The organism is Streptomyces sp. NEAU-W12, assembly GCF_026242095.1.
GTDB lineage: Bacteria > Actinomycetota > Actinomycetes > Streptomycetales > Streptomycetaceae > Streptomyces.
On the sequence record NZ_JAPJDM010000004.1, the window covers coordinates 230,687 to 288,068 of the forward strand.

Annotated in this window: 50 protein-coding genes and 2 pseudogenes (2 of these 52 cut by a window edge); 30 read left to right on the top strand and 22 right to left on the bottom strand. The window is 72.5% G+C overall.

Annotation, left to right across the window (positions count from 1 at the left end; translation table 11 throughout):
- On the bottom strand, nt 1-979 hold the 5' portion of the coding sequence (locus ORI94_RS07035) for an ABC transporter substrate-binding protein (RefSeq protein WP_266073497.1). Its footprint begins 389 nt before the window's first position; 979 of the gene's 1,368 nt are visible here — the first part of the coding sequence; the start codon lies at nt 977-979; its stop codon lies off the left edge, out of view.
- A gap of 1,211 nt (nt 980-2,190) precedes the next feature.
- On the opposite strand from ORI94_RS07035, the gene ORI94_RS07040 reads away from it, so the two are divergent.
- From ORI94_RS07040 to ORI94_RS07060, 5 genes are all read left to right on the top strand, one after another.
- Complete coding sequence (locus tag ORI94_RS07040; RefSeq protein WP_266073498.1) at nt 2,191-3,123, top strand: alpha/beta hydrolase; 933 nt, start codon at nt 2,191-2,193, stop codon at nt 3,121-3,123.
- A gap of 486 nt (nt 3,124-3,609) precedes the next feature.
- Entirely contained in the window at nt 3,610-4,779 is a 1,170-nt protein-coding gene (locus tag ORI94_RS07045; RefSeq protein ID WP_266073499.1) for an MFS transporter, read from the top strand.
- A 745-nt stretch (nt 4,780-5,524) separates the two neighbouring features.
- Nucleotides 5,525-5,944: an aspartate 1-decarboxylase gene (gene panD / locus ORI94_RS07050; protein WP_266073500.1), complete on the top strand. Its 420-nt coding sequence runs from the start codon at nt 5,525-5,527 to the stop codon at nt 5,942-5,944.
- Between the two features lie 85 nt (nt 5,945-6,029).
- The gene (locus tag ORI94_RS07055) at nt 6,030-6,380 is read left to right on the top strand and encodes a GNAT family N-acetyltransferase (RefSeq protein ID WP_266073501.1); all 351 of its coding nucleotides are present in this window, start codon (nt 6,030-6,032) and stop codon (nt 6,378-6,380) included.
- 16 nt (nt 6,381-6,396) lie between these two features.
- Nucleotides 6,397-7,035, top strand: a complete 639-nt coding sequence (locus tag ORI94_RS07060) for an aspartate/glutamate racemase family protein (protein WP_266073604.1) — start codon at nt 6,397-6,399, stop codon at nt 7,033-7,035.
- 515 nt (nt 7,036-7,550) lie between these two features.
- On the opposite strand, the gene gndA is transcribed toward ORI94_RS07060, so the two are convergent.
- A complete protein-coding gene (gene gndA / locus ORI94_RS07065; protein ID WP_266073502.1) occupies nt 7,551-8,990 on the bottom strand; it encodes an NADP-dependent phosphogluconate dehydrogenase in 1,440 nt (479 codons plus the stop codon).
- Nucleotides 8,991-9,443: 453 nt separating this feature from the next.
- On the opposite strand from gndA, the gene ORI94_RS07070 reads away from it, so the two are divergent.
- Nucleotides 9,444-10,721 (top strand): transglycosylase family protein, encoded by a 1,278-nt coding sequence (locus tag ORI94_RS07070; RefSeq protein WP_266073503.1) that lies wholly within the window; start codon nt 9,444-9,446, stop codon nt 10,719-10,721.
- On the opposite strand, the gene ORI94_RS07075 is transcribed toward ORI94_RS07070, so the two are convergent.
- The gene (locus ORI94_RS07075) at nt 10,711-11,949 is read right to left on the bottom strand and encodes a DMT family transporter (protein WP_266073504.1); all 1,239 of its coding nucleotides are present in this window, start codon (nt 11,947-11,949) and stop codon (nt 10,711-10,713) included. The genes ORI94_RS07070 and ORI94_RS07075 overlap by 11 nt on opposite strands.
- Nucleotides 11,950-12,318: 369 nt before the next feature.
- On the opposite strand from ORI94_RS07075, the gene glgA reads away from it, so the two are divergent.
- The 5 genes from glgA (at nt 12,319) to ORI94_RS07100 (ending at nt 21,026) form a co-directional block, all read left to right on the top strand.
- Nucleotides 12,319-13,470, top strand: a complete 1,152-nt coding sequence (gene glgA / locus ORI94_RS07080; RefSeq protein WP_266073505.1) for a glycogen synthase — start codon at nt 12,319-12,321, stop codon at nt 13,468-13,470.
- 52 nt (nt 13,471-13,522) lie between these two features.
- A complete protein-coding gene (gene glgC / locus ORI94_RS07085; RefSeq protein ID WP_266073506.1) occupies nt 13,523-14,743 on the top strand; it encodes a glucose-1-phosphate adenylyltransferase in 1,221 nt (406 codons plus the stop codon).
- Nucleotides 14,744-14,990: 247 nt separating this feature from the next.
- Complete coding sequence (locus tag ORI94_RS07090; RefSeq protein WP_266073507.1) at nt 14,991-17,618, top strand: PA14 domain-containing protein; 2,628 nt, start codon at nt 14,991-14,993, stop codon at nt 17,616-17,618.
- A gap of 314 nt (nt 17,619-17,932) precedes the next feature.
- Nucleotides 17,933-19,354: a wax ester/triacylglycerol synthase family O-acyltransferase gene (locus tag ORI94_RS07095; RefSeq protein WP_266073508.1), complete on the top strand. Its 1,422-nt coding sequence runs from the start codon at nt 17,933-17,935 to the stop codon at nt 19,352-19,354.
- Between the two features lie 160 nt (nt 19,355-19,514).
- A complete protein-coding gene (locus ORI94_RS07100; protein ID WP_266073509.1) occupies nt 19,515-21,026 on the top strand; it encodes an SDR family NAD(P)-dependent oxidoreductase in 1,512 nt (503 codons plus the stop codon).
- 65 nt (nt 21,027-21,091) lie between these two features.
- Here ORI94_RS07100 and ORI94_RS07105 read toward each other — a convergent pair whose 3' ends face one another.
- Nucleotides 21,092-21,544 carry a hypothetical protein gene (locus ORI94_RS07105; RefSeq protein WP_266073510.1) on the bottom strand — a complete coding sequence of 151 codons (453 nt, stop codon included), beginning with the start codon at nt 21,542-21,544 and terminating at the stop codon, nt 21,092-21,094.
- A 477-nt stretch (nt 21,545-22,021) separates the two neighbouring features.
- Here ORI94_RS07105 and ORI94_RS07110 point away from each other — a divergent pair, with 477 nt between their 5' ends.
- Both ORI94_RS07110 and ORI94_RS07115 read left to right on the top strand, forming a co-directional pair.
- A complete protein-coding gene (locus ORI94_RS07110) occupies nt 22,022-22,195 on the top strand; it encodes a hypothetical protein (RefSeq protein WP_107068403.1) in 174 nt (57 codons plus the stop codon).
- Between the two features lie 62 nt (nt 22,196-22,257).
- On the top strand, nt 22,258-22,740 hold the full coding sequence (locus tag ORI94_RS07115; protein ID WP_266073511.1) for a GNAT family N-acetyltransferase: 483 nt from the start codon (nt 22,258-22,260) through the stop codon (nt 22,738-22,740).
- An 18-nt stretch (nt 22,741-22,758) separates the two neighbouring features.
- Here ORI94_RS07115 and ORI94_RS07120 read toward each other — a convergent pair whose 3' ends face one another.
- A complete protein-coding gene (locus tag ORI94_RS07120) occupies nt 22,759-23,160 on the bottom strand; it encodes a VOC family protein (protein ID WP_266073512.1) in 402 nt (133 codons plus the stop codon).
- A 252-nt stretch (nt 23,161-23,412) separates the two neighbouring features.
- Complete coding sequence (locus ORI94_RS07125) at nt 23,413-24,141, bottom strand: FadR/GntR family transcriptional regulator (RefSeq protein WP_266073513.1); 729 nt, start codon at nt 24,139-24,141, stop codon at nt 23,413-23,415.
- Between the two features lie 172 nt (nt 24,142-24,313).
- Here ORI94_RS07125 and ORI94_RS07130 point away from each other — a divergent pair, with 172 nt between their 5' ends.
- The 4 genes from ORI94_RS07130 to ORI94_RS07145 are packed head-to-tail and all read left to right on the top strand — an operon-like array spanning nt 24,314 to nt 28,312.
- Nucleotides 24,314-25,687, top strand: coding sequence for an enolase C-terminal domain-like protein (locus ORI94_RS07130; RefSeq protein ID WP_266073605.1), 1,374 nt, complete (start codon nt 24,314-24,316; stop codon nt 25,685-25,687).
- Complete coding sequence (locus ORI94_RS07135) at nt 25,684-26,439, top strand: SDR family NAD(P)-dependent oxidoreductase (protein ID WP_266073514.1); 756 nt, start codon at nt 25,684-25,686, stop codon at nt 26,437-26,439. The genes ORI94_RS07130 and ORI94_RS07135 overlap by 4 nt, the downstream gene beginning before the upstream one ends.
- Nucleotides 26,436-27,446, top strand: coding sequence for an aldo/keto reductase (locus tag ORI94_RS07140; RefSeq protein WP_266073515.1), 1,011 nt, complete (start codon nt 26,436-26,438; stop codon nt 27,444-27,446). The genes ORI94_RS07135 and ORI94_RS07140 overlap by 4 nt, the downstream gene beginning before the upstream one ends.
- 26 nt (nt 27,447-27,472) lie before the next feature.
- The gene (locus ORI94_RS07145) at nt 27,473-28,312 is read left to right on the top strand and encodes an amidohydrolase family protein (RefSeq protein WP_266073606.1); all 840 of its coding nucleotides are present in this window, start codon (nt 27,473-27,475) and stop codon (nt 28,310-28,312) included.
- On the opposite strand, the gene ORI94_RS07150 is transcribed toward ORI94_RS07145, so the two are convergent.
- A complete protein-coding gene (locus ORI94_RS07150) occupies nt 28,300-29,736 on the bottom strand; it encodes a lipase maturation factor family protein (RefSeq protein ID WP_266073516.1) in 1,437 nt (478 codons plus the stop codon). The two genes, ORI94_RS07145 and ORI94_RS07150, sit on opposite strands and share 13 nt — an antisense overlap.
- Nucleotides 29,737-29,827: 91 nt before the next feature.
- Here ORI94_RS07150 and ORI94_RS07155 point away from each other — a divergent pair, with 91 nt between their 5' ends.
- A complete protein-coding gene (locus ORI94_RS07155) occupies nt 29,828-31,981 on the top strand; it encodes a SpoIIE family protein phosphatase (protein ID WP_266073517.1) in 2,154 nt (717 codons plus the stop codon).
- Between the two features lie 258 nt (nt 31,982-32,239).
- Here the strand turns inward: ORI94_RS07155 and ORI94_RS07160 are convergent, their stop codons facing one another.
- From ORI94_RS07160 to ORI94_RS07175, 4 genes and pseudogenes are all read right to left on the bottom strand, one after another.
- Nucleotides 32,240-32,896 (bottom strand): zf-HC2 domain-containing protein, encoded by a 657-nt coding sequence (locus ORI94_RS07160; protein WP_266073518.1) that lies wholly within the window; start codon nt 32,894-32,896, stop codon nt 32,240-32,242.
- Between the two features lie 151 nt (nt 32,897-33,047).
- Nucleotides 33,048-33,578, bottom strand: coding sequence for a hypothetical protein (locus tag ORI94_RS07165; RefSeq protein ID WP_266073519.1), 531 nt, complete (start codon nt 33,576-33,578; stop codon nt 33,048-33,050).
- 136 nt (nt 33,579-33,714) lie between these two features.
- Nucleotides 33,715-34,260, bottom strand: coding sequence for a sigma-70 family RNA polymerase sigma factor (locus ORI94_RS07170; RefSeq protein WP_042167152.1), 546 nt, complete (start codon nt 34,258-34,260; stop codon nt 33,715-33,717).
- A 277-nt stretch (nt 34,261-34,537) separates the two neighbouring features.
- Nucleotides 34,538-34,953 (bottom strand): annotated as a pseudogene (locus tag ORI94_RS07175) (universal stress protein); the annotation flags it as partial.
- A gap of 117 nt (nt 34,954-35,070) precedes the next feature.
- On the opposite strand from ORI94_RS07175, the gene ORI94_RS07180 reads away from it, so the two are divergent.
- Nucleotides 35,071-35,910 carry a polysaccharide deacetylase family protein gene (locus ORI94_RS07180; RefSeq protein ID WP_266073520.1) on the top strand — a complete coding sequence of 280 codons (840 nt, stop codon included), beginning with the start codon at nt 35,071-35,073 and terminating at the stop codon, nt 35,908-35,910.
- A 55-nt stretch (nt 35,911-35,965) separates the two neighbouring features.
- Here the strand turns inward: ORI94_RS07180 and ORI94_RS07185 are convergent, their stop codons facing one another.
- The gene (locus ORI94_RS07185) at nt 35,966-36,634 is read right to left on the bottom strand and encodes a class F sortase (RefSeq protein ID WP_266073521.1); all 669 of its coding nucleotides are present in this window, start codon (nt 36,632-36,634) and stop codon (nt 35,966-35,968) included.
- A 333-nt stretch (nt 36,635-36,967) separates the two neighbouring features.
- Between ORI94_RS07185 and ORI94_RS07190 the strand changes: the two genes are divergently transcribed.
- Complete coding sequence (locus ORI94_RS07190; RefSeq protein WP_042166822.1) at nt 36,968-37,465, top strand: hypothetical protein; 498 nt, start codon at nt 36,968-36,970, stop codon at nt 37,463-37,465.
- Between the two features lie 92 nt (nt 37,466-37,557).
- On the opposite strand, the gene ORI94_RS35305 is transcribed toward ORI94_RS07190, so the two are convergent.
- From ORI94_RS35305 to ORI94_RS07205, 3 genes are all read right to left on the bottom strand, one after another.
- On the bottom strand, nt 37,558-37,692 hold the full coding sequence (locus tag ORI94_RS35305) for a hypothetical protein (RefSeq protein ID WP_323056028.1): 135 nt from the start codon (nt 37,690-37,692) through the stop codon (nt 37,558-37,560).
- Between the two features lie 641 nt (nt 37,693-38,333).
- Complete coding sequence (locus ORI94_RS07200; RefSeq protein WP_266073522.1) at nt 38,334-39,098, bottom strand: DUF4239 domain-containing protein; 765 nt, start codon at nt 39,096-39,098, stop codon at nt 38,334-38,336.
- Nucleotides 39,099-39,152: 54 nt separating this feature from the next.
- Nucleotides 39,153-39,284: a hypothetical protein gene (locus ORI94_RS07205; protein WP_266073523.1), complete on the bottom strand. Its 132-nt coding sequence runs from the start codon at nt 39,282-39,284 to the stop codon at nt 39,153-39,155.
- Nucleotides 39,285-40,057: 773 nt separating this feature from the next.
- Here ORI94_RS07205 and ORI94_RS07210 point away from each other — a divergent pair.
- From ORI94_RS07210 to ORI94_RS07220, 3 genes are all read left to right on the top strand, one after another.
- Nucleotides 40,058-40,984: an SCO0930 family lipoprotein gene (locus ORI94_RS07210; RefSeq protein WP_266073524.1), complete on the top strand. Its 927-nt coding sequence runs from the start codon at nt 40,058-40,060 to the stop codon at nt 40,982-40,984.
- 393 nt (nt 40,985-41,377) lie between these two features.
- Nucleotides 41,378-42,190 (top strand): SAM-dependent methyltransferase, encoded by an 813-nt coding sequence (locus ORI94_RS07215; protein WP_266073525.1) that lies wholly within the window; start codon nt 41,378-41,380, stop codon nt 42,188-42,190.
- Nucleotides 42,187-44,331 (top strand): putative bifunctional diguanylate cyclase/phosphodiesterase, encoded by a 2,145-nt coding sequence (locus ORI94_RS07220; RefSeq protein ID WP_266073526.1) that lies wholly within the window; start codon nt 42,187-42,189, stop codon nt 44,329-44,331. Before ORI94_RS07215 ends, ORI94_RS07220 begins: the two co-directional genes overlap by 4 nt.
- 160 nt (nt 44,332-44,491) lie before the next feature.
- Here ORI94_RS07220 and ORI94_RS07225 read toward each other — a convergent pair whose 3' ends face one another.
- On the bottom strand, nt 44,492-45,376 hold the full coding sequence (locus ORI94_RS07225; RefSeq protein ID WP_266073527.1) for a LysR family transcriptional regulator: 885 nt from the start codon (nt 45,374-45,376) through the stop codon (nt 44,492-44,494).
- Between the two features lie 131 nt (nt 45,377-45,507).
- Here ORI94_RS07225 and ORI94_RS07230 point away from each other — a divergent pair, with 131 nt between their 5' ends.
- From ORI94_RS07230 to ORI94_RS07255, 6 genes are all read left to right on the top strand, one after another.
- Nucleotides 45,508-46,179: a succinate dehydrogenase gene (locus ORI94_RS07230; RefSeq protein WP_266073607.1), complete on the top strand. Its 672-nt coding sequence runs from the start codon at nt 45,508-45,510 to the stop codon at nt 46,177-46,179.
- A gap of 1 nt (nt 46,180) precedes the next feature.
- Nucleotides 46,181-48,130 carry a fumarate reductase/succinate dehydrogenase flavoprotein subunit gene (locus ORI94_RS07235; protein ID WP_266073528.1) on the top strand — a complete coding sequence of 650 codons (1,950 nt, stop codon included), beginning with the start codon at nt 46,181-46,183 and terminating at the stop codon, nt 48,128-48,130.
- Nucleotides 48,127-48,876, top strand: coding sequence for a succinate dehydrogenase/fumarate reductase iron-sulfur subunit (locus tag ORI94_RS07240; RefSeq protein WP_266073529.1), 750 nt, complete (start codon nt 48,127-48,129; stop codon nt 48,874-48,876). Before ORI94_RS07235 ends, ORI94_RS07240 begins: the two co-directional genes overlap by 4 nt.
- A gap of 238 nt (nt 48,877-49,114) precedes the next feature.
- Nucleotides 49,115-49,888 carry a GNAT family N-acetyltransferase gene (locus ORI94_RS07245; RefSeq protein WP_266073530.1) on the top strand — a complete coding sequence of 258 codons (774 nt, stop codon included), beginning with the start codon at nt 49,115-49,117 and terminating at the stop codon, nt 49,886-49,888.
- Nucleotides 49,885-50,907, top strand: a complete 1,023-nt coding sequence (locus ORI94_RS07250; RefSeq protein ID WP_266073531.1) for a lysophospholipid acyltransferase family protein — start codon at nt 49,885-49,887, stop codon at nt 50,905-50,907. The genes ORI94_RS07245 and ORI94_RS07250 overlap by 4 nt, the downstream gene beginning before the upstream one ends.
- 24 nt (nt 50,908-50,931) lie before the next feature.
- Nucleotides 50,932-51,927, top strand: coding sequence for a PRC and DUF2382 domain-containing protein (locus tag ORI94_RS07255; protein WP_266073532.1), 996 nt, complete (start codon nt 50,932-50,934; stop codon nt 51,925-51,927).
- A gap of 36 nt (nt 51,928-51,963) precedes the next feature.
- Here ORI94_RS07255 and ORI94_RS07260 read toward each other — a convergent pair whose 3' ends face one another.
- The gene (locus tag ORI94_RS07260) at nt 51,964-53,013 is read right to left on the bottom strand and encodes an LLM class flavin-dependent oxidoreductase (protein WP_266073533.1); all 1,050 of its coding nucleotides are present in this window, start codon (nt 53,011-53,013) and stop codon (nt 51,964-51,966) included.
- 82 nt (nt 53,014-53,095) lie between these two features.
- On the opposite strand from ORI94_RS07260, the pseudogene ORI94_RS07265 reads away from it, so the two are divergent.
- Nucleotides 53,096-53,577, top strand: a pseudogene (locus ORI94_RS07265) (hypothetical protein); the annotation flags it as partial.
- 51 nt (nt 53,578-53,628) lie between these two features.
- Here the strand turns inward: ORI94_RS07265 and ORI94_RS07270 are convergent.
- The 5 genes from ORI94_RS07270 to egtA form a co-directional block, all read right to left on the bottom strand.
- Entirely contained in the window at nt 53,629-53,844 is a 216-nt protein-coding gene (locus ORI94_RS07270; protein ID WP_266073534.1) for a dodecin, read from the bottom strand.
- A 245-nt stretch (nt 53,845-54,089) separates the two neighbouring features.
- Nucleotides 54,090-55,052: an L-histidine N(alpha)-methyltransferase gene (egtD, locus tag ORI94_RS07275; protein ID WP_266073535.1), complete on the bottom strand. Its 963-nt coding sequence runs from the start codon at nt 55,050-55,052 to the stop codon at nt 54,090-54,092.
- Nucleotides 55,049-55,876, bottom strand: coding sequence for an ergothioneine biosynthesis protein EgtC (gene egtC / locus ORI94_RS07280; RefSeq protein WP_266073536.1), 828 nt, complete (start codon nt 55,874-55,876; stop codon nt 55,049-55,051). Before egtC ends, egtD begins: the two co-directional genes overlap by 4 nt.
- A complete protein-coding gene (gene egtB / locus ORI94_RS07285) occupies nt 55,876-57,192 on the bottom strand; it encodes an ergothioneine biosynthesis protein EgtB (protein ID WP_266073538.1) in 1,317 nt (438 codons plus the stop codon). The genes egtC and egtB overlap by 1 nt, the downstream gene beginning before the upstream one ends.
- Nucleotides 57,189-57,382, bottom strand: the 3' portion of a protein-coding gene (gene egtA / locus ORI94_RS07290) for an ergothioneine biosynthesis glutamate--cysteine ligase EgtA (protein ID WP_266073539.1). The gene runs 1,195 nt beyond the window's last position; the window shows 194 of its 1,389 coding nt (coding positions 1,196-1,389); its start codon lies beyond the right edge, outside the window; its stop codon occupies nt 57,189-57,191. The genes egtB and egtA overlap by 4 nt, the downstream gene beginning before the upstream one ends.

A 57,382-nucleotide genomic window follows, 5' to 3' on the forward strand; every position in this document is an offset into this window, starting at 1 on the left:
AGCCGCCCCAGTTGCCGGCCGTGTCGTCGCCCGCCGACCACTGCGGCATCGGCGCGACGCCCCACTTGCCGGAGGTCGCCTTGGCGTTGTCACGGATGGTGCTGTAGCCCCAGGCGGCGCTGACCCAGGTCGCCACCTCGCCGTCGTTCCACGCCTTGTAGAGCGCCGGGGAGAAGCCCTGCAGATCGGTCGCGACCAGCTTCTCGTCGATCATCTTCTGCCAGTAGTCCGCCACCTCGCCGGCGGCCGGGCTGTCGATGTCGACCTTCCACGTGTCGCCCTCCTGGGCGAACATGTTCGCGCCCTTCTGCCACAGCATGCCGCTGAACCAGTTCGGGTCCGTCTGCGAGAAGTGCGTCATGTACGCCTTCGGGTCGGCCTTCTTCAGCTTCTTGGCCGCCTCGTAGTACTCCTCCCAGGTCCCCGGGACGGATATGCCGTGCTTCTCGAACAGGTCCTTGCGGTAGAAGAGGGCCATCGGACCCGTGTCCTGCGGCACCGCCCAGACCCCGTCCTCGCCGCCGGACCCGAAGGTCACCTGCGACCAGGTCCACTCGACGAAGTCGTCCTCGGCCTCCTTGACGCCCGCGCACGCGGCGATGTCGGTGAGGCCCTCCTGGAGGCGGAAGCTCGCCAGCGAGTCGTACTCGATCTGGCCGAGGTCGGGGGCGTTGCCCGCCTTCAGGGCGTTGGACATGTTCTGGTACGTGCCGGCGTTGCCGTTCGGGGTCGACTTGACGGACACCTGGATGTCCGGGTTCTGGCGGTTCCACTCGGCCACCGCCTTCTCGACGCCGGGGATCCAGGACCAGTACGTCAGCTTGACCTTGCCCTCGCTCTTCTCGCACGTGCCCTGACCGCCCGAGGCGCTGTCCTCGGCGCCGGAGCCACCGCCGCACGCCGCCGTGGCGAGCAGGGGAAGGGCGGCAAGGGCCACCAGGGCCCGGCGGAGCACGGGGCGTTGGGTCCGCAGTGACATGGCGTCTCCTCAGGTGCGTGCCGCTCTGCTACGTGTCCCAGAGCGGTCGGGGTGCGCACACATTGACTGTTAACGACTCGTAAAGTCAACACAGACCATCGGGAAATCACGGAACCAAACACAAACCGTTATCGACGTCGCAAGGGTGCGGGGCAGTGGTCTCTACCTGCGGGAGTTGGCTTTGCCGATCACGGGACGGGATTGTCGAACGTTGTCAGAAAACGATTCAGTAAATGTGCACAAGCGAACTGCAGGGTGTGTGAGGCGTTGCCGTCGGACCTCTTGGTGGCACCGGCGCACCGTCGGCGGCCCCTTCGGCGCGCCGCCACCCGGAGGGTTCGTTCGACCGGCTGAACGGGGAAATCGCGCCGCGGAGCGGTGCCCCGGACCGGTGGAGCAGCTCCCCTGGACCCGCAGGGGAGGACGGCCGGCAGCGTCACCCCGCGTCGGATGCGGCGTTGCGCTCGTGCATCTGCGCTTCCGTACCGCCCGGGCGCCGCTCGCCGCGGAACCGCGCCCCGCCCTGCCGGACGTGCTCCACCGCCGAACCGGACGGTGAAGCAGGGCGTGCCTCCCGGAAGGCGTTCCCGGAGCGGGCCGGAGCACCCTGCGACGTGTGCGGCAAGCGGCGTGCCAGGACCCCGGTCCCGGTTCGGATACGTGTCCGGTCCCGATTCCCATACGCCCGGTGGTGTCCGGTCCATGGTGTGCGGGACGAGGAGGCGGAGACGGCTCCCTGCCCGAAGAAGGCGCGGCCCGAGCAGCGGCCGGCCCTCCGTCGGTGCCCTGCTCGTCCGCGTGCTGCCGGTGGAGAGCGGCGACTCGCCGAGGTCTCCGTCGCAGGGAGCCGGACGACCCGCTGGCGCTGGGCCGCACGTACGTCAACGAGGGAGTGCCGCGCGTCGAGTGGCGCAACTTCCCGTCCGCGGAGCCGGGACCGAACAAACGGCACGCCGCCCGGGCCGCCGGACGGCAAGGCCGGTTCCGGCAGTTCCACGACACCGCCCCTACCCGGGAACGCGCACGTACCAGGGCGCCCTGCCGTCCGTATACGGCCCGGACGCCTGCCCGATCCGCGAACCACCGTCCTCCTCGACCCCCGCGAGGACACGGTCCACGGCCGACGACACGTGTCAACAGCCGTCGGGCGCCCGGCTCCCCGGCCCGCCCGCGCACCCGCCGTCGGGGAACGAGGAGAGAGGAAACCACTCATGCAGGCAACTCCCCAGTCGTCCACACCCGCCCCGGCGAACGGCCCGGCGCGGCACCGCCGTCGGTTCCGCGGACCGGTCCCGGGGCTCCTCGCGTCCGCGGCGGCGCCGGCCGGTCCGGCGACCGCGCTCACCGGCGGCGCGAACGCCGCCGAGAACCCCCACGAGCGCGGTCCGGCCCCCACCGAGGCCAGTGTGACGGCCACGCGCGCCGCGTACGCCGTCTCCGGGACCAGGGTCTCCCGGTTCCGCGTGTCCGGGTTCGGCGGTGGCACGATTCACCACCCGACCAGCACCGGCGACGGCACGTTCGACGCCGTGGCGATCACCCCTGGAATCACCGCGCGCCAGTCCTCGAACGCCTGGCTGGGGCCGCGGCTCGCCTCCCAGGGCTTCGTGGTGTCCACCATCGACACCAACACCACCTCCGACCAGCCGGCCTCCCGCGGCGACCAGTTGCCGGCCGCGCTCGACCACCTCACGAAGACCAGCAGTGCCGGCAGCCGGGCGGACAGCACGCGGCTCGAGGGCGTGGGCCACTCGACGGGCGGCACGCTGGAGGCGGCCAAGGGCCGCCCCCCGCTCAAGGCCGCCATTGCGCTCACCGCCTGGAACCCGGACAAGAGCTGGCCGGAGATCCGGACACCCGCCCTCGTCGTGGGAGCGGACGGCGACGGCGTCGCCCCGGCCCGCTCGCACTCCGAGCCGTTCTACGAGAGCCTGCCGTCCTCGCTGGACCGGGCGTACCTGAAGCCGAACGACACCGGCCACTTCACGCCGAACGCACCGAACACGACGATCGCGAAGTACAGCATCAGCTGGCTGAAGCGGTTCATCGACAACGACGCCCGCTACGAGCAGTTCCTGGGCCCGCCGCCGCAGCCGAGCTCGTCGATCGCGGAATACCGGGGCAACCGCCCGCACGCCGCGTGACCCCGGCCGACGGGCGGCGCCGCGTGCCGTGCGGGCCGGCCCGGCGCGACCGCTCAGAACGGATATCCCGGATCGTCTCGTCCCCTGCACCACGTCCGCGACCGAACCTTCCACGAGGAGGCCTCGCGCATCCGCAACCTGCCCCGCGTCATGGCCGGTTCATGCGACCTCGCCATCGGCATCCACCGCCGGGACGGACACCAACACCGCCGCCCTCCGCCGCACCGCCCGCGACCACCAGCGGCCTCTCACCGTCCTCGGACTCACCTGACGAACCCGCACACAAGAGCACTCTTCAAAGACCCTGGCATGGTGACCCTTCAGCTCTGAAGAGGGTAAGGGGCTCTGGTGCATCGTTGTTGCCGGGGCCAGTCGGTTCTGTATGGCCGTGGGAGAGTCGGTGCATGCACGCAGTGATTGTCGATCCTCCCCGGAGTCAGCCTGAGGTCCGTGACGTAGCCGGGCCCACGGCGTGAGGGGGAACGTATGACGCTCTCCGCAGGCGGACGGATCGGTCTGGCCGGAGCGGCGGTGGTCGGGGTCGCCTTCGGCATGGCCCGCTACGCCTACGGTCTGACGCTGCCCGGCATCCGGGAGGACCTGGGGCTCTCCGAGCTGCTGCTCAGCCTCATCGCCAGCGCAACGTTCGCGGGCTACCTGGCCGGCCTGCTGCTCGCGGGACGGATCGCCGCTCACCAGGGTTCGCGCGCTCCCACGACCGTGGGCGGGGCCTGCGGCGCTGCGGGAGCGGTGATCGTGACCCTCGCGCAGTCCCCCTCGCTGCTGGCCGTCGGAGTCGTCCTGGCCGGCAGCGCCGGCGGCTGGGTCTGGGCGCCCTACTCCGACATCGTGACCCGATCGGTGCCCTTGCGGCAGCAGCCCGGAGCGTTGGCGGTCATCACGACCGGCACCAGCGGCGGACTGGTACTGCTGGGTGGGCTGGCCGTCCTGGGCGTGGTGGGCTCGTGGCGCCTGGTCTGGGCCGGCATCGCCCTGGCCGCGGTGGCCGCCGCACTCGTGAACCTGAGCCTGGTGCCGCGGACCAGGTCGACCCCACACCCGGAGGAACGACCCGGTGCCTCCTCGCTGGTGGCAGCGCTGCGGGTCCCGGCAGCCTACTCCGTTGTCTACTTCGCGGTCATCGTCATCTACTTCACCTATGCCGCCGACGTCCTGGACCGCGGCACCCTCCCGGCGGCAGCCGTTCCGGCGCTGTATGCGGCCATTGGTCTCACCGGCATGGTGGGGGTGGCGACCGGGGCCCTGGCGCAGCGAGTGGGCAGCTTCCGGGTCGCCGCGCTGTGCCTGGCAACGGTCGGTGCGGCGCTCACGCTGCTGGGGGTGGCCGGCGACTCCCTGGCCGCGACGGCGGCCTCGGCGTGCATCTTCGGTATGGGGTACATGACGGGATCGGCGGTGCTCGCGCTCTGGACCGCCGAGCTGGTACCCGAGCGCGCAGGCGCGGCGTTTATGGCCTGCCTGGTCGTGGGAGCCCTCAGCTCGGTCGCGGCACCGGCCCTGGCCGGTGCGGTGATACCTGGCCTGGGTCTGGGGCCGCTGCTCGTTATCACCGCCGCGGTGTCACTGTTCAGCGCGGTGGTGCTGATGCTGTACGGGTCCTTGCGAGGGGTGGCTGTCGGTGGCACCGGAGCGTGAACACACGGGCCCTGCTTGTGGCCGACGCGCACACCCTGCGTTGTGATGAGCCCGCGTTTCACAACACCTGCGACTGCCGGCCAGAATCGACGCGGACGCCCTGGACCGCGCGGTCGGAGCCTGGCTCGCAAACCGGCAGACCGGATCCGACGGGCAGCCCGAGAACCACACCCGGCCCCTCGCCCTCCTCGGCCTCACATGATCAAAACGGACGACACCGAACTACGCCGAAGCCCTGCCTTGACACCTGCCCTGTGCCACCGCCAAGAGTCACCGGACGAGCCACAGCCATGGTCGTGAGAATCGCCGGTTTGGCTGACCGGTGATCCGCCGCTGTGCAGCCGCGCTGCTTCGGCCGCTCAGATTCATGGAGCTGTGGGCGCCTCCTCCTCTGAGGCGGGATGCGAGGGGTCTGGGCCAGCTGCCCCATGGCGGCGCGTGGCCCGACCTCCGGTCGAGCGCCTTCGCTCCTGACCGCCGTCCAGACCGTCCGCGTGACGGTGATCACGGACGCCCTTCGGGGGGTGCTGCGTAGGCTTGGGGCGTTGCCACGGTGGGGTCCGCGAGAGTGGGCGAAGCCCTCCTCCAGTCACCTGACGGGGCGTCAGCAAAGTCGGCAAGTGGTCAGCATGAGTCCTGAAAAACCTGGGGACGGCCGCCCGAACATGCGACTCGTTGTAGAGTGTGAAAACAGCCCTTGACCTGCAAAAACGCAGGCAGGGAGCCTACTTGTGGGAGTACCCCGATGCTGCGTACCATGTTCAAATCCAAGATCCACCGGGCCACCGTCACCCAGGCCGACCTGCACTACGTGGGATCCGTGACGATCGACGCCGATCTGCTCGACGCCGCTGATCTGCTGCCCGGTGAGCTCGTGCACATCGTCGACATCACCAACGGGGCCCGGCTGGAGACGTACGTCATCGAGGGGGAGCGCGGCTCCGGCGTCGTCGGGATCAACGGGGCCGCCGCGCATCTCGTCCACCCCGGGGACCTGGTGATCATCATCAGTTACGCTCAGGTGACCGACGCCGAGGCACGGGCGCTGGAACCCCGGGTGGTGCACGTGGACCGCGACAACCGCATCGTCGCCCTGGGCGCCGACCCGTCCGCACCGGTGCCGGGGTCGGACCAGCAGCGCAGCCCGCAGGCCGCCACGGTCTGAGAGGCATGACCGGCGCGGCCGGCGCGGACGGTGACAGTCGCACGGTGGCACCCGTGACGGACAGCGGCAGGGACGTGACGTGTTCATGAGTGTCATCGAGAGCCGCGACGGCCGGGCGGCGGGCCGGCTGGAAGCGGTGGCGGGCGAGGGCGGCGAGGCCGTCGGCCGGATCGAGTGCGTCGTCCTCGAATCCCCCGAGCACGCACGCGTGCCGGTGCACACCGCCGTCGAGCCCGCCCACGAGGGCAAGGGCATCGCGGGCTCCCCGGCGGGCGAGCTGTACGCCGTCGCCGCCCGCGAGGAGGTCGTGGTCGCCCCGCTCTGCCCGTACGTCCCCCGGTGGGCCGCACGCCACCCCGGCCGGGCCCCGGCCGTCCCCCCGGGTCCGGTCCAGGCGGCGACGCAGTGGCCGGCGGCGCGCTCCGAGCGCTTCTGAGCCGTTGGACGCCCCCGTGCTCGCCCTCCTGCACACCTCGCCGGTCCACGTCCCCGTCTTCGACGCCCTGCGCGACGACACCCGTCCGGAGCTGGAGCTGCGGCACCTCGTCGACGAGGAGCTGCTGGTCCGGGCCCGTGCGGAGGGGCCCGAGGCCGTGGCCCACGACGTACGGGCGAGGCTGCGGGAGGCCGTCGCCGCGGGTGCTCGGGCCGTGCTGTGCACGTGCTCGACCATCGGCTCGGTCGCGGAGGCGTCGGCCGACCGGATCGGTGTGCCGGTGCTGCGGGTCGACCGGCCGATGGCGCGCGCGGCCGTGACCGCCGGGCCGCGTGTGACCGTCCTCGCCGCCCTGGCGAGCACGCTCGGGCCGACGGCCGCACTCGTAGAGGAGGAGGCACGCCGTGCCGGCCGCCCCGTCGAGGTACGCACCCTGCTGGTCGAGGGCGCCTGGGCCCGCTTCGAGGCGGGCGACCCAAAGGCGTACGTGCGTCAGGTCGCCGCCGCGGCCGACGCCGTCACCGGTGCCGACGTGATCGTGCTCGCACAGGCCTCGATGGCCCCGGCGGAGCGCCTCACCACGACCACCGTCCCGGTGCTGTCCAGCCCGCGGGCAGGACTCGCGGCGGGCGCGGAGAGAGTGGGGCGCCGGTAGCGGTGCCCGGGTCTCCCCCTTCAGACGGGCAGGTGACTGGGGACGCGGCCATCGGGTAGGCGGGGGAGTAGTCCAGGGCCGACACCAGAGCCGACGTAGGCCAGAGCCGAGGCCGACCGACTGGCCGGAGGACACCGCCATGACGCAACCACACCCGGACCCCGCCCCACCCGGACCCGCCCCGGATCCGGTTCCGCCCGGACCCGCCCCGGATCCGGTTCCGCCGGGACCCGACCCGGGCCCGGATCCTCAGCCTCCCCAGCCCCACCCCGACCCGGTCCCGCTCCCGGAGCCGCCCCCCGGCCCGGCGCCGACACCCCCGCCGCCGACGCCGGGCCCGCCCGTCCCCGGTCCGCCGCCGACGCCGGGACCGCCCGAACCGTCCCCCTCGCCGATTCCGCCGGGCCCGGAACCCGTGCCGAACCCGGAGCCGGGCCCGCCGCTCACCTGACGGCCGGCACCGCACGCGGGCGCCCGCCGACCACGTCGCCGGGCGCCCGTCAGGGATCCTCCGCCTACGCGGTGACCTCGCTGCGGTCGTCGCCCCACAGCGTGTGGAACGACCCGTCGCGGTCCGTGCGCCGGTAGGTGTGCGCGCCGAAGTAGTCCCGCTGCCCCTGGGTGAGCGCGGCCGGCAGACGCTCCGCGCGCAGGGCGTCGTAGTAGGCGAGGGCCGCGGCGAAACCGGGGGTCGGCACGCCCTGGCGGGTCGCGGCGACCAGCACCTCGCGCCAGTCGTCCTGCGCGTCGGCGATCTCCCGCGCGAACGTCTCGTCCGACAGCAGGCTCGGCAGATCGGCACGGGCGTCGTACGCGGCGCGGATACGGTCCAGGAAGGCCGCGCGGATGATGCACCCGCCGCGCCAGAGCGCGGAGACCGCGCCGAGGTCGATGTCCCAGCCGTACTCCTCACTGCCCGCGGCGATCTCGTGGAAGCCCTGCGTGTACGACACGATCTTCGACGCGTACAGCGCCTGCTCCACCCGGTCCGCGAACACCGCGGCCTCTGCCTCGCCGAGCGGCGCGGCCGCCGGGCCCGCCAGCCCGCGCGAGGCCTCGCGCAGCGCCGCGTGCCCCGACAACGAACGCGCGAACACCGCCTCCGCGATCCCCGACACCGGCACGCCCAGATCGAGCGCGATCTGCACCGTCCAGCGGCCCGTGCCCTTCTGCTCCGCCTGGTCGACGACCACGTCGACGAACGGCTTGCCCGTGGCCGCGTCCACGTGGGAGAGCACCTCGGCCGTGATCTCGATCAGGTACGAGTCCAGCCGGCCGGTGTTCCAGGTACGGAAGCTGTCCGCGATCTGCGCCGGCGTGTACCCGGCGACATCGCGCAGCAACTGGTACGCCTCGCCGATCAGCTGCATGTCGGCGTACTCGATGCCGTTGTGCACCATCTTCACGAAGTGCCCGGCGCCGTCGGGACCGACATGGGTCACGCAGGGCGCGCCGTCGGCCGCCTTCGCCGAGATCTTCTCCAGCATCGGACCCAGCGACTCGTACGACTCCTTCGAGCCACCCGGCATGATGCTCGGTCCGTTGAGCGCGCCCTCCTCGCCACCGGAGACACCCGTGCCGACGAAGTGGATGCCCTGCTCCCGCAGCGCGCGCTCACGGCGCCGGGTGTCGGCGAAGTGGGCGTTGCCACCGTCGATGATCATGTCACCGGGTTCCAGCAGCGGCGCGAACTCCTCGATCACCGCGTCCGTCGGCTCACCGGCCTTCACCATGACGACCAGCCGCCGCGGACGCTCCAGCGCCGCCACGAACTCCTTCGCCGTCCCGGCCGCCACGAAGCCGCCCTCGTGCCCGAACTCCTCCACCAGGGCGTGCGTACGCGCCGCCGTCCGGTTGTGCACCGCGACCGTGTAGCCGTTGCGGGCGAAGTTGCGCGCGAGGTTGCGGCCCATGACCGCGAGACCCGTGACGCCGATCTGCGCTGAACTGCTCATTGGGTTGACTCCTAGTGACCTTGGTATCGGTACTGCCGGGATGTCGGTGCTGCCGGGGTGCGGTGCTGCCAGGGCGCCGGTGCTGCCGGTCGCTGCCCGGCCGGCCCCCGTCGACCATTCTGACCATCCTGACGTGCCGTGACCGCGTCCGCACACGCGGGTCGTACGACATCCCGCCGCCCCATACGGGCGGGAGCCCTCTTCGTACTCATCACCCGTCCGCGCCCGTGTACGTACGCTCCGGGCTCGTCCGGGCCCCTCCGGCACACGCGTACGTGCCCGGCGTACGCGCCGCGCCCGGCCGGGAGCATGCCGAGCGACGGCGCCAAGCGGAGGGCAACGGACGAAAAGTACCGGCCACTTGGCGCATCCGCGCGGCTGATAGCCGTCTTGTCACGGCCAGTTCGCAACGCTTACTTTGGCCACTTCTGACGCGTTGTCGAGGGGGGCTCCATGGCCGTGCGCGGTCGGCATCGCCGGTACCAGCCGAACAGGATCAACCGGGCCTCGCTCACCGTCACCGCGGGTGGTGCCGGAATGGCGCTTCCCCTTCTGGGGACCGGGGTCGCCGAGGCGGCCGACGTGGACACGTGGGACAAGGTCGCCGCGTGCGAGTCCAGCGACGACTGGGACATCAACACGGGCAACGGTTACTACGGCGGACTCCAGTTCACCCAGTCCACCTGGGAGGCCTTCGGCGGCACCCGGTACGCGCCGCGCGCGGACCTGGCCACCAAGGACCAGCAGATCGCCATCGCCGAGAAGGTCCTGGACGGCCAGGGACCCGGCGCCTGGCCGGTGTGCTCGCAGCGGGCCGGACTGGCCCGGGGCGGTGACGCCCCCGACGTCCGCCCGTCCGCCGGCCGCTCCGGCAGCACCGACGCGAAGAGCGACGCCAGGTCCGACGCGAAGGCAGGCGGCAACAACGGCACGGGCACCGCCACCACCGTCGAGGACGTCAAGCCGCAGAACACCCCCCAGTCCCGCGCGGGCCGCGCCGAGATGTACCTCGTGGTCCACGGCGACACCCTCTCCGGCATCGCGGAGGAGGAGCGGGTCCGCGGCGGCTGGCGCGGGCTGTACGACGCGAACAGCGCGACCGTCGGCACCGACCCCGACCTGATCCTGCCCGGCCAGCGGCTCACCCTGCCCGGCGGGAAGGCCGCACCGGCCCGCTCCGCCCCGAAACCCGCGGACACGGCCGACAAGAACAAGAAATCCAGGAGCAGGACACCGGAGAAGAAGGCTCCCGAAAAGAAGGCCCCCGAGAAGAAAGCTCCCGCGCAGCGCACCGAGGAACGGGCGGACCGCGCCACCCAGAAGAGCGGCACGCACGTGGCCCCGGTCGCCGCCCCCCTGGGCACGCCGTACCACCAGGCAGGTTCCTCCTGGTCGAAGGGCTACCACACCGGTGTCGACTTCCCCGTGCCCACCGGCACGTCCGTGAAGTCGGTCGCGCCGGGCACCGTCGTCAGCGCCGGCTGGGAGGGCTCGTTCGGCTACCAGGTGGTGGTCCGGCACGCCGACGGCCGCTACAGCCAGTACGCGCACCTGTCGGCGATCTCGGTGAGGAGCGGCCAGTCGGTCGCCGCGGGCCAGCGCATCGGCCGGTCCGGCTCGACGGGCAACAGCTCGGGCCCGCATCTGCACTTCGAGGTGCGGACGGGGCCCGGTTTCGGATCGGACATCGACCCGGTCGCCTACCTGAGGGCGGGCGGCGTCAGGATGTGACGCGCGTGCGGTGCCGGTCCGGCACGCGCGTCGGGAGGTACGGGCCGCCGTGGAAGGGCGCGTACGCGAACACCGGCGGCGACGGCCTCGCGGCCCCGACCACCGCCCCCACCGCCGGGGAGCGGCCCGCGGCGGCCGGGGCGGGCACCCGCGCACGTACGTCCCGGGCGAGCTCGGAGTGCAGCAGCCGCTCGACGGAACCGGACAGCGAATCGGCACCCGCCGTCCTCGGGAACTGCCCGGCGGCCGCCATTCCGGCCATCGCGACCTCCACCGCCGGAGTGACCGGGCCGGCAACCGCACCACCCGCAGCCGCCGGGGCGACCGCAGTGACCAGGGAAGACCTCGAGCCGACCGGCGCCACCGGGGAGTCCGCCCCGGCGCTCCCCGCCTGCTGCTCGCGGGCCAGCCGCTCCGTCGTCAGCAGGATCAGACCGCCGGCCGCCACCACGCCGCAGCTCAGTGCGAGCGCCGTGCCGGTCGCGCCGTAGCGGAAGGTCTCGCCGAACATCGTGAGGCCGACCGCCGCCGCGACCACCGGGTTCACCACCGTCAGCGTGGCCAGCGGAGCCGCGAGTCCGGCGCCCCGGTAGGAGGCCTGGGAGAGCAGCAGGCCGGCCGTGGCCAGCACACCGATCACCGCGAGGGACGGCACGTCCCCCGCCGAGACGCCGTCGGCCCAGTCCACCGCCACGGTCTTGGTGAAGACGGACGACATGCCGAAGGCGATACCGGAGGCGACGGCGAGCAGGATGCTGCGCACCGCCGGGTGCCGCTGCGCGGTCCGGGCCGCGACCATCAGGGCGACGACCGCGACGGCCGTGGTCAGGGCCACCACCACCCGCCGGCCGGTGTCGAGGGACTGCGCGTCGGACGCGCCGACCAGGGACAGCAGACCGGCGAGACCGACGGTCGCCATGAGGGCGCCGCGCCACGCCGTCGCTCCCGCCCTGCGGCCGACGAACAGCGCCGCCATCGGCAGCGCGAACACGATCGTCAGCGCGCCCAGTGGCTGGACCACGCTCAGCGGGCCGTAGGCGAGCGCCACCACGTGCAGCAGACCGCCGAGGCCGTTCAGCGCGACCGCCGCCCACCAGGCCGGCCGGCGCAGTGGCGCGTACTGCTCACCGGGTGAGGAGACCGCGACCCGCTCCTGCACGATCGCTCCGCCCGCGTACGCCACGGCGGAGACGAACGACAGCAGCACGGACAACGCGAGGGCGCTCATCGGCAGCTCCTCTGCGGGAGACCGGGGCGCCGGCCCCGGCGCGGCGAACAGTCGGCTTTCATGGACAACACGATGCCTTTTCCCGGTGCTCCCGTCGTCGTCCCTGAGCACCCAATGAGTCCTACTGCCGATGGAGTACGAAGCCGCCCCCGTCATCCCCTGGGTGGGTGCCCGGGAGGAGGACGGGGCGGACGGACCCTGACGGCCTCCCCCAGGGGGCTCCGTACCGGCGTCCCCGCGGTTCCCCGGGCACCGCGGAACACTCCGCGGCACCGCCCGGTTCCGTGGTCTGGCCCGGGACGCTCTTCCCCGGGCGCCCGGTCTGGGTGACCATGGGGGGCAACGTCCTTTCAGACAGGGGGTCCGCGGGTGCGAGTGGGACTACTGACCCGGGAGTACCCCCCGGACGTGTACGGCGGCGCGGGCGTCCATGCCGAGTTCCTGGCCCGGGAACTGCGCCCCCTGGTGGACCTGGAGGTGCACTGCTGGGGCGAGGGCCGCACCGACGGCGTGCGGCGCCACCGTCCCTGGACCGCCCTCGACGGCGCCAACGACGCGCTGCGCACCTTCTCCGTGGACCTCGCCATGGCGGCGGCGCTCGAGGGCCGCGAACTCGTCCACTCCCACACCTGGTACGCCAACCTCGGCGGTCACCTCGCCAAGGAGCTGTACGGCATCCCGCACGTGATGACCGCCCACTCCCTGGAACCCCTGCGCCCCTGGAAGGCCGAACAGCTCGGCGGAGGGTACGCCCTGTCGGGGTGGGCCGAGCGCACCGCCGTCGAGGCCGCCGACGCGGTGATCGCCGTCTCCGCCGCCATGCGCGAGGACATCCTCGGCTGCTACCCGGCCCTCGACCCGGCCAGGGTGCACGTCGTGCACAACGGGATCGACACCCGGCTGTACCGGCCCGACCCCGGTACCGACGCGCTGGACCGGATCGGTCTCGACCGGTCCCGGCCGTACGTCCTGTTCGTCGGCCGCATCACCCGGCAGAAGGGCGTGCCCCAACTGCTGCGGGCGGTGCGCGGCATCGATCCGGCCGCGCAGGTCGTGCTCTGCGCGGGCGCCCCCGACACCCCGGAGATCGAGCGGGAGTTCCGCGAGCTGTACGAGGAACTGAGCCGGGTGCGCGCGGGCGTGCACTGGATCCCGCAGATGCTGCCGCGCCCCGAGGTGGTCCAGCTGCTCACCCATGCCGCCGCGTTCGTGTGTCCGTCGGTGTACGAGCCGCTCGGCATCGTCAACCTGGAGGCGATGGCCTGCGGCACCCCCGTGGTCGCCTCGCGGGTCGGCGGCATCCCCGAGGTCGTGGAGGACGGCGTGACCGGGGTGCTCGTCCCCGTGGACGACGCCTTCGAGCAGGGCCTCGCGCGGGCTCTGGACTCCGTCGTCGGCGACCCGGAGGCCGCCCGGCGGATGGGCGGGGCCGGGCGGGAGCGCGCGGTCGGCGAGTTCGGCTGGGACGCGGTGGCCCGCCGTACGGTCCTGCTCTACGAGGAGATCCGCAAACAGGCTTAGCGGCAGCCGCCCGGGGGCATGGATGGGTAAATTCGGCGTGAGGGGAGCGGCCGTGCGTCGTGGTGGTCCTTCGGTCCTGGGAATCGTGCTGGCGGGCGGCGAGGGCAAACGTCTGATGCCCCTGACCGCCGACCGCGCCAAGCCGGCGGTCACCTTCGGCGGCACCTACCGGCTGGTCGACTTCGTCCTGTCCAACCTGGTCAACGGCGACATCCTGCGGATCTGCGTGCTGACCCAGTACAAGTCGCACTCGCTGGACCGGCACATCACCACCACCTGGCGGATGTCCAGCCTGCTCGGCAACTACGTCACCCCCGTCCCCGCCCAGCAGCGGCTCGGTCCGCGCTGGTACCTGGGCAGCGCGGACGCCATCCTCCAGTCGCTGAACCTGGTGTACGACGAGCGGCCGGAGTACGTGGCGGTGTTCGGCGCCGACCACGTCTACCGCATGGACCCGCGCCAGATGCTCGCCCAGCACATCGAAAGCGGTGCCGGCGTCACGGTGGCGGGGATCCGGGTGCCGCGCGCCGAGTCCTCCTCCTTCGGCGTGATCACCCCGGGCCCGGACGGCCGGACCGTGGAGCGTTTCCTGGAGAAGCCCACCGATCCTCCGGGCCTCGAGGGCGACCCCCAGCGCGTCTTCGCCTCCATGGGCAACTACATCTTCACCACCAAGGCCCTCGTCGAGGCGCTCCAGCGGGACGCCGAGGACGAGCACTCGGTGCACGACATGGGCGGCTCGATCCTGCCCCAGCTCACCGAGCGGGGCGAGGCCTGTCTCTACGACTTCAGCTCCAACCACGTGCCCGGCGAGACCAGCCGCGACCAGGGCTACTGGCGGGACGTCGGCACACTGGACGCCTACTACGAGGCCCACATGGACCTGATCGCCGAGCGCCCCGCCTTCAACCTCTACAACCGGCAGTGGCCCGTCTACACCCACTCCGGCCAGCTCTCGCCGGCCCGGTTCAACGCCGGCGGCATGGCGGGTGAGTCCATCATCAGCGCCGGCTGCCTGATCCGCGGCCAGGTCACCCGGTCCGTGCTGTCACCGGGTGTGGTGATCGACCAGGAGGCCGTGGTCCAGGGCTCGGTACTGCACGACAACGTGCACATCGGACGGGGCGCGGTGGTGCGCGGTGCCGTCCTGGACAAGAACGTGGAGGTACCGCCCGGCGCGACCATCGGCGTCAACCCGGAGCGGGACGCGGAGCTGTACACGGTCTCCAAGAGCGGGGTGATCGCCCTCGGCAAGGGACAACTGGTGCCGTAGCGCCCGCGCCCGTCGGCAGGACGGGTGCGGTGGTACGGGAGGGACGGGCCCCGGTCGGTGCGACCACCGGGGCCTTTGTCATGTCCCTGGACGAGCGGCAGAAACCGTGCTGTTATGCCAAGTGCTGTTTGTGACAACGTTGTACAGCCACACACAACGCACAGAACAGAACACCGAGCACGCGAACCGAGCACTGAGCACACGAACCGAGCAGAGAGCCGTCACCTTCCTCACAGACGGAGGATCCGTGCGCATCGGACGACTCAGAGACCGTTTCACCCTGTTCCTGGCCGCCGCGCTGGGAGTCACAGGGCTCACCGCCACCGGCCCGGCCGCGACCGCGGCCGAGGACGACCCGGTGGAGATCCACGGACTGAAGGGCGAGTACTACACGCAGTCCGCCTCCGGCGCCTTCGACTTCCACGAACTCAAGGCCACCGCCTTCGACCCGCACCTCGACTTCGACAACCTGGAGCCGCGGCTGAACTTCACCACCGGCCGGTCGGACGACGTCAGCGTCCGCTGGACCGGGAAGATCGTGCCGGAGGAGACCGGCGCGCACACCTTCTCGATCATCGGGGACAACGGCTTCCGGCTGTGGGTCGACGGCCGGCTCGCCATCGACCACTGGGTCGACGACTGGGACCGCGAACAGAGCGCCGAGCCGATCGAGCTGACCGCCGGCCGGGCCCACGACATCAAGGTCGAGTACTTCGAGCACTACGGCGGCTCCAACCTCCACCTGCGCTGGACCGAACCCGGCGGCACCAAGGAAGCCGTACCGCAGTCCGCGTTCCGGCTGCCGGACGGCTTCGACTACGACGGCGCCCTCGCCGCCACCGTCCTCGGATCCGGACGCACCCTGAAGCTCGACTTCCCGCGCCCGCTCGCCGAGCCCCCGGCCGGACTCACCGACCACGTCGACGCGGTCATCGGCGGTGCGCAGTGGCCGCTGACCGGCGCCGAGCGGGACCCGGCCGACCCCAGGGCCCTGCTCGTCACGCTCGGCGAACCCGTCGTCGGCAACAGGACGGGTACCGCGCGCGGCTCCGCCGACGTCCGCTACGACGGCCGGGGCGGCCTGGCCACCGCCGACGGCGACCCCGTGGACGCGTTCATGAGCAGCGGGCCCAACCGCTCCACCCACGAACTCGCCACCGAGTGGGCCGACGAAGTGGGCCCGGACAACGCCCTCCCCGAGTACCCGCGCCCCCAGCTCACCCGCGACCAGTGGCGCAACCTCAACGGGCAGTGGCAGTTCGCCGCAGCCGAGGAGGGAGAGCAGCCGCCCGTCGGGAAGACGCTGGGGGAGCGCATCCTCGTCCCGTACCCGGTGGAGTCCCAGCTCTCCGGCATCCAGCGGCACGAGGACCGCATGTGGTACCGCCGCACCTTCACCGTCCCCCGCGACTGGCGCATCGGCTCCGGCAAGCGGCTGCGGCTGAACTTCGGCGCGGTCGACTGGCGCTCCGAGGTGTACGTCAACGGCACGAAGGTCGCCGCCCACGAGGGCGGGTACGACAAATTCAGCGCCGACGTCACCGACGCGCTGAAGCCCGGCCGCAACCAGGAACTCATCGTCGGCGTGTACGACCCCACCGACGCCGCGAACGGCGAGAACCCGCCGCTCGGCAAGCAGCGCCTGGACCCCAGCGGCATCTGGTACACGCCCAGCTCGGGCATCTGGCAGACGGTCTGGATGGAGCCGGTCGCCCGTGATCACGTCGACTCCCTGAAGCTGGTGCCCGACGTGCCCGGCGAACGGCTCACCGTGGAGGCGGCGGGCGTCCGCGACGGCGTACCCGTCAGGGCGACCGCCTACGACGGACGGCGCAAGGTCGCCACGGCGACCGGCCGCACCGGGGGGCCGCTGGACCTGAGGATCGCGAACCCGCGGCTGTGGTCCCCCGACGACCCGTTCCTGTACCGGCTCGAGGTGACCGTCGGCGCCGACCGTGTCGGCAGCTACTTCGGGATGCGCTCGATCGCCGTCGAGGAGATCGACGGGGTGCCGCGTACGGTCCTCAACGGCGAACCGGTCTTCCTGATGGCCACCCTCGACCAGGGCTTCTGGCCCGACGGTCTGCACACCGCGCCCACCGACGAGGCCCTCGCGTACGACCTGCGCGTGCACAAGGAGCTCGGGTTCAACTCCGTGCGCAAACACATCAAGGTCGAGCCGGACCGCTGGTTCTACTGGGCCGACCGGCTGGGGCTGATGGTGTGGCAGGACATGCCCTCCATGAGGGCCGGGGTGCACCCCGACGCCTCCTCCCGAGCCCGCTACGAGCGCGAGATGAAGCAGATGATCGACGAGCACCTCAGCAGCCCGTCCGTCGTCATGTGGGTCACCTTCAACGAGGGCTGGGGCCAGTACGACGTCGGCCGCATCGCCGAGCAGGCCAAGGCCTGGGACCCGTCGCGCCTGGTCAACAACCAGTCGGGACTCAACCTCGGCGCCGACGGCAACGCCGGCGACATCATGGACGAACACGGCTATCCCAGCCCGGCGCTCCCGCCGGGCCCGGACGGACGGCGCGCCCTGGTCACCGGTGAGTACGGCGGCCTCGGCCTCGCAGTGCCCGGTCACGCCTGGGCGGTCCAGCAGTCGTACGTCGACGTCGACCCGGAGACCTACACCGAGGACTACCTCACCAAGCTCGACGAGGTACGGGCCCTGGTCTGCCGGGGCAGCAACGGCGCCGTGTACACGCAGATCTCGGACGTGGAGGGCGAGCTGAACGGCCTGCTCACCTACGACCGGCGCGTACTGAAGCCGGACGTCGCCCGGGTGAGGGCCGCCCATGACGCCCTGATCCGGGACGCCTCGCGCGCGCGGCCCGCGGGGTGCCCGGCACAGGGCGCCGCGAGGTGAGCGGCTCCTCCGGCGGCCCGCACCCGTCCGGGTGGCGTTCGTCCCCCGGGTGCCGCTGCGGGTTCCACCCCGAAGGGCGCGCCGGATGTCGCCCGGTACGGCTTTCCGGGAAAGCCTTCTGACGCTCCGTCGGGAGGTCCCGCCCGTACGGCGGTGATCCCGTCCGCCCTCCGGACTCCGCCCCTCCCGCCGGACCGGCGGGAGGGGCGGAGACGTAATCTGATGTTAACTGTGTGTGGCGGGATCGTACTTGACCGTAATCGGTCACGGACGGTTGACTGCTGGTCCCCCCGTCGTCGACGCGAGGCAAGCCCGTGAACGCAGACCCGCTCGCTCCTCTCGACCTGGCGTTCTGGAACATCGAGTCCGCCGAGCACCCCATGCATCTCGGGGCCCTCGGGGTCTTCTCGGCCCGTTCGCCCGCCGCGGCCGCCCATGCCGCGGATCTGCTCGCCGCCCGCGCCGCCGCCGTGCCCGGCCTGCGCATGCGCATCCGCGACGTGTGGCGGCCCCTGGCCGCAGGCCCCTCCTCCCCGTCGGCCCTGTGCCGCCCGTCCGCCACCGCGCTCGGCGCCGCCCTCCGCCGGCCGCTCGGCTCCGCGCTGCGCCAGACGCTCGCCTTCGGCGGCGCCGAACGGGAGACCGACCCCGGCTTCGACCCGCTGAACCACGTCCGGCTGCACGCCCCCGCCGCCGACTTCCACGCGGCGGCGGGCCGGCTCATGGGGCGCCCCCTGGAGCGCACCCGGCCGCCCTGGGAGGCCCATGTGCTGCCGGGGGAGGACGGCGTCTCCTTCGCCGTCCTGTTCAAGTTCCACCACGCCCTCGCCGACGGACTGCGCGCCCTCACCCTCGCCGCGGCCCTGATGGACCCGATGGACCTGCCCACCCCCCGGCCGAGCCCCGCCGCACCCCCGCGCGGACTGCTCCCGGACGTGCGGGACGTGCCCGGCCTCGTCCGCGGGGCCCTGTCCGACGCGGGCCGGGCCCTGGACATCGGCGCCTGTGTCGCCCGCTCCACCCTCGACGTGCGCTCGTCGCCCGCGCTCACCTGCGAACCCAGCGGCACCCGCCGCACCGCCGGGGTGGTCCTCGACCTCGACGACGTGCACCGGATCCGCAAGAGCGTCGGCGGCACCGTCAACGACGTGCTGATCGCCGTCGTCGCCGGCGCCCTGCGCCGCTGGCTCGACGAGCGCGGCGACGGCAGCGAGGGTGTCGCCCCGCGCGCCCTCGTCCCCGTCTCCCGGCGCCGTCCCCGCACCGCACACCCTCAGGGCAACCGGCTCTCCGGCTACCTGACGAGGCTTCCGGTCGACGAGGCGCGACCGCTCGCCCGTCTCGCCCTGGTGCGCACCGCCATGGACCGCAACAAGGACGCGGGGCCGAACCGGGGCGCCGGCGCCGTCGCCCTGCTCGCCGACCACGTTCCGCCGCTCGGCCACCGGCTCGGCGGACCGCTGCTCGGCCAGGCGGCCCGGCTCTGGTTCGACGTCCTGGTCACCAGCGTGCCGCTGCCCGGCTTCGGACTGCGGCTCGGCGGAGACCCGCTCGGCTCCGTCTTCCCCTTCGCGCCGCTCGCTCCCGGACACTCCCTGGCGGTCGCCGTCTCCACCTACCGCGGACACGTCCACTACGGACTGGTCGCCGACGGTACCGCCGTGCCCGACCTCGAGCGGCTGGCCGCCGCGGTGACCGCGGAGGTGGAGACGCTCCTCACCGCGTGCGACGCCTGACCGGCCGCCGCCGAGCCCACCACCGCGCCCCTCACCGTCCGCGCCCCCGGCCGCAGGCCGGTACGGGTTTGGCGCTGCGGCCCGGTGCTCCGTAAAATCGCCCGTTCGACAGCGGGCGCGACCGGAGCGCCGCCACGGCAGACCAGGAACGGCAACGGCGATGACGGTGACAGAGGACGGCCCCCGGGCCACGGACACGGTGGCTCACGGGGACACCGTGGCGCGCGAGGACGTGGTGGCGCACGGGCCCGGCATCGACCCGGAGCGGCTGGCCGTGTGCCTCGACGTGCTCGCGGAACTCGACACGATCGACGTCGACCACCCGGACGCGATCACGGTCCGCCGCGCCACCTCGCACATCTACCGCATGGTCAAGCAGCGCCGCCGCCAGGAGCGCCGGGCCGCCAAGAGCGCCCACGACAAGGCGGTCACCGAGGCCACCGCCACCGGATCCGCCGAGCGCATCGACGACGAGACGGAAGGCATCCTGCCCTCGTCCCGCACCGAGGAGGGCACGATCGCGGGGATACTCCAGCGTCCCCGCTCCTGCTACATCTGCAAGCAGCGGTACGTCGAGGTCGACTACTTCTACCACCAGCTCTGCCAGAAGTGCGCCGCCGAGAACCGCAGCCGCCGGGACGCCCGCGCCGACCTCACCGGCAAGCGCGCGCTGCTCACCGGCGGCCGGGCCAAGATCGGCATGTACATCGCGCTGCGGCTGCTGCGCGACGGCGCCCACACCACCATCACGACCCGCTTCCCGAACGACGCCGTTCGCCGCTTCAAGGCGCAGCCCGACAGCGACCAGTGGATCGACCGGCTGAAGATCGTCGGCATCGACCTGCGCGACCCGGCCCAGGTCGTCGCGCTCGCCGAGTCGGTGTCCGCCGCCGGTCCGCTGGACATCCTGATCAACAACGCCGCGCAGACCGTACGGCGCTCCCCGCAGGCCTACAGCGAGCTGGTCGCCGCCGAGTCCGCGCCGCTGCCCGCCGGTGAGCTGCCCGCCGCCGAGGTGATCGGCGGCTTCGGCTCCGGCGCGGTGGCCGAGCTCCCGGTCGCGGGCTCCGGTGCGCTCACCGCGCAGGACGTCACCGGCCTCGCCCTGGTCTCCGGGTCGGCCTCCCTGGAGCGGATCGCGGCGGGCACCGCGATCGACGCGGGCGGTCTGGTTCCGGACCTGCACGACACCAACAGCTGGGTGCAGACGGTCGAGGAGGTCACCCCGGTCGAGCTGCTCGAGGTCCAGCTCTGCAACTCGACGGCGCCGTTCCTGCTCATCAGCAGGCTGCGCCCGGCGATGGCGGCCGCCGCGGCGAAGCGGACGTACATCGTGAACGTCTCCGCCATGGAGGGGGTCTTCGACCGCGGCTACAAGGGGGCGGGCCACCCGCACACCAACATGGCCAAGGCCGCCCTGAACATGCTCACGCGTACCAGCGCCCAGGAGATGTTCGACAACGACCGTATCCTGATGACGGCCGTCGACACCGGCTGGATCACCGACGAGCGGCCCCACCCCGACAAGATCCGCCTCGCGGACGCCGGCTTCCACGCCCCGCTGGACCTGATCGACGGCGCGGCCCGCGTCTACGACCCCATCGTGCGCGGCGAGGCGGGCGAGGACCTGTACGGCGTCTTCCTGAAGGACTACGCGCCCGGCAGGTGGTGACGCGGCCGCCCGGCACCCGGCACCCGGCACCCGGCACCCGGCGCCCGGCGGAGGCGGTGGGGGAGTCAGTCCACCGCGCCGAGCCTGGAGTTGCGCGCCGCCAGCAGCTCCAGCACCGTGCGCCAGTCCTCCAGGACCCCGGCGTCGAAGCAGGCGGTACGGGCCTCCTCGTCCGCCGTGCGCAGGGCGAGAAGGTCGTCCTCCTCGCCCTGGAGACCGTGCCGGGGCCGGCGGCGGACCAGTTCCGCCACCCGCTCGCCGAGCAGCGCGCGCACCGCGTCCGCGGCCCGGTCGGCCCGTGCGGCGGGTTCGCCCGGCTGCAGCAGCCGGCCGACCGGCAGGACCAGACCCGCTGCCTGAAGCTCCTTGTCGGCGGGGCGCCTCCGGCGCAGCAGCGCGGCGGTGCGCAGGGCATGGCCGTACGCGTCGACCGGGGCCCCGCCGGGAACCGGGACGTCCCGGGCGCCCCGGCAGGCGTACAGCAGGTCCATCAACTCCTCGACACTGCGCAGCTCCATGCGCCGGTCCTCCTGGAAGACAGCCGTTCTGCCGTACGGCAGAACACCATGACGAGCTTGCGGGCCGGCCAACAGGACCTGAACTGCGCCGTGGCCGTGCGGCCTTCTCGGAGACGTGGACACCCCTGTAACCCGGTCGAGTGATCGGTTGCAGCGGCTCCGACAGTGAAATAGCGGCATATGGGGGTGGAGCGAGTGCGGTCCGGCAGGAGATCGTTACATCGAGTTTTCAGCCCCATCGAGCAGGGGTCCGCTCATTTGGCTAGTCTGAGGCGGACGGGCAGCAGTAAAGGGTCCTACCCACACCCACCGGTCCGTCATGGAACACGCCGCTTCACAACGGCCTGCTCTCCTACGATCAACCGGCGCCACCGCGTCCGAACGGCTTTCCCATCATGCCCGAGCGGACGTACGACGCAGGCGCGGCAGGACCGGCGCGGCACGTCCCGAGGGTGACCGACACATAAGGAGTGCGCGGTGACACCGGAGAAGACCAACGCGGAGCAGCCCGTCAAGGAACGCCCCGAGCGAGCGGGCCGTCCGGCCGGCGAGCTCGGCAGCCTCGACGTGTGGGCCAGGTCGGCCCCGATCCGCCTGGCGGGCTACGAGGACGACCTCGCCGAGCCCCATATCCTGCCCAGCGTCGACTGACACCGGACCCGCCCCCCGCCCCGCGTGACCGCCGGGTGCGGGAGCGTGCCAGACTCGCGTCCATGCCGATCAGGGAAGCAGTCGCCGACGACTGGCCACGCATATGGCCGTTCTGGCACCGCATCGTCGCCGCGGGCGAGACGTACACCTGGGACCCGGACACCTCCGAGGAGGCCGCCCGGGCCCTGTGGATGAACCCGGCGAAACAGGTGTACGTCGTCGAGGACGGCGCCGGAGCGGTCGTCGCCTCCGCCTACCTCACCCCGAACTACGGCGGTCCGGCGGCCGGGATCGCCAACGCCGGCTTCATGGTCGACCCCGACCACGCCGGCCGGGGACACGGCCGCGCCCTCGCCGGGCACCTGCTGGAGGAGGCCCGCGCGGCCGGGTACCGGGGCATGGTGTTCAACGCCGTCGTCGAGACCAACCCCGCCGTACGGTTGTGGACCTCCCTCGGTTTCACGGTCCTCGGGACGGTCCCCGGGGCGTACGAGCACCCCCGGCACGGACGGGTCGGTCTGCACGTCATGTACCGGGCGCTGTGAGCCGGCCGGCGGTCCGGCTCAGGGGCGGGCGCAGGGCCGGGTCATGATCTCCAGGTTGTGGCCGTCCGGGTCGTCGAAGTAGGCACCGCGACCGCCGAAGAGGTGGTTGATCCGGCCGGGTTCGGTGTGGTGCGGGTCGGCGTAGTAGGTGACCCCGACCGCCTCCAGGCGGGCGATCATCGTGTCGAACCGGTCCTCGGGGACGAGGAACGCGTAGTGCTGCGGCTGTATGGGCTCGTCGCGCTGCTCGTAGTAGTCGAGGGTCACGCCGTTGCCCAGGTCGACGGGCAGGAACGGGCCGAAGGGGGCGCCGACCTCCAGCCCCAGGACCACGGCGAGGAACTCCGCCGACAGGCGGCGGTCGCGGGCGAGGACGACGGTGTGGTTCAACTGGACGGTCGTGGTGGATGTCTCGGGCATCGCTGTCTGGTCTCCGGGTGTCGGTTTCCGTCGGGGACCGCCGCGCGGGGCGCGGCGGGGAGCGGGAGGGGAACGCGGAGAGGAGGGCGGGGCGCGGGAGGAGCGCCGTCCTCGGCCGGGCACGGGCGGGGGCATCCCCGCCTGGCTCACGCCGAGGCCGGGAACGTCTTTCGTGTGTGGCCCAAGGCCGACCCGGCAGTCACCCGGCCGACCATAGCCGTGCACAGCTGATCACCGCAACAACCGGGTTGCTCAGCCGTCCAGTTGGGAGCGCAGCCACTGTTCGACCTCGCCCACATGGGCCGCTGCCGCCGCTCGCGCGGCCTCCGGGTCGCGGGCGGCCAGGGCGCGGTGGATCGCGGCGTGTTCGCGACGGGTACGGGCGAAGGCTCCCTCCTCCTGGTAGCCGCGCCAGACCCGGGCCCGGAAGGTGCGGGACGACAGACCGTCCAGAATCGCGGCCAGCGTCCCGTTGCCCGCCGCGGCGGCGATCTCGCGGTGGAAGGCCAGATCGTGGGCGAGGATCTCCTCCGGGTCGTCGGTGGCGTTCATCGCGGCCAGGTGCCCGGCGACCTCGGCCAGCTGGTCCGGCGTGATCCGCGCGGCGGCCAGCGCGGTCGCCGTCGACTCCAGCGCCCGGCGCACCTCGAGGAGCTCGACCAGACGCGGCCCCCGGGACAGGTCGGCCACGACCCCGAAGGTCTCCAGCAGGTCACCGGCCTCCAGCCGCGTCACGTAGATGCCCGAGCCGTGCCGGGCCTCGAGCACGCCCAGCACCGTGAGCGCGCGGACGGCCTCCCGCATCGAACTGCGGGAGATGCCCAGCCGGACGGCGAGATCCCGCTCGGTGGGCAGCCGCTCGCCCGGCTGCAGCCGCCCCTCGCGGATCATCTCCTTGATCCGCTCGATGGCGCGTTGCGTCACGGTGCCCTTGCGCGGGGCCGGGCCGGTGCCCGTGTCCCCGGTCGCGGTCTCGTCCACGCCCCTCCTCCCGCCGCCGGTGCGCGCAGTCTAGCCCTCATGGTGGTCCGACCACTGAGGGTGCAGAAGTGGGAAAATCGCGCCCCGGGGGTGTCGCATCCGGTAAGTGGTCTGATAAATATGCGCCAGGAACGACCACGTGCCGCTTCTGCCACCCACCGAAAGGCCCTTCGTGCCCCCGACCTCCGCCCGTGTCACCGCCGTCGACACGTACGACGTCCGGTTCCCCACCTCGCGCGAACTCGACGGCTCCGACGCCATGAACCCCGACCCCGACTACTCGGCTGCCTACGTCGTCCTGCGCACCGACGCCGCCGACGGGCACGAGGGGCACGGATTCGCGTTCACCATCGGGCGGGGCAACGACGTACAGGTCGCCGCGATCGAGGCGCTGCGCGGACACCTGGTCGGCCGGCCCGTCGACGAGCTCTGCGCCGACCCCGCCGTCCTGAACCGCGACCTGACCGGCGACAGCCAGCTGCGCTGGCTGGGACCCGAGAAGGGCGTGATGCACATGGCGATCGGCGCGGTCGTCAACGCCGTCTGGGACCTGGCCGCCAAACGCGCGGACAGACCGCTGTGGCGGCTGCTCGCCGAGGCCGAACCCGAATGGCTGGTTCGGCAGATCGACTTCCGCTACCTCACCGACGCCCTCACCCCCGAGGAGGCCCTGACTCTCCTGCGTCGCGGCCGGGAGGGCGCCGGGGAACGCACGGCCCGGCTGCTGGCGCACGGCTACCCCGCGTACACCACCTCGCCCGGCTGGCTCGGCTACGACGACGACAAGCTGACCCGGCTCGCCCTCCGCGCGGTCGCCGACGGCTTCCGTCAGATCAAGCTCAAGGTCGGCGCCGACCTCGAGGACGACATCCGCCGCTGCAGGGCCGCCCGCGCGGCCGTCGGCCCCGGCATCCGCATCGCGATCGACGCCAACCAGCGCTGGGACGTGGACGAGGCGATCCGCTGGACGAAGGCGCTCGCCGCGTTCGACCCGTACTGGATCGAGGAGCCCACGAGCCCCGACGACGTGCTCGGCCACGCGGCGATCCGGCGGGCCGTCGCCCCGGTGAAGGTGGCCACCGGTGAACACGCCCCCAACCGGATCGTCTTCAAACAGTTCCTCCAGGCCGGTGCCCTCGACATCGTCCAGATCGACGCCGCCCGCGTCGGCGGGGTCCCCGAGAACCTCGCGATCCTGCTGCTCGCCGCCAAGTACGGAGTGCCGGTGTGCCCGCACGCCGGCGGCGTCGGCCTGTGCGAACTCGTGCAGCACCTGTCGATGTTCGACTACGTGGCCCTCTCCGGCACCACCGAGGACCGGGTCATCGAGTACGTCGACCACCTGCACGACCACTTCCTCGACCCCGTGGTGATCCGCCGGGGCCACTACACGGCGCCCACCGCACCGGGCTTCTCGGCCGCCATGCGGCCCGAGTCCCTGGCCCGGTACACCTACCCCGACGGCGCCTTCTGGGCCGCCGACCCGGGCACCCGACCCGGTAGGGACCCGTCCGGCACGACGCATGAGAAGGAGCGGGCGGCATGAACGACTTCGAGGGGCTGACGGCCCTGGTGACCGGCGGCGCCTCCGGCATCGGCCGGGCCACCGCGGACCTCCTCGCCGCGCGCGGCGCCCGGGTGGCCGTCCTCGACCTGGACCCGTCCGGCGTCGCGGCGCCCCTCACCGGACACCGCGCCGACGTCACCGACGACGCCTCGCTGCGCGCGGCGGTGGCCGCCGCCGTCACCGGCCTCGGCGGGCTCGACGTGCTGGTCAACAACGCCGGCATCGGTGCCCGGGGCACCGTCGAGACCAACTCCGACGAGGAGTGGCACCACGTCTTCGACGTCAACGTCCTCGGCATGGTCCGCACCGCCCGCGCCTGCCTGCCGCACCTGCGGGCGTCCGCGCACGCGGCGATCGTCAACACCTGCTCCGTCGCCGCCACCGCGGGCCTGCCCCAGCGGGCCCTGTACAGCGCGACCAAGGGCGCCGTCCACTCCCTGACCCTCGCCATGGCCGCCGACCACGTCCACGAGGGCATCCGCGTCAACTGCGTCAACCCGGGCACCGTCGACACGCCCTGGATCGGCCGCCTGCTCGACGCGGCCGACGACCCCGCCGCCGAACGCGCCGCACTCGAGGCCCGCCAGCCCACCGGCCGCCTCGTGACGGCCACCGAGGTCGCCGCTGCCATCGCCCACCTGGCGAGCCCGCTGTCCGGTGCCACCACCGGAACAGCCCTCGCGGTCGACGGCGGCATGCAGGGCCTGCGGCTGCGCCCGGCCGCCCGGTGAACCGGCTCGGCCGCAGCGGCGTCGAGGTCACCTCCCTGGCCTTCGGCGCCGCCGGGATCGGCAACCTGTACACCGAGGTCGGCGAGGACACGGCGCACGAGGCGGTGCAGGCCGCCTGGCAGCGCGGCATCCGCTTCTTCGACACCGCCCCGCACTACGGCCTCGGCCTGTCCGAACGCCGCCTCGGCGCCGTCCTGCGCGCCCTCCCGCGCAGCCGGTACACGGTGTCCACCAAGGTCGGCCGCCTCCTCGAACCCGTCGGCGCCGGTGGCGGCGGGCTCCCACAGGACCTGGCCCACGGATTCGCCGTGCCCGCGACCCACCGCAGGGTCTGGGACTTCAGCGCCGACGGAGTACGGCGCAGTCTGGAGGCCAGCCTGGAGCGCCTCGGCCTCGACCGCGTCGACGTCGTCCACCTCCACGACCCCGACGACCACGCCGAACAGGCCTTCCGCGAGGGCTATCCGGCGCTGGAGAGGCTCCGCTCCGAAGGAGTGGTCGGCGCGATCGGCGCGGGCATGAACCAGACCCGTATGCTCACCCGCTTCGTCCGCGACACCGACGTCGACGTGGTCCTGTGCGCGGGCCGCCACACCCTGCTCGACCAGAGCGCGCTGAGAGACCTGCTGCCCGCCGCGCAGGAACGCGGCATCTCCGTGGTCATCGGCGGCGCCTTCAACTCCGGCCTGCTCGCCGACCCGAAGCCGGGTGCCACCTACGACTACGGCAGCGCGCCACAGGAGTTGCTGGACCGAGCCCGGCGGCTGCACCGGGCGGCCGAACGCCACGGCACCACCCTGCGCGCCGCCGCCCTGGCCTTCTGCGCCGCCCACCCGGCTGTCGCGAGCGTCCTGGTCGGAGCCCGCTCGGCGGCCGAAGTCCACGACTGCGCGGACCAGTTCACCGCCCCCGTACCCGCCGCCCTGTGGCAGGAGCTGCGCACCACCGGCCTTCTGCCGCCCGAGGCCCCCGTTCCGGCCGGGGAACGGGCGGGGGAGTCGCCGTGACCCCTGCCGCCCTGCCTCCCGACGCGGTGACCGTCGACGCGCACCACCACGTCTGGGACCTGTCCGTCCGCGACCAGGAGTGGATCGCCGGCCCCCGGCTCCGGTCCCTGCGACGCGACTTCACGATGGACGACCTGCTTCCCGAGGCCCGCGCGGCCGGTGTGCGCCGCACCGTCCTGGTCCAGACCGTCACCGTTGCCGAGGAGACCCCGGAGCTGCTGGCCCTGGCCGCCGCGCACGACCTGGTCGCCGGGGTCGTCGGCTGGACCGACCTCACCCGCCCCGGCCTCGCCGACGAGCTGGCCCGGCTGCGCGAACAGCCCGGCGGACAGTTCCTGAAGGGCGTCAGGCACCAGGTCCAGAGCGAACCCGATCCCGGCTGGCTGCTGCGGACCGACGTGCAGCGCTCCCTCGCCGCCGTCGCCGACGCGGGCCTGGTCTACGACCTGGTGGTCCAGCCCCACCAGCTCCCCGCCTGCGTCCGCGCGGCGGCCTCGCTGCCCCGGCTGACCTTCGTCCTCGACCACGCCGGCAAGCCGCCCGTCGCCTCGGGCCGGCTCGAACCCTGGGCCCGTGACGTCCGCGCCCTGGCCGCGCTGCCGAACACGGTCTGCAAACTCTCCGGCCTGGTCACCGAGGCCGACCCGGCCGCCTGGAGCGTCGACACGCTGCGCCCGTACGCCGACGTCGTCCTGGACGCCTTCGGTCCCGGACGGCTGATGTTCGGCTCGGACTGGCCGGTGTGCACCCTCGCCGCGTCCTACGGCGACGTCCTGGCCGCCGCCCGCACACTGACCGCGGACCTCGACGCCACCGGACGGGAGGAGGTCTTCGGCACCACCGCCACCCGCGTCTACGGCCTGTGAACCGCCCCCGTCAGCCGGGTCGGCGGCAGATACTCGCGCACATACGTCCGCTGCCAGCACGCCCCCGTCTCCCGCAGCTCGCGCCAGGTCGTGTACCGGTAGCGGAACAGCCGGGCGCGCACGTACCGGGGCGGCGCGTCCGGCGGGAACGGGGAGCCGCGCAGCAGCCGCAGCGTGTCGCGGTCCCCCTCCAGCAGCCGTTCCACCAGCGCGCCGAACCACGGTCCGGCGTAGGACGGCGACAGCGCGGCGAACCACATCATCCAGTCGAGCCGCAGATGGTACGGCGCGAACTGGCGTGGCCAGCGCCGGGGATCACCCGGCTTGCCCCGGAACTCGTACGCCCGCCAGTCCGAGTCCTTCCGGGGCTTGTCGTCCGCGGTGCCCTCGATCACCACCTCGTACCGGATCCGGCTGACACTGCCGAACGCCCCGTAGCTGTTGACCAGGTGGAGCGGGTCGAAGGAGCGGTTCATCACCTGGCGGCGGGAGAGCATGTTGCGCACGGGGTGGTAGCCGAGGGCGAGCAGCAGCGCCGACACCGCCAGGACGACGACCACGTACCACAGCGGGGCGCCGGCCGCGTCCGGCGGGCCGGCGGGGAACGCCGACACGGGGAACGCGACCGCCGACAGGGCCAGCACGATCGTGATCCAGTTCAGCCAGGAGAAGTTGCCCGACAGTACGAGCCACAGCTGCGTGAGGACCATCAGCGCGGCGGCGGCCGTGGCGACCGGCTGCGGAGCGAACAGCAGGAACGGCACGACCAGCTGGGTGACATGGTTCGCGGCCGCCTCGACCCGGTGCAGCGGCTTCGGCAGATGGTGGAAGAACCAGCTCAGCGGCCCGGGCATCGGCTGGGTCTCATGGTGATGGTCCAGGCAGGTGAGCCTGCGCCAGCAGGCGTCGCCGCGCATCTTGATCAGCCCCGCGCCGAACTCGACCCGGAACAGCACCCACCGCAGCAGGAACAGGACGACCACCGGCGGCGCCACCTCGTCGTTGCCGAGGAACACCGCGAGGAAGCCGACCTCGAGCAGCAGTGACTCCCAGCCGAAGGCGTACCAGGTCTGCCCGACGTTGACGATCGACAGGTACAACGCCCACGGCACCAGCCACAGCAGCATCCCGGACCACAGCGGAAGCCAGGAGTCCACCCCCGCGAGGAGCGCCGCCGACACCGCACAGCCCGTCCAGGCGCACCCCGCGAAGAACCGGTCCGAGTAGCGCACCTGGAACAGGCCGGGCGCCCGCGCGAACGGGGTCCGCTCCACGAACCGGGGCACCGGCAGCATCCCTCGCTCGCCGATCAGCGCACGGAACTGCAGCACCGCCGTCAGGAAGGCGACCAGGTACAGCCCGGCCAGCGCCCGCTGGAAGACCAGCCGGCTCAGCCAGTAGTCGGATGCGGTGAACCAGTCCACAGGGGCGCGCTCCCTTCCCGCCCATTGTCCGCCCCGCGGGCTCCGGGGCACCCCGGTCGAAGAATCGGGTGAATCCTGACAAGGTGGGTCCATGGCTGATCGGGGAGCGAGCGCCCTGTCACTCCCGGACGACTGGCCGGACGACCCGGATCCGATCCTGGCGCTCAACCACATGGGCAGGTTCGACTGGGACCTGGACACCCGGGTGATGCTGATGGACGCCCAGGCCCGTGACCTCTTCGACCTGCGCCCCGAGGAATCCAACGCCCCCGACGTGCTGGCGACCCGGATCCCGCCCGCCGAGGCCGTGCGCCTGGACACCGCCGTCTCCCAGGCACTGAAGGACGGAAGCGAGAACTACGGCGTCTACTTCCGGGTCCGCCGCCGCGACGGCATCCTGTGCTGGACCCACGTCCGTGGCTACATCGGCCGGGACGCGACCGGACGGCCCCGCCACATCCTCGGCATCGTCCGGGACGCCACGGAGGAACTCGGCGACAGCGAGGCCAGACGCGAGGCCGCAGGGCAACAGGCCTCCCAGGAGAACGCCCTGCGCCGGCAGACCAACATCGTCCAGCTCACCACGGCCGCCCTCGCACACGCCCGCACCGTGCAGGACGTCATCGACGTCGTCAAGGACACCCACGGCCTCACCCATCTGGGCGCCACCAGCCTCGTCATGGGCCTGGTCGAGGCCGGCCGGATCCGGCTGGTCGCCGAAGGGCCCGTCGGCAGCTTCGTCCCGGGCACCCGCATCACCCGGATCGACGAGCAGTACCCGATGAGCGAGGCCGTACGGACCCTGAGCCCGCGCTTCATCGAGTCGCCGGAGGAGTTCGCCGAGTGCTACCCGGTGCTGTGGCCGCACCTCGCCGACCTGCACATCACCTCGGCGGCCTACCTGCCGCTCATCGTCCAGACCCGCCCCATCGGCGCCATGGGCCTGCTCTACAACGACCGGCGCGGTTTCACCCCCGAGGAGCGCAACATCCTCGTCGCCCTGTGCAGCAGCATCGCCCAGAGCATGCAGCGGGCCATGTTCTACGAGCAGGAGATGGACCTCGCGCAGGGACTCCAGCAGGCCATGCTGCCCCGCACCATCCCCAGTGTGCCCGGCGCCGACGTCGCCGTCCGCTACCGCGCGGCCAGCATCGGCGGCGGCCTCGGCCGGGACATCGGCGGCGACTGGTACGACCTGATCCCGCTGCCCGGGGGCCGGGTCGGCGCCGTGATCGGCGACGTCCAGGGCCACGACACCCACGCCGCCTCCGTCATGGGCCAGCTGCGTATCGTGCTCCGGGCCTACGCCGCCGAAGGGCACCCGCCGGCCACCGTGATGGCCCGCGCCTCCGTCTTCCTGCACGAACTCGACACCGACCGCTCCGCGACCTGCCTGTACGCCGAGGCCGACCTGTCCACCGGTGTCCTCCAGGTGGTCCGGGCCGGCCACATCGACCCGCTCGTCCGGCGTGCCGACGGCGTCTGCCACCGTGTCAACGTGCCGGGCGGGCTGCCGCTCGGCCTGTCCGCCGAGTTCGACCGGCTGGAGTACCCGGTCGGGACGATGGAACTGGACCCCGGCAACGTGCTGCTGCTGTGCACCGACGGCCTGGTCGAGCAGCCCGGCGCCGACCTCGACGACGGCATCAGGACCCTCTCCGCGCTCGTCACCACCGGCCCCGACGACGTACGCGAGCTGGCCGACCGGCTCATCGACGTGGCCGAGGAACGCGGCGTGGACGACGACGTGGCCCTGCTCCTGCTGCGCCGCCGCCCGCCGGACAGCCCGCGTGCGGGAGGCCGGCTGCAGCAGCACGTGGCCCCCGGTGATCCCGAGGCCCTCGTTGAGGCCCGGCGCATGGTCCGCGCCGGGGTCGGTGCCTGGGGCACCGGGAACCGCGCCGACGAGATCGAACTGGTCGCCGACGAGCTGATCACCAACGCCCTGATGCACACCGAGGGGTCCGCCGTCGTCACCCTCCGGGTGCTCACCGGCGGCGAGCGGCGGCTGCGCGTGGAGGTGGCCGACTCCTCCAGCGCCCTGCCGCGCCGCCGCGAGGCGGGGGAGTCGGGCGTCTCGGGGCGGGGCCTGCTCCTGGTCGAGACGCTCGCGGACGAGTGGGGCGTGGAGGCACGCGGCGGAGGCAAATGCGTGTGGTGCGAGTTCTCGGTGACCAGGGCCTTTGACCACGACGCCGGCGACGGTGCCCGCGCCGCCGACGGAGCGGGACGCGGCTCCCGCTGACCGGCCCGGGGCGGCACCCCGGGGGGATGCCGGACCTTCCCGAGGCCCAAGTGCTGCGGACCACCACCCCCCGCCGAAGCGGTCGGGCGCGCGCACGGGCTCACCGCCGGACGGCCGAGGACCGGGAAGAGGAGCGGACCGAGGGCCCACGGCAGCACCGGCGGGGCGTGCCCGGGGCGCGGCGACACCGTCCGCGGGATCGCGTCCGGTCCGTGCCGGGGCCGGTGACCGCGGGGGTCCCGGGGATTCCTCCCGGTGTCACCCGGGCTTCAGCGTCACCAGGTGCTCGCCGTCGGAGGAGCGCAGTTCGTAGCGGTCGACCTGCCCGGTGTGCAGGGTGGAGCCGCCCGTCATGGTGTTGGGACGGGCGTCGTGACGGGGCACGCCCCAACTGGTCACCGTCTCCTCGGAGCCGTCCCGGCCCACCACCACCAGCCGGCAGACACGGGGCCCCGCGCCGTCCTTGACCTTCAGCTGCAGCCGGCTGCCCCAGTCCTCGTCCGCCGTCGTGATCTCCGCCCACACCCCGGACCGCTCATCGGTCGCCGCGATGCTCGCGGGCGCCCGCCCGCCGCCACCCGGCGACAGCACGGCGAGCGCCGGCGCGGTGGTCGCGAGCACCACCGAGGCGGCCAGTGCGAACAGCAGCCGACGGCGCACCGCCCGGTTGCGGACCGCCACCTCGGACAGCAGCCGGTCCAGCATCCGCGGGCCCGGCCTGGACATCGGGTGCGTCAGCGGCGGGGTGGAGCGCCGGTACAGCATCAACTGCCGAGTCGTCGCCCCGAATTCGGTCACCTGTGCAGCGCAGCCGGGGCACTCCATGAGGTGGTCCTCGAAGCGGAAGGCCTCCGCCTCGTCCAGCACGCCGAGCGCGTACGCGCCGACGTCGCGATGCCTTTCCAGGGACCTCATGCCGAATCCTCGTGCCGTTGGGTGTGGGTGGGGTTACTCCTTGCTCCCACCGGTACGTACCAGGCAGTCGATTCACTCAAGCCGCATGCCGAATCGTAACCAAGGGATCCGGAGCCCTCCGGCCCGCGGATCGGTCCGACCCGGCGGAAAGCTAGAAAAGGTGGATGGCGAGGTGCCCGAGCGGCAGCCCGAGCTGCCACGCGGGCGTCCACACCTTCGGCCCCTCGTCCTCCCCGGCCCCCGCGGCGCCGCCCGGCACCGCGTTCAGATCGGGTGCCAGCAGCTCCGTCTCCCGCAGCCACCGCCAGGCCGACCGGGCGAGCTCCAGGTCGGGATCCACCGGGGTCCGGCCGGCGGCGGTCGCGGTGGCGGCTTCCGCGGTCAGGTGCGCCAGGCGTTCCCCCACCCACTCCTGCCACGGCTGGTCGTACGCGGTCAGCGACAGCCAGGTCTCCAGCTGGGTGATCACCCGGATGCCGGAGAGCTCGCCGTCGGTGGCGGACAGGAAGACGGTCAGCGCCAGTGCCTCCCGTCCGGCCCGGAACTCGAAGGACGTCGGCGGCATCAGATCGCCGCTGCGCAGCAGTTCGTCGGCGATGTACTCGGCGTACAACCAGGCCATGGGGACGGCCAGTTCGCCGTCGCCCGTGCCGTCGGTGCTCTGTTGACCCCTGTGCGGCATTCCTTCCAGCCCTCCTCCGGTACGTGTGCGTCGCCCGAACCCGGGCCCCCGGTCCGCAGCACGGATGAGGACAGCCGATTACCCGACAGGGGTGGCCGGCAAGGCACTTTACGGAGGTTTGACCCGGCCGCCGGTTTCACCGCAGGTCGGCGGCGTATCCCGGAAGCACCCGGCGCAGGGCGCGCAGCGCGTAGTACGCGCGGGACTTCACGGTACCGGGCGGTATCCCCAGGGCCGCCGCGGCCTCCGCCACACTCGCCCCCTGGAAGTACACGAGCACCAGGACTTCACGGTGCTCCGGGGTGAGAGTCTTCACAGCCTGGCGGACGTCGAGCGCCGCCGCGGCCCGTTCGGCGTGGTCGGAGATCACCCGCGCGTTCTCCAGCACCGCGTCGCCGACCTCGGGCGGCCGGGCCTGCCGGGCCCGCCGCGCGTCGATGGCCAGCCGCCGGCCCACCGTCATCAGCCAGGGCCGTACGGACTCGAAGTCGTCGGCGCGCAGCGCCTCGGGATGCTGCCAGGCGCGTACCAGCGTCTCCTGGACGAGATCCTCGGCGCGTTGCCGGTCCCCGTCGCAGAGCCGGAGCAGCAGCGCGAAGAGGGGCCGGCCGTGCTCGCGTTGCAGGGCGGCGAGTTCGTGTTCGGCGGTTGTCCCGTTCATGAGTGTCATTCCGGCCGTCATGGCGGTATGGCAACGTACGGCGCCCGCCGGGGACAGAGAGCGCACAACGGCGTGCGACGGACGGTCGATCGCGTCGACGAACGGTTCGACGAACGGTCCTGGCGGCCGTTCCCGCACGCCGGACGGCCCGGAGGCGCTCACCGTCGTCCTCACCGCGGGCGCCGCCCGGCAGCCCCGGGAGCACCGACCGCCGGAATCCGGCCGTCCGGGCCCCGGCCGCGCGGGACCGCGGCGTCACCCCGGCCGCCTCAGGGGCGGCAAGGGCCGCTCCGCCCGCGACCGCCACCGGTCCCACGAGCCGGTGGCCCGCCTGCTCCGCGAGGAGCCCACCACCACGTCCGCCGTGAGGTCGTCCGCGGCCCTCACCATGCCGTTGTACGGGTCGCCGCGGAACGTGGGGAGCTCCCCGCGGAAGCCGAACACCCCCCGCGCCTGCTCGGACGCCTCCCTGACCTGCCTCACCAGGTCCTCGGCGATCTCGTCGGTCGCCTCCGCCACCGGCGCCCCCGAGTGCAGCGCCCGCCGCCGGCACCGGCGGCACGTACACGACGGCGAGCAAAGGGTGCTGACGCCGGGCCGTACCGGAGGCGTAGGCCGCCGCCCGGAGGAGGAACCGGAGCCGTCCCCTTCGACCGCGATCACCCTCGGGCCGTCCGTACCCCGTTCGAACTGCGTCGAACGCTTCCCCGTCACGGCGCCGAGGCCATCGGACACCCGTACGGCGGCCGTACTGGGCCGGGCGAGTGGAAAGGCCCCGCCGTACCGGTGCTGCGGAGATCCACCCGCCACCGGGCGGGCGACTGATGAGTCATGCAGAAGGATCAGATGCTCACGCGGCGCCGGGCCCTGCTCACCGGCGCCGCCGTCGTGGGGGCGGCCGGCGCGGCCGGACTCCTCGTGACGGGTTCCGGCACCGACGCGGCACGTCCCGCCGCGCCCGCCGCCGGAGCCCAGGCCGCAGGCCGTCCGCTCAAGCCCTCCGCGTACCGGCTCAGACCCCTCACCGGCTACGGTCCGCACCAGGCACTGCTCGGCAGGACCCAGGTGCGGAGCGCACCGCTGCTGCGCGTGTCCGGACGGGGCAGCACCATGGTGCTGACCTTCGACGACGGGCCCGACCCCCGCTACACCCCGGACATCCTCGACACACTCGCCGCGTACGACGTCCGCGCGATGTTCTTCGTGTGCGGGGAGATGGTCTCCCACAACAAGGACCTGCTCGTCCGCATGGCCGACGAGGGACACGTCGTCGGCAACCACACCTGGTCCCACCCCCTGCTCACCCGGCTGACCCGCAGCAGGATCCGCTTCGAGATGGAACGCACCAGCGACATCATCGAGGAGGAGTACGGCGAGCGACCCCGCTGGTTCCGCGCGCCCTACGGAGCCTGGAACCGCGCCACCTTCCAACTCGGCGCAGAACTGGGTATGGAACCGCTCGCCTGGACCGTCGACACCCTCGACTGGACCAGCCCCGGCACCCGCACCATCGTCGACCGGGTGGAGAACGGCGCCGCCCCCGGCGTCGTGGTGCTCTCGCACGACGCCGGGGGCGACCGCTCCCAGAGCGTGCGGGCCCTGCGTGCCTATCTGCCCGAACTGCTCGCCTCCGGCTACCGGGTGACGGTGCCCCGCCGGCAGTACGTCTGAGCGCGTACCGTCCCTCCGGCCGGCCCCGTCCGCCCGGCCGGAGGGCGCCGGCCGCTCAGCGGACCTCGGCGAGGCGGGCGAAGACGACGACGTTCCCGTCGTAACCGTCCTGCTGGGTGAAACCACCGCCGCAGGTGATGACCCGCAGTTCCGCCGCGCCCTTCGAGTTGTAGACCCGGTCACCGGGAAAGTCGTTCTTCGCGAAGACCTCGATGCCGTAGATCTCGAACACCGCGGTCCTTCCGTCCTTGCGCTCGATCTCGACGCGGTTGCCCTTCTTCAGGGCCCCGAGCCCGTAGAAGACGGCCGGGCCCAGATGGTTGTCGACGTGGCCGACCACGACCGCCGTGCCCTTCTCGCCGGGAGTGACCCCACCGGTGAACCAGCCCGCCAGATTGGGGTCCTCGGGCGGCGGCGCGTCCACCCACCCCTCCGCGTCCAGACCCACCGCCATCACCGGCGCGTCCACCTGGATCGCAGGAATCCGAACCTGTCCCGGAACCGAGTACGGCAGCGGCCGCACCGCCGGGGCCGTGGAGGCGCCGGGTACCCGGCTGTCCGTGGCGGCGGCACCGGCGGGCTGCGGCGGTCCCTCGTCGAACTCCCCCGAACCGTTGCGGATGAGCGCGAGGCCGGTGAGCAGAACCAGCGCTATCACGCCCCACGGAGCACGCTTCTTCCGCCGCGCCTCCTCTTCGAATTCGGCCGGTTCGAAAGCAGACATTCGCTTTTCCCCTCTCGACACGGCCGTCGCCGTATCAGTCGCGCATGGCAGAAACGCTAGAGGCGGCGCAGGGAACCGGCGACGGGGAAAAGGCGAACGGGTGGCCGCGCGGTGATCGGTAAGCCATCCGGGGTGCCGCCGACCGAAGATCCTCTGACGGTCAGTGACCTGCGGTGATGTCCGAAACCACGGAGGTGGGCGGACCGTCGCCTCACCGGGACGGACCATCGCCGAAATGCGCGCCGGGACAGGGCAACTGAGGGTCTTCCTGGGAGGCGCTTTCTCGCCGATCGACCGGGGACCGGCCCCGGGGCGCCTTCCGCGGAGGAACACATGCGAAAGTCACGTGCCCTGGCGTCCGCCGGCGCCGCGGTCGCCGTCCTCGGGCTCGCCGCCCCGGCCGCCGTCGCGGACGGCGGCCGGGTCCCCAGCCCGTCCAACATCGTCGCCCTGCCCAGCGTCATCGCCCGTGGCGGCCAGCTGACCATCACCGTCGACGGCTGCCCCAACGGCGGCCACGCCACGTCCAACGCCTTCCCGAGGACCAACCTGACTCCGGTCCACGGCTCCGGCGACACCGCGAAGGGCACCGCCACCATCGACGACGACGCCCGCCCCGGCTCGTACGACATCACGGTGCACTGCTCCGGCCGCAGCCTGACCCGGCCCGCCGCCTTCACCGTCATCGGCGGGGTCCGCGGTGGCCTCGGCGGCAGCAGCACCGACGGTGCGACCCCGACCGACATGGCCATCGGCGGTGGACTGGTGGCCGCCGCGGCCGCCGCCGGCGGTGTCTTCTGGATGCGCCGCCGCGCCGAGAAGCAGTTCTGATCCCAGCCCTTCCCGACGGCCGTTTCGCACGTGTGACTGGAGGCCGCGCCCCGGATCCCCGACCGGGTCCGGGGCGCAGCCGTATGGGGCCGTCAGGTGCCGTCCCGTCCACCGTCACGGCGGGTGAAGCGGTACACGGCGCCCACCGAGCCCGTGACGAGTGCGGTGCCGAGCCCGATCCCGCCCGCGTCGAGGCCGGCCGGACCGCCGCCCTCCCCGGCGTGCACACCCCTCGGGCGCCCGGTCGCGCCCCCGGGTCCCACGGGCAGCGGAGAGGGGAGCGGTACGGGGCGGCCACCGGGGACGGTCGGACTCGGGGTGCCGGTGGCACCCCCCAGGTGAACGCCACCTGGGGGACCGCGCCGGGCCCGGTGTCCCGGTACACCTCCGCCGTCGCCTTCGAGCGCTCCCCCGGGACGGTCGCCGTGTCGAAGGCCGGCGAGAAGACCGTCACGCGTCCCTCGCACCCGCCGTCTGCCCGGTCCACCCACAGAGCGACCCGGCCGCCGGGCTCGACGGGGGTGGGCCGGACACCGAAGCCTGACGGTGCGGCATCGCCGCCCACGGCGACGGGCACCCGGCGAGACGGCGAGGGCCGGGGCGCTGACGCCCAGGAGTGCGGCGGAAGCGACGCGTATCGCGTGCATGGTGAGTCCTCCCGGTCCCGAGGAGCAGCGGCGGACCTGTTCCGCCCGCGCCAGGAATGCGGCTCGATGTCCGAAACGCTAGGAAACCGCGCCGGGCGGCGCGATCGCAGTCGCGCGAACGGGTCACTCCTGTGGGCCGAAGGAGGGACCACCGGTGCTGCGGAAGGAGGACACGTACGGCGTGGCGCACACCCCGGGACCACAACCGTGGTGCGAAACGGTCAGCTCCCGACGTCGGGGAACAGAAGGCGGAACGGATCGGCCGACGCGGCGAGGCCACGGCTGAACGGCGCGTCGAAATCCCAGATCAGGAAGAGCAGGAAGGCGATCAGAGCCGAGAACAGGCCGGCGAGGATCAGTTCCCGCCGGGTGCGCCGGATCTGCAGCGCGAAGATCATCCCGATGGTGACGACGGCCCCGCCGATCAGCCCGAACCACACCACGCCCGGCATGGTCTCCCCGGTCGACTCCGCACGGGCGGCGCGTGCCTGGTCGGCGGCGGACACCTGGTCGACGAGCGGCTGATAGGCCTGGGCCTCGAAGTCCGTCCGCGGTTCGTAGTCGGTGACGTCCCGGCGGATCCGGTCGAGCAACTCGGTCCCGCGCCCGGTGACCTGTCCGTCGTCGGCCATGGCGCGCCACTCGGTGGTCACGACGTGTCCGACATAGGCGTTGACATCGTCCCGAATGCGGTCGCGGACGTCGGCCGGATAGATCCGTACCCGCTCCGAGATCTCGTGCAGCGCCACCGCCTCCGCCCGTACGTGGTCCTGGGCGGCGCTGCGTCCCTCCCAGACCCCGGCGATGGCAAGGCCCAGGACGATGGCGTACACCACGCCGATCCACATTGTCATGTACTCGATGACGTCCGGGGTCTCGCTGGGGTCCTCGTCGTCGGGAGCCGCGCGGTGACGTACGAGGGTGATGACGACCACCACGACGCAGACGGCCAGCATCGCGAGGATGAGAACGAGCCATTCCGGCAAGAGGTGCCTCCACGGCGGATTGTCGGGTTCGGCGGGGACGGGCGGGCCCGGGACTCAGCGAGGCCGCAGCGCGGCGATGGCGACGACCGCGGGCGTGATGATGAGCAGGACGAAGGTGAGCGGTGACGTGGCACCGCCGGACGGCCGCTCGGCCGGAAGTGCGGCGCGGTGGCGGGGGTAGTGCACGGGGGTCACGGAGGGGCGGGGTGCGGGGGCGGCCGACGGGGTGGGCGAGGGGCCCGGTGGCGGCGGGGGAGGGGGCGGGGCCGGAGGCGCGGGGGGCGGCGCCGGGCGGGCCTGGCGTGGGGGCGACGGGGGCGGGGGAGCGGGTGTCGTGGTGGCGGGTTCGGACTTCGGTGGCGGGGGAGCGGGGGGTGGCGGGGGCGGAGTGGGTTCGGGCGGGGGTGGCGGCGAGGGTGGCGCAGGTGGGGGCGTGGGTGGCGGCGGCGGGGGTGGTGCGGGTGGGGGTGCGGGGGGTGAACAGGCCGGAGGGAGTGGCCAGGTCATGTTCCCGACGACCGCCACCGCCTCCGTTCCCTCCGGGCCCGTCGAGGCGTAGGCGCACGCGTCGGCCACCGCCGTGCCCGGCGCGCCGGTGAGCGCCCAGGTCAGCGTCGCCGTCGCCAGCGCCCTGGCGACGAGGGCGGATCGGGTCGGTACGAGTCCTTGCACGACGAAGATCATGAGCCGCGTTCCACCGGGACGCGTGTCGGTTCCGGGTAATTACCCCAATGGAGTTAAATCCGGCAACTCCCGTTTGATCCTGTGCCGATCGCTCGATGGGGGAGTGCGAGCAGATGTGCGATGCGGGGGACGGACCGGGCGATAAAGGGAGGAACCGTGGGCTCCGGAAGAAATGTCGGCCCGCGTTGAACACGGCAGGTGCGCTCATGCGTACTCCACGTCGAGCGGCGGCGCAGCAGGGCGCTGCAACACCCTTGCGATGATCTGGAGTTGAGATGAAGACCTCCTGGCGGACCGCCTCACTGGTGGTGAGCGCCGCGGCGGTGCTGACGCTGACGACGGCGTGCGGTCAGGACACCCCGCCGCCGGCCAGCAGTCAGAACGTGGGCGCCTCGGCCGCGCCCGGAGACCTCGGAGGCATCGACACCGGGGCCGGCACGGAGGCCTCCACGAGCCCTGCCGGTGGCGCGGGCAAGCTGTCCGTCGCCAGCAACGCCGAACTCGGCAAGCTGGTGACGGACGAGCTCGGACTCACGCTCTACCGCTTCGACCAGGACACCGCCGAGCCTCCCAAGTCCAACTGCGACGGCGACTGCGCCGAGACCTGGCCGCCGGTGCCCGCCGACGACGCCGCGGCCGGTGAGGGCATCGACGAGTCCCTCCTCGGTGAGGTCACCCGGGCCGACGGCACCAAGCAGCTCACCGTCGACGGCTGGCCCGCCTACCACTACGTCAAGGACGTCAACGCCGGTGACGTCAAGGGCCAGGGCGTGGGCGGCAAGTGGTTCGCGCTGACCCCCGAGGGCAAGAAGGCGCAGGAGGCCGGTGAGCAGCCCGGCCTGTCCACCCGGGAGGATCCCGAACTCGGCGAGATCGTCGTCGACAAGGACGGCAGGACCGTCTACCGCTTCATGAAGGACGAGGCCTGGCCCGACCCGGTCTCCGCCTGTACCGGTGCCTGCCTGGAGAAGTGGCCGGCGGTGGCGCCGGTCGACATCAACGACACCGAGGGCATCCGGAAGAAGAACTACATGACCTTCACCCGCCCCGACAACAAGGCCGAGCAGCAGACGATCAACTGCTGGCCGATCTACACCTTCGCGGGCGACAAGGCCGCCGGTGACACCAACGGCCAGGGTGTCGGCGGGACCTGGTACGCGGTGCGGCCGAACGGAGAGCCCGTCGGCGCGCCGGAGAAGTAGCACCACCTCCCCGGGGCGTCGTTCCCCTCCGGCGCCGTGGCCCCCGGTCCGCCTCTCCGTGTCCTGCGGGGAGGCGGGCCGTTTTGCCGTGATTCACCGGAACTCGCGGAATTTCCGGCGCTCTTCACCTTTCCTGTGCCACTCGCCCTTTTCTCCGTGCGTCGCGCCTTTTCTCCGTGCGTCGCTCCATTGTGTGCGCCCGGCTTCTCCAGGTGCCGGAACTCTCCGGAATGCCGCGCATGCTTTTCGTGGTGTGCTCACGGTTGCCCATTCGGCACATGCCGTAGGCAGTGACCGGGAACGGATGGTCAATTTCCGTTTGGGGTCGCTCCATTGGCGAGCGATCAGTAGCCTCTGCTCGGACACCGGATCGCCAACGCTGTGGAGAGATAGATGGAGCGTCCCGCCTGGGCCCCGCGGAGCATCGACATCACGGTGCCCAGCGTCTCCCGGATGTACGACTACTACCTGGGCGGTTCGCACAACTTCGAGGTCGACCGGGAAGCGGCCCGCAGGGCCATGGAGTTCATGCCGGGGCTGCCGAAGGTCATGCAGGCGAACAGGGGGTTCCTGCGCCGGGCGGTGCGGTTCGCGGCCGGTGAGGGCGTCACCCAGTTCCTGGACATCGGCTCCGGCATCCCGACGTTCGGCAACGTGCACGAGGTGGCGCAGGCGGCCGCTCCCGGCGCGCGGGTGGTCTACGTCGACCACGACCCGGTGGCCGTCGCACACAGCCAGGCCGTCCTCGAGGGCAACGAGGACGCGGCCGTTGTCGCCGCGGACCTCCGTAAGCCCCAGGAGATCCTGGGCAGTTACGAGGTCGGACACCTGATCGACCTGAAGCGCCCGGTGGCGCTGCTGCTCGTCGCCGTCCTCCACTTCGTGGACGACGCGGAGGAGCCGTACGCGGCGGTGGCCCAGCTGCGCGACGCACTCGCGCCCGGCAGTATGCTGATGCTCACCCATGCCTCGTACGAGGGAATTCCGCTGCCGCCGGAGCGGGCCGGTGGCGCGGTGGACGTGTACAAGGACATCCGCAACCCGTTGATCATGCGCTCGCGCGACGAGATCGCGCGGTTCTTCGAGGGGTACGACATGGTGGAACCCGGACTGGTGCCGATGCCGAAGTGGCGGCCGGACACCGCACCGGAGGACGAGGATCCCTACGCCTTCTCCGCTTACGCGGGCGTGGGGCGTACCGCGTGAGCGCGGAGCCGGACGGGCCGGAGGACAGACTGCGCCGGTTCGCGACGATCTGGAGCCGGGCGGTCTTCCCGGTGACCTCGACCTCGTCGACCCGGCCGGAGTTGGAGAAGCAACTGCTCCCGCTGGCCCGGCGGTTGAGCGAGGCGCTACGGGCGAGGGCGTTCGACCCGGACACCGGCAAGGAGGCCGGCGCCGCCCTGGTCCGGGCACACTGCACCGACCCGGAGGCGCTCAGCCGGACCCTGGACTGCGTGGACGCCTACCTCGTCCTGTACTGCGGCGGCGACGGCGACCGCGAGGACCTGCGGGCGCGCAGTGCCAGACTGCAGCACGCCATGGCCGCCGGATACGCGCAGGCGCTGCGCGAGCGGACGCTGGCCGAGCAGGAGGCCATCGCCCAGGCCGCGCTGCGGGCGCAGGGCGTGGTGGCACAGGCCCTGCACGACACCGAGGCCAGGTTCCGCGCGGTCTTCGAGGGCGCGGCCATAGGCATCGGCATCGCCGACCTCAAGGGCAACATCCTCCAGGTCAACACCGCCCTGCGGCGCATGTTCGGCCTGTCCGAACAGAGCCTGCGCAGCCGCGGTGTCCCGGAGTGGACGCACCCCGACGACGCCCCGCAGACCTGGGCCCTCTACGACGAGCTGGTACGCGGCGAGCGCGAGCACTACCACCTCGAGAAGGCGTTCTACCGGCCCGACGGCACGGTGCTGTGGACCAACCTCACGGTGTCCCTGCTGCGCGACGCCGACGGTGAACCGCAGTACCAGCTCGCGCTCATGGAGGACACCACCGAGCGGCGGCTGCTCAACCTCCGGCTGCGCTACGAGGCCACCCACGACGCGCTGACCGGTCTGCCCAACCGCACGTTCTTCTTCGAGCGGCTCGAGAAGGCGCTGAACGCGGGCGAGGGACAGCGCTTCGGCCTGTGCTACCTCGACCTGGACGGCTTCAAGACCGTCAACGACAGTCTCGGGCACGCGGCCGGTGACCGGCTGCTCGTCGAGGTCGCCGACCGGCTCCAGTCCTGTGCCACCGCGCCCGGCGAGATGGTCGCCCGGCTCGGCGGCGACGAGTTCGTGGCGCTGACCACGGGCCCCGACACCCAGCACACGGTCCACGAACTCGCCGCCCGCATCATGAACGCGCTGCTCGCCCCCATCGGCGTCGACGGCAGGGACCTGACCGTGCGCGGCAGCATCGGCGTGGTCGAGGGACCGGCCGGGGAGCGCGGTCCGGCGGAGGTGCTGCGCAGCGCCGACATCACCATGTACCGGGCCAAGTCGGCGGGCGGCAACCGTTTCGAGCTCGCCGACCCGGAGTCCGACGCCCGCGCCATCACCCGGCACGGCCTCACCACGGCGCTGCCCGCGGCGCTGGAACGGGGCGAGTTCTTCATCGAGTACCAGCCGCTGGTCCACCTCGGTGACGGCAGTGTCCGGGGTGCCGAGGCGCTGGTGCGCTGGCTGCACCCGCAGCACGGGGTGCTGTCGCCGGACCGGTTCATCCCGCTCGCCGAGCACACGGGGCTGATCGTCCCGCTGGGCCGCTGGGTGCTCGAGCAGTCCGTGCGGCAGGCCCGCACATGGCAGCAGCGGCACGGCGGTGCGGGCAGGCTCGGCCCGCTGCGCATCAACGTGAACCTCTCGCCCTGCCAGCTCGCCCACCCCGGACTGGTCCAGGACACCGTCGACATCCTGGAGCGCACCGGCGTGGAGCCGGACGCGCTGTGCCTGGAGGTGACCGAGTCGGCGCTGATCGGCGCGGACGACGACCTGCTGAAGCCGCTGCGCCGGCTCGCGGAGATGGGCATCGACATCGCCCTGGACGACTTCGGCACCGGCTACTCCAACCTCGCCAACCTGCGCCGTCTCCCGGTGAGTGTCCTCAAGCTGGACCGTTCCTTCACCCAGAGCATGCAGCAGTTTCCGGCGGACCCGGTCGATCTCAAGATCGTCGAGGGGATCGTCTCCCTGGCCCACAGCCTCGACCTCGCGGTGACGGTGGAGGGTGTCGAGACGGGGGCCCAGGCCGAACAGCTCCGCATCCTCGGCTGCGACACCGCCCAGGGCTGGTACTACGCCCGCCCGGGTCCACCGGAGCGGTTGCACGAACTGGCCCTGATGGACGCGGCGGGCTGAATCCTTCACGCCGACGGCCTGACCGGGGCGGCGCAGTGAGGGCGCCGGCCGCGCAGCGGGTGCAGTGCCACCCGGTCACCCGGTCACCCGGCCGACCGGCCGACCGGCCACCGGCCGGTACGGGCCGGGGCCTGCCGATGCGGTGCGGTGCGGCCGGCGCTCACCGCTCCAGCAGCATCCGCTGGAGCTCCCGGGCCGCCCGTGGCGGAGCCACGTCGCTGCGGTGGGCCAGGGCGATGGTGCGGTCGAGGCCGGGGTGGGCCAGAGGGGTGACCCGCAGCCCCTGACCGGACCGCGCGGCGACCATGCGGGGCACGACGGCGAAGCCCAGGCCTGCCCGGACGAAGCCCAGCACGGCGTCCATCTCCCCGCCCTCCACCGCGAAGTCCGGCTCGAAGCCCTCCGCGCGGCACGCGGCCACCGTCAGCTCCCGCAGGTCGTAGCCGTGCCGGAACATCACCAGACGCTCGCCCTCCAGGTCGGCGACACGCACGGCGCGCCGGCCCCGTCCGGGCTTCGGGGCGTCCGGGGAGGACACCACCACCAGGTCCTCGCGCAGCAGCTCCACCGTGGTGAGCGCCGGGGAGGGGGTCGGCAGGGGCAGTACGACCAGGGCCAGGTCCAGGGCGCCGCGGGCCAGCTCGCGCACCAGGTCGTGGGAGCCGCCCTCCTCGATCAGCAGCCGGACGCCCGGATAGCGGTCGTGGAAGGCGCGCAGCACGTCCGGCAGCAGACCGGTGCACAGGCTGGGGGTCGCCCCCAGCCTGACCCGGCCGCTGCGCAGCTGCGCCAGTTCCTGCACCTCGTGCCGGGCCGTGTCCGCGTCGGCGAGGATGCGCCGGGCCAGCGGCAGCAGCGCCTCGCCCGCGTCGGTGAGCGTGATGTTGCCGCGGGCACGCAGGAACAGATCCGCGCCCAGTTCCCGCTCCAGTGCCCTGATCTGCTGGGAGAGGGACGGCTGCGCCACATGGACCCTCTCCGCGGCCCGGGTGAAGTGCCGGGTCTCGGAGACCGCCACGAAGTACTGGAGCTGCTGGAACTGCATGGGCCCAGCATAGTCGCCTCATAGGAGTTGGCTATGGAAACGAGGTGTTCCATGTCTTGGACCGATGGGGACCTTTGGCCCTAGCGTGCTGTGACATGGCTCTGGCAACGCGGACGGACCGACGGCCGTCCCTGGCACGCACCGTGTGGGACTCGACCCTCGGCAAGAAGACAGTGATGGCCGTCAGCGGCCTGATCATGCTGCTCTACCTGGTCGCCCACATGCTCGGCAACCTGAAGATCTACTTCGGCGCGCCCGAGTTCAACGAGTACGCGCACTGGCTGCGCACCATGGGCGAGCCCCTCCTGCACTACGAGTGGGCCCTGTGGGTGGTCCGCGTCGTGCTCGTCGTCGCGGTCGTCGCGCACGCCGTCTCCGCGTACCAGCTCAGCCGCCGCGACATCAGGGCGCGCCCCAGCAAGTACGTCCACAAGAAGGCGCGGGCCGGCTACGCCACGCGCACCATGCGCTGGGGCGGGATCATCCTCGCCCTGTTCATCGTCTGGCACATCCTCGACCTGACCACCGGCCACGTGCACTCCGGCGGCTTCGAGGCGGGCAAGCCCTACCAGAACGTCGTGGACACCTTCTCCACCTGGTACGGCAACGTCATCTACATCGTCGCGGTGCTCGCCGTCGGCCTGCACATCCGGCACGGCTTCTGGAGCGCCGCACAGACCCTCGGCGTCGGCAGCCGCACCCGCGACCGCGCCCTGAAGGCCCTGGCGAACGTCCTCGCGCTGCTGCTCACGATCGGCTTCCTCGCCGTTCCCGTGGGCGTCATGACCGGAGTGGTGAGCTGATATGACTACCTATGCCGCGTACCCGACCGGTGAGCCGGTCGTCGACACCAAGGCCCCGTCCGGGCCGATCGAGAAGCGCTGGGACAAGCGCCGCTTCGAGGCCAAGCTGGTCAACCCCGCCAACCGGCGCAAGCAGACCGTCATCGTCGTCGGTACCGGCCTCGCCGGCGGTTCCGCCGGTGCGACGCTGGCCGAACAGGGTTACCACGTCGTTCAGTTCTGCTACCAGGACTCCCCGCGCCGGGCCCACTCGATCGCCGCCCAGGGCGGCATCAACGCGGCGAAGAACTACCGCAACGACGGCGACTCCGTGCACCGCCTCTTCTACGACACGGTCAAGGGCGGAGACTTCCGCTCGCGCGAGTCCAACGTCCACCGGCTCGCGCAGATCTCCGTCGAGATCATCGACCAGTGCGTCGCCCAGGGCGTGCCGTTCGCCCGCGAGTACGGCGGCCTGCTCGACACCCGTTCCTTCGGCGGCGTCCAGGTCTCCCGTACCTTCTACGCCCGCGGCCAGACGGGCCAGCAGCTCCTCCTCGGCGCCTACCAGGCGCTCTCGAGGCAGATCGCCGCCGGCAACGTCGAGATGCACCCGCGCACCGAGATGCTCGACCTGGTCGTCATCGACGGCCGGGCCCGCGGCATCGTCGCCCGGGACCTGATCACCGGGAAGACCGACACCTACTTTGCGGACGCCGTCGTCCTCGCCACCGGCGGTTACGGCAACGTCTTCTACCTGTCGACCAACGCCATGAACTCCAACGCGACCGCCGTCTGGCGGGCGCACCGGCGCGGCGCGTACTTCGCCAATCCCTGCTTCACCCAGATCCACCCCACCTGCATCCCGCGCACCGGCGACCACCAGTCCAAGCTGACGCTGATGAGCGAGTCGCTGCGCAACGACGGCCGCATCTGGGTGCCCAGGGCCAAGGGTGACGACCGCCCGCCGAACAAGATTCCCGAGGACGAGCGCGACTACTACCTGGAGCGCATCTACCCGTCCTTCGGCAACCTGGTGCCCCGCGACATCGCCTCCCGCGCCGCGAAGAACGTCTGCGACGAGGGCCGGGGCGTCGGCCCCGGCGGCCAGGGCGTCTACCTCGACTTCGCCGACGCCATCGAGCGGATGGGCCGCAAGGCCGTCGAGGCCAAGTACGGCAACCTCTTCGACATGTACCAGCGGATCACCGACGAGGACCCCTACCGGGTGCCGATGCGGATCTACCCCGCCGTGCACTACACGATGGGCGGCCTGTGGGTCGACTACGACCTGCAGACCACCGTCCCGGGCCTGTTCGCCATCGGCGAGGCCAACTTCTCCGACCACGGCGCCAACCGGCTCGGAGCCTCCGCGCTGATGCAGGGCCTGGCCGACGGCTACTTCGTCCTCCCGGCCACCATCAACGACTACCTGGCGCGCAACCCGCACAAGGAGGAGGTGGACGCCGGTCACCCGGCGGTGCAGGAGGTACTGGCCGAGACCGAGGACCGGCTGAACCTGCTGCTGTCCGTCGACGGCGACCGCACCCCCGACTCCTTCCACCGCGAACTCGGCGAACTCATGTGGGAGTTCTGCGGCATGGCCCGCACCGACTCCGGCCTGCGCAAGGCGCTGGAGCGCATCCCGCAGATCCGCGAGGAGTTCTGGCGGCGGATCAAGGTGCCCGGCACGGGCGAGGAGTTCAACCAGTCGCTGGAGCGTGCCAACCGCATCGTCGACTACCTCGAGCTCGCCGAGCTGATGTGCCTCGACGCACTGCACCGCGCCGAATCCTGCGGCGGCCACTTCCGCGAGGAGTCCCAGAGCCCCGACGGTGAGGCCGCCCGCCGGGACGAGGAGTTCACCTACGCCGCCGCCTGGGAGTTCACCCGCACCGGCGACGCCCCCGTCCTGCACAAGGAAGACCTCGTCTTCGAGTACGTCCACCCCACCCAGCGGAGCTACGCATGAAGCTCACCCTGCGCGTCTGGCGGCAGAAGAACGCCGACGCCGACGGCGCCATGTCCACGTACGAAGTGGACGACATCTCGCCCGACATGTCCTTCCTGGAGATGCTCGACACCCTCAACGAGGAACTCACCCTCGAAGGCGAGGACCCGGTCGCCTTCGACCACGACTGCCGCGAGGGCATCTGCGGCGCCTGCTCGCTGGTCATCAACGGCGACGCCCACGGCCCCGAGCGCACCACCACCTGCCAGCTGCACATGCGGTCCTTCAAGGACGGCGACACCATCGACGTCGAACCGTGGCGGGCGGCTGCCTTCCCGGTGGTGAAGGACCTCGTCGTCGACCGGACGGCCTTCGACCGGATCATCCAGGCCGGCGGTTACGTCAGCGTCCCCACCGGCTCGGCGCCCGAGGCGCACGCCACGCCGGTCCCGAAGCCGGACGCGGACCTCGCCTTCGAGCACGCCGAGTGCATCGGCTGCGGCGCCTGCGTCGCGGCCTGCCCCAACGGCGCCGCGATGCTCTTCACCTCGGCGAAGATCAACCACCTCAACGTGCTGCCGCAGGGCGCGCCCGAACGCGAGACGCGGGTGCTCGACATGGTGGCGCAGATGGACGACGAGGGCTTCGGCGGCTGCACCCTCGCCGGGGAGTGCGCCACCGTCTGCCCGAAGGGCATCCCGCTGGCCTCCATCACCGGGATGAACAAGGAGTGGCTGCGCGCCACGGCCAAGGGGGCCGGCCGGTAACCACCGGTGCGGGCGACAGGGAAACGTTCGCCAGAGGGCGGACGGGCGGGACCGGGAGTGGTGCTCATCCCCGGTCCCGTCTGCTGTCCGGGCAACGTCCGGGCCGGCCGGCAGCGCCTGGCATTCAGCATTCCCACATCCGCGCTCCCGGCTCAGGTCACGTACACGCCAACCGGTATCGGCAGAAACAAGGGGAGTCCCCACCTTCCCCGCTCCGGCGCGTGACCAGGAGAGAGCCATGACCGGCGTCCTGACCGTAGACCACCCCGTGAAGCCCGCGGCACCCACCCGCTACACCGTCACCCTCGCCCGCGACGAGGACGACGTGCGTGCCGCCCAGCGGCTGCGGCACGACGTCTTCGCCGGCGAGCTGGGCGCCCTGCTGTCCACGCCCCGGCCGGGCCTGGACGTCGACCCCTTCGACGCCTACTGCGACCACCTCCTCGTGCGCGAGGAGGTGAGCGGCCAGGTCGTCGGCACCTACCGGCTGCTGCCGCCCGAGCGCGCCGCGGTCGCCGGCCGCCTGTACGCGGAGACCGAGTTCCACATCGCCGCCCTCGACCCGATCCGGCCGGGCCTCGTCGAGGTCGGCCGCTCCTGTGTGCACCCCGACCACCGCGACGGCGCGGTCATCGGTCTCATCTGGGCCGGCATCGCCCGCTACATGACCGACCGGGGCCACGAGTGGCTCGCGGGCTGCTGCTCCATCCCGCTCGCCGACGGCGGCGCGCTCGCCGCCGCCACCTGGGACCGCGTCCGGGGCAAGCACCTCGCCCCCGAGGAGTACCGGGTACGTCCCCTGCGCCCGTGGCGGCCGACGGCCGCGGCGCCCGCCGCCCGCACCGAGCTGCCCGCCCTGCTGCGCGGCTACCTCCGGCTCGGCGCCTGGGTCTGCGGCGAGCCCGCGCACGACGTGGACTTCGGCGTCGCCGACCTGTACGTGCTGCTGCCGATGAGCCGAATCGACCAGCGCTATCTGCGGCACTTCCTCTCCCTCGTACCGGCGAAATGAGCGTCTGGCTGCCGGGCGCTCCCTGCACACCGAACGGCTGCGTGGAGCCGACGGGGGCCACGAGGGCCGTACCGAGGGCGCTGCTGAGACTGGCCGCGGTCCTCGCCCTGGTCCTCGCCGGGGTCCTGCTGCTGCCCGTCGGGCGGCTGGTCCCGGCGGGCCTCGTCGGCCGGTGGTGCCGGTGGATCGTACGGGCCGCCGGGGTCCGGATCCGCATCACCGGCGGCGCCGCACCCGCCGGCGGGCTGCTGCTCGTCGCCAACCACATCTCCTGGCTGGACATCCCGCTGCTGGGCGCGGTCCGTCCGGCCCGCATGCTGGCGAAGGCCGAGATACGGCGGTGGCCGCTGGCGGGGCCGCTGGTCGAGCGCAGCGGCGTCCTGTTCATCGACCGCGACCGGCTGCGCGCCCTGCCGGACACGGTCGCCCGGATCAGCGGGGCGCTCGGCGAGGGCTCGGCCGTCGCGGTCTTCCCCGAGGGCAGCACCTGGTGCGGTCGCGGCCAGGGACCCTTCCGCCGGGCCGCCTTCCAGGCGGCGCTCGACGCCGGGGTCCCGGTCCAGCCGGTCCGCATCCACTACCGGGACGCCTGCGGAACAGCCGCCACCGCCCCGGCCTTCGTCGGGGAGGACACCCTGGTGGCGTCCCTGTGGCGGGTGGTCTCGGCCCGGGGCCTGGTCGCCGAGGCCGAGATACGGGCCGCCATCCCGCCGGGCAGCCACCCGGACCGCCGCGCCCTGGCCGCCGCCGCGCAGCCGCACGACGGTTCGGCACGGGACCACCGGACCGGTCCACGAGCCGTGCGGGTGGCAGAGCGGCGGATCGCACACCGGGCCGGACCCCGGGGCGGACACGCGGTCGCAGGCCGGGCCGGAGAACCGGCCCGGAAAACCGGTCCGGAACCCTGGCGAGGACTGTCGGTCGCGGTCACCGGAAGTGGGCGCTTTCGAAAGTTAAGTGCATTTTGTCCTCTATATGAAGTTTTTACCGCGTCGAGGAGGACAACCGGACGGGTGTGACACCTGAAAGGAGGGTGAGGCCAGATGATCACCCGCGATGAGGTCAGGATCCTCCTGGACCACCCCGTCTACGACGGTGAAGGCAACAAGATCGGTGAGGCCAAGCATGTCTTCTTCGACGACATGAGCGGCCGCCCCGAGTGGGTGAGCGTCAAGACGGGCATGTTCGGCACCAGTGAGTCGTTCATCCCCATCCGTGACGCCGAACTGGTGGAGGACCACCTCGAAGTCCCGTACCTCAAGGACAAGATCAAGGGCGCACCCGAGGTCGACGTCGACTCACAGGGCCACCTGTCGGAGTCGGAGGAACACCGGCTGTACGACTACTACGGCATCGACTGGGGCGGTGTGCTGCGCGACGACACCCAGGACTCCGGCGAGATCCGCACCGACAAGAACGCCGGCAGGGGCAAGGCCGGGGCCGCGGGTGCCGCCGGCGCCGCCCGTGCGCAGGGCAAGGACCGGACGGCGACGAGGACGACCACCACCGCGGGGACGACATCGGCGGCCGCGGCGGGCACGTCGGCGACGACCGGCAAGGCCGGCACCGCGGCGACCGCCGGCCAAACCGGCGTGCGGGCAGGGCAGGGCGCCGAGTCCATGACCCGTATGGAGGAGGAGATGCACGTCCGCGTCGAGCGGCGCGAGACCGGGCGGGCCAAGCTGCACAAGTACGTCGTGACGGAGGACGTCGAACAGACCGTGCCCGTGCGCCACGAGGAGGTGCGCTTGGTGCGCGAGCCGATCACGGAGGCCGACCGCGAGGCCGCGATGTCCGGCGCCGAGATCGGCGAGGCCGACTACGAGGTCACGCTGCACGAGGAGCGGCCCGTCGTGGAGACCAGGGCGGTGCCCGTCGAGCGGGTGCGGCTGACCACGGAGGAGCGCGTCGAGAACGAGACCGTACGGGGGCGGATCCGCAAGGAGCGCATCGAGAGCGAGGGCGTACCGGACGACATCACGCGGCGGGGCGACGCCGCCGGACGGGGCCGCGACGTTCCACGTCGGGGCCGCCCATGACCGGACGGCACACCGCGAGCGCGCCGGTGAGTCCGCTCACCGGCGCACCGCGCTGTCGTCCTCCGCCCCCGCGGGGTCCGCGGGGGCGGTGAGACCGGTCAGGGCGGCGAGCCGCCGGTAGGAGTCCAGCAGGGCCGTACGGTCGTGGGTGCTGGTGGTGACGAGGACCTCCTGGGCCCCCGTCTCCCTGAGCACCGTCTCCAGTTCCTCGGCCACCTGATCCTCCGTACCGGCGATGTGACCGCCGAGCCCGGACTCGTACAGGCCGCGTTCCTTGGCCGTCATGGTGAGCGACTCGACGCGCTCGGCGGGCGGCAGCGGCGGGAAGGTGCCGCGGGTCCGTGAATGCGCCATCGACCAGGCCTCCGGGATCAGGAGCCGGCGGGCCCGTTCGGTCGTGTCGGCCACGGCGACCGTCCCGGAGATCACCACGTACGGCTCGCCCGCCCAGACGGACGGGCGAAAGTGCTCCCGGTAGTGGTCGATGCCGCGCCGCATCCGGTCGCGGCCACGCAGGTCGCCGATGACCACGGGCAGGCCCGCGCGGGCGGCGATCGTCGCGCCCTCACCCATGGCCAGCACGAACGGCGGCACGGTCAGACCCTCGGCCGGACGGGCGTGCACGCCCGTGGGGGACGTGCCGCAGAACCAGCCGAGCAGCTCGTCGATCCGGGCGTCGAAGTCCTCGGCGTCCCCCTTGTCGCGGCCCAGGGCCCTGCGTACCCCGTCGGTGAATCCGACCGAGCGGCCCAGACCCATGTCGATCCGCCCCGGGAAGAGGGACTCCAGCACGCCGAACTGCTCGGCCACGACGAGCGGTTGATGATTGGGCAGCATGACTCCGCCGGTACCGACGCGGATCGTCCGGGTTGCCGCGGCGACGGCGGCGGCCAGCACCGTCGGCGCGGAGCCGGCGACGCCGGGCACGCCGTGGTGCTCCGAGACCCAGAACCGGTGGTAGCCGAATTCCTCCAGCTCCCGCGCCAGGCGCACGGTGTCGCGCAGCGCCTCGGGACCACTGTGCCCCTCACGGGTGCGGGAGCGGTCGAGGACGGAGAAGCGGGTCCGGGAGAACAGAGGGGTCACATCCGGTTCAACGTCCGGACGGCCGCGGCATTCCCTCGGGGCACGACGAGCGGGAGCGCGCCGCTTGTCCGGGCCGGGCGGTGTGATCCACCGTGACAAGCGGCCGCTCGTCGTGTTCGACCTGGACAACCCCTCGCCGACACCGCGCACCGGCAGCGGTTCCCGGAGCGCAGACCGCGGGACTGGGCCGCCTTCTTCGCCGCCGCGCCCGAGGATCCGCCCCTCGCGGAGGGCCCCGCACCGGTGCGCGAGAGCGTGCGGGAGTGCGACGTCGTCCACCTCATCGGGCGTCCCGGGCGCTGCAGGCGTGACACGCTGGAGTGGCCGGCCACCCAGGAGCTGTCCGAAGGGCCGGGACGCGGGCGCGGCGACGCCGACCGGCGGCCCGCCCGGCACGCCGAGCCGGCGATCCTGCGCCGCCTCGCCCGCACCCGGGAGAGCCGGGTGCTCGTGGACGACGACGAACTGGTCTGCGCGGACGCCCGGCGGGCGGGATTCACCGTCGTGCACGCCCGCTGGACGGCCCCGTCGGGGGAGCCGGGGGCGGCGCAGGGCGGGAGGGGAGGGCCTGACAACCACCCCTCCCGCCCTCCCGTGGGCCGCGGGGCGGGCGGCTCAGGCCGAGTCCTCCAGACGGAAACCGACCTTCAGCCCCACCTGCCAGTGCGCGATGCGACCCTCCTCGAGGTGGCCCCGCACCTGGGTCACCTCGAACCAGTCCAGATTGCGCAGGGTCTGCGAGGCGCGCTCGACGCCGTTGCGGACGGCCTGTTCCACGCCGTCGGGCGAGGTGCCGACGATCTCCGTGACCCGGTAGGTGTGGTTCGACATACGGGTGCTCCTCTCGTCGGCGGCTCCCACCGGTCCGGGAGCCGCCTCCTGTGTCACACGTCACTCCACCCTGCCCGAGGAGGTGGCCGAGCGCGAGACGTCGGGCCGTCCCGAGCGCCGGATGTCCGGCACTCCTCGACCCGCCCATCGGCCGGTACCAAGGTGCGGTGCACCCGTACGAGCCCCACGCCCGCCCCGTACCGGGCCCTTCCGGCGGGCGCCGGTGCTGTCCGCAGGCGCCCCGGTCAGCGCGCCACGCTCAGCGACAGCGCGAACCGTTCCTCCTCGTCCGTCCACCACCGGGACAACTCCAGCCCGGCGGCAGCCAGTTCCTCCCGCACGCGCTCCTTGCGGAACTTCGCCGAGATCTCGGTGCGCAGCTCCTCGCCCGCACCGAAGTCGACGGCGAGGCCGAGCGCGGGGATCTTCACGGTCTGCGGGTCGCGTGAACGCAGCCGCATCTCGATCCACTCGTGCCCGGCGTCCCACGCGGCCACATGGTCGAAGGCGGCCGGATCGAAGTCGGCACCCAGCTCCCGGTTGATGACGGCCAGGACGTTCTTGTTGAACGCGGCCGTCACCCCGGCCGCGTCGTCGTACGCCCGGACCAGCACCTTCTCGTCCTTGACCAGGTCCGTACCGAGGAGCAGCCCGTCCCCCGGGGCGAGCATCGCCCGCACGGAGGCCAGGAACGCGGCCCGCTCGGCGGGCAGCAGATTACCGATCGTGCCGCCGAGGAACGCCACCAGGCGCGGACCCGGGGTGTCGGGCAGCGTCATGCGGCCGGTGAAGTCGTCGACCAGGCCGTGCACGTTCAGCCCCGGCCGCTCGGCGAGGAGTGCCCGGCCCGCCAGGGCCAGGGCGCTCTCGCTGACGTCGACGGGGACGTAGGTGTGCAGCCCGGCCAGCGTGTCGATCAGGTGACGGGTCTTCTCCGAGGAACCGGAGCCCAGTTCGATGAGGGTGCGGGCACCGGACGCCTCGGCGATCTCACCGGAGCGGGCGAGCAGGATCTCGCGCTCGGCACGCGTCGGGTAGTACTCGGGCAGTCCGGTGATCTCCTCGAACAGCTCACTGCCCCGCGCGTCGTAGAACCACTTCGGCGGCAGCGTTCTGGGGCTGCCGGTCAGGCCCTCGCGGACGTCGGCGCGCAGGGCGGCGCCGGTGGCGTCCTCGGGCAGGGTACGGGTGAGGCGGAACGGACTCACGTGCGGTGCTCCTTCGGTGGTGCCGATGCGGGTCGTGCCGGTGTGCCGGTGCCCGCCAGGACGTCGTCCGGCTCCTTGAGCGGCGTGAGCAGCACGTCCGTGCCGCTGGCGGCCAGCAGGGTGCGGTCGGGGACCTCGCGCCAGTGCGGATCGTCGTCGTACGGCTCGGAGGCCACGACGGTGCCGCCGCCCGGCCGGGCGAGGTACCACAGCGTGTCGCCCCACGCGGTCGCGGTGATCGTGTCGCCCTGGGTGAGCAGCAGGTTGAGCCGGGACCCGGGGGCCGCCGCGGCGATCTCCAGCACGGTGTCGGCCAGCGCCTGCCCCTCCGGTTCCCCGGGGTACCCCGCCCGCAGCCGGGCGAGCACGAGGGCCCACACGAGCGCGGAGTCGCTGCGGGCCTCCAGCGACAGCACGTCCTCGGGCGGCAGGGTTGCCACGAGCGGTGCGAGCGTGCCCGGCCAGCCCCGAACGGCGCCGTTGTGGCTGAACAGCCAGGCCCCTGCGGCGAACGGCGCCGCCGCGGCCTCGGCGTCCGCGCCCGACAGGGTCGCGTCCCGTACGGCCGCGAGCAGCGCCGGGGTGCGGACGACCCGGGCGAGATCGGCGAACGACAGATCCGCCCAGACCGGTCCCGCCCTGCGGTACCGGGCCGGCGCCGGGTCCCCGGGCGCGTACCAGCCCACCCCGAAACCGTCGGCGTTGACCGTCCCGTACCGCTGGTGCCGGGGTGCCCACGACTGGCGGTACAGCCCGTGCGGCGGGTCCACGAGGAGCCTGCCGAGCGGCTTCTCGGGCCCCACATAGGCGATATGGCGGCACATCAGGTGTTCTCCGAGCGGGCCGTGCGGAACCCGGAGAAGATCTGCCGCCGGACCGGATGGTCCCAGTTGCGGAACGTGCCTCGGCAGGCCACGGCGTCCACCGCGAACGAACCACCGCGCAGCACCTTGTACCTTGGCCCGAAGAACATCTCTGAGTACTCCTTGTAGGGGAATGCCCTGAATCCCGGGTAGGGCAGGAAGTCGCTGGACGTCCACTCCCACACGTCACCGATCAACTGGCGCACCCCGAGCGGTGACTCACCTGCCGGATAGCTGCCCGCGGGTGCGGGCCGCAGGTGGCGCTGGCCGAGGTTGGCGTGCTCCGGGCCGGGTTCGGCGTCGCCCCAGGGGTAACGCGCCGAGCGGTCGCCGGCCGGGTCGTGCCGGGCGGCCTTCTCCCACTCGGCCTCGGTGGGCAGCCGGCGTCCGGCCCAGCGGGCGTACGCGTCCGCCTCGTACCAGCACACGTGCAGCACCGGCTCCTCGGGCGGTACGGCCTCGGTGACACCGAAGCGGCGCCGCAGCCACTGCCCGCCGTCCCGGCGCCAGAACAGCGGGGCGGTGACGGAGTTCCGGCGGATGTGGGCCCAGCCCTCCGTGGTCCACCAGCGCGGCTCGCCGTAGCCGCCGTCCTCGATGAACTCCTGGTAGGCGGCGTTCGTCACCGGCGCCGTGTCGATGTGGAACGGCGCCACCTCGCGCCGGTGTGCCGGACGTTCGTTGTCCAGCGCCCACGGCTCGTCGGAGGTTCCCATGGTGAACGGGCCGCCCGGGACGAGCACTTCGGACGGACCGGTGAACAGCGGCACCGGCTCCGGGTCCGGGGCGGCCAGGACCTGCGGGCCGCTGCGCAGCTGATGGGTGATCAGCATCGTCTCGTCGTGCTGCTGTTCGTGCTGCGCGACCATCCCGAAGGCGAACCCCGCCTCGGTCAGCCGCTCACCGTGGAAGGCGGTGCTCTCCAGCACGTCCAGTGCCCGGACACGCACCTGCGAGGCGTACCGGCGGGCCTCCTCGGGAGGCAGCAGCGGCAGCTTCGGCCGCTCGGCCCGCGGGTGCTCGAAGGCGTCGTAGAGGCTGTCGATCTCGGGGCGGATCGCCTCCTGACCGCCGACGGCCCGCAGCAGCCACTGCTCCTCCTGATTGCCTATGTGAGCCAGGTCCCACACCAGCGGCGACATCAGCGGTGAGTGCTGCGCGGTGAGATCGGGCCCGTCGACACAGCTGGTCAGCAGGGTGGTCCGGTCGCGCGCGGTGACCAGCGAGGCGACCGCGCGCTCGCGCAGGGCTTCGGCGTCGAGGGCGGGGCCGGTCATCGGGAGGTGTCCTTCCCGTGCGGACGCGCTCCGTGCGCGTACGAGGTGCGGGTTCCGGGGGAGTGGGGTGTGGTGCGGGGGCGGGCGCCCGGCGTGCCCCGCGGGTGCGCGGCGACCGCTCCGGCGCGCAGGGCGTCGAGCGTGTCGTCGGCCGGGCAGCGGCCGCGGGCGACATAGCGGTCCTGGTAGG

Coding starts and splice junctions, on each gene's coding strand:
- ORI94_RS07190 (WP_042166822.1), top strand. CDS start 36,968: ATGCGAAAGTCACGTGCCCTGGCGTCCGCCGGCGCCGCGGTCGCCGTC.
- ORI94_RS07160 (WP_266073518.1), bottom strand. CDS start 32,896: ATGAGGTCCCTGGAAAGGCATCGCGACGTCGGCGCGTACGCGCTCGGC.
- egtC (WP_266073536.1), bottom strand. CDS start 55,876: ATGTGCCGCCATATCGCCTATGTGGGGCCCGAGAAGCCGCTCGGCAGG.
- ORI94_RS07255 (WP_266073532.1), top strand. CDS start 50,932: ATGATCACCCGCGATGAGGTCAGGATCCTCCTGGACCACCCCGTCTAC.
- ORI94_RS07245 (WP_266073530.1), top strand. CDS start 49,115: ATGACCGGCGTCCTGACCGTAGACCACCCCGTGAAGCCCGCGGCACCC.
- ORI94_RS07100 (WP_266073509.1), top strand. CDS start 19,515: ATGACGGTGACAGAGGACGGCCCCCGGGCCACGGACACGGTGGCTCAC.
- egtB (WP_266073538.1), bottom strand. CDS start 57,192: ATGACCGGCCCCGCCCTCGACGCCGAAGCCCTGCGCGAGCGCGCGGTC.
- ORI94_RS07185 (WP_266073521.1), bottom strand. CDS start 36,634: ATGTCTGCTTTCGAACCGGCCGAATTCGAAGAGGAGGCGCGGCGGAAG.
- ORI94_RS07215 (WP_266073525.1), top strand. CDS start 41,378: ATGGAGCGTCCCGCCTGGGCCCCGCGGAGCATCGACATCACGGTGCCC.
- ORI94_RS07250 (WP_266073531.1), top strand. CDS start 49,885: ATGAGCGTCTGGCTGCCGGGCGCTCCCTGCACACCGAACGGCTGCGTG.
- ORI94_RS07225 (WP_266073527.1), bottom strand. CDS start 45,376: ATGCAGTTCCAGCAGCTCCAGTACTTCGTGGCGGTCTCCGAGACCCGG.
- ORI94_RS07135 (WP_266073514.1), top strand. CDS start 25,684: ATGAACGACTTCGAGGGGCTGACGGCCCTGGTGACCGGCGGCGCCTCC.
- ORI94_RS07240 (WP_266073529.1), top strand. CDS start 48,127: ATGAAGCTCACCCTGCGCGTCTGGCGGCAGAAGAACGCCGACGCCGAC.
- ORI94_RS07040 (WP_266073498.1), top strand. CDS start 2,191: ATGCAGGCAACTCCCCAGTCGTCCACACCCGCCCCGGCGAACGGCCCG.
- ORI94_RS07165 (WP_266073519.1), bottom strand. CDS start 33,578: ATGCCGCACAGGGGTCAACAGAGCACCGACGGCACGGGCGACGGCGAA.
- ORI94_RS07075 (WP_266073504.1), bottom strand. CDS start 11,949: ATGAGCGCCCTCGCGTTGTCCGTGCTGCTGTCGTTCGTCTCCGCCGTG.
- ORI94_RS07270 (WP_266073534.1), bottom strand. CDS start 53,844: ATGTCGAACCACACCTACCGGGTCACGGAGATCGTCGGCACCTCGCCC.
- ORI94_RS07055 (WP_266073501.1), top strand. CDS start 6,030: ATGAGTGTCATCGAGAGCCGCGACGGCCGGGCGGCGGGCCGGCTGGAA.
- ORI94_RS07155 (WP_266073517.1), top strand. CDS start 29,828: ATGGCTGATCGGGGAGCGAGCGCCCTGTCACTCCCGGACGACTGGCCG.
- ORI94_RS07170 (WP_042167152.1), bottom strand. CDS start 34,260: ATGACGGCCGGAATGACACTCATGAACGGGACAACCGCCGAACACGAA.
- ORI94_RS07120 (WP_266073512.1), bottom strand. CDS start 23,160: ATGCCCGAGACATCCACCACGACCGTCCAGTTGAACCACACCGTCGTC.
- ORI94_RS07045 (WP_266073499.1), top strand. CDS start 3,610: ATGACGCTCTCCGCAGGCGGACGGATCGGTCTGGCCGGAGCGGCGGTG.
- gndA (WP_266073502.1), bottom strand. CDS start 8,990: ATGAGCAGTTCAGCGCAGATCGGCGTCACGGGTCTCGCGGTCATGGGC.
- ORI94_RS07115 (WP_266073511.1), top strand. CDS start 22,258: ATGCCGATCAGGGAAGCAGTCGCCGACGACTGGCCACGCATATGGCCG.
- ORI94_RS07180 (WP_266073520.1), top strand. CDS start 35,071: ATGCAGAAGGATCAGATGCTCACGCGGCGCCGGGCCCTGCTCACCGGC.
- ORI94_RS07235 (WP_266073528.1), top strand. CDS start 46,181: ATGACTACCTATGCCGCGTACCCGACCGGTGAGCCGGTCGTCGACACC.
- ORI94_RS07070 (WP_266073503.1), top strand. CDS start 9,444: ATGGCCGTGCGCGGTCGGCATCGCCGGTACCAGCCGAACAGGATCAAC.
- ORI94_RS07105 (WP_266073510.1), bottom strand. CDS start 21,544: ATGGAGCTGCGCAGTGTCGAGGAGTTGATGGACCTGCTGTACGCCTGC.
- ORI94_RS07210 (WP_266073524.1), top strand. CDS start 40,058: ATGAAGACCTCCTGGCGGACCGCCTCACTGGTGGTGAGCGCCGCGGCG.
- panD (WP_266073500.1), top strand. CDS start 5,525: ATGCTGCGTACCATGTTCAAATCCAAGATCCACCGGGCCACCGTCACC.